Genomic DNA, 56267 nt, shown 5'->3' with positions numbered 1-56267 from the left:
CGAGGAGTACGCCGACCACGGCCGGCCCCACGGCGGTCGCATCGGCGGGGAGCTCGGCCGGCAGCGACCCCAGCCCCCTCGGGAGCGGCTCCAGGCGGTCCCCGACCCGGACGACAGCGCCTCCTGAACGGCACAGCCCCCGCCCCCACTGGGGGGACGGGGGCTGCGGCGTGCGGGCGGGTGGTGCTCAGACCCGGTCGTCGACCCAGGGGGCCTGGTGACGGGCCTGCTCCTGCACCGACGGGGCCGCTGCGGCGTGCTGCTTGATGCGCGGCACCTCCCGCTCGGCCGTGGAGAGGTAGCCCTCCCAGCGCTGCTGCATGGGACGGACCAGCCCGCCGCCGACGCCGACGATGATCACGCCGGCCACGGTGGCCAGGATCGCGACCAGCACCGGCAGGGTCACCGTGGTGGCGACGCCGACCTGGTTGAGCGCGGCCACGATGCCGAGGAACAGGATGAACACGGACGCGATGTTGGCGATGGTCCGGCCGTAGGACAGCCCGCCGAGAGTGCCCTCGATGAGGGTCTTGACGGCCGCGGCGATCGCCGAGGCGACCACGACGATGATGATCGCGACGACCAGGCTCGGCAGGAAGGTGATGACCCGCTCGATCAGGTCGCTGATCGGGTTCGGGCCGAAGACGCCGAACGCGAGCTGCAGCACGAAGAGCACGAGCGTGTAGTAGATGAGCTTGGCGACCACGTCGCTGGCGTCCATCTTCGAGTTGGCCATCGCGCGCTTGATGCCGCCGCGCTCGACGGCGCGGTCGAAGCCGACCCGCTCGAGGATCGCGTTGAGGGCCTTGGCGATGCCCTTGGCGATGAGCAGGCCGACGATGAGGACGACGAGGAACAGCAGCAGCTTGGGCAGGAACTCGGAGACGGTGCTGACGCCATCGCGCAGGCCGTCCTGAAGGGTGTCTTCCATGAGGGTGGTGCCTCCAACGGGGAGTGGTGAGGATCGATTTACGTTGTAAACCAAGCACAGCCCGGCGCCACCACCTAGCGGTCCCAGCCCTAGGGGTGCCACCTCAGGGGTGGCGTCCTCCCCCCGTCTCCCGGGACGGGCTCAGCCCGCGTTGCCCTCCTGGCGGACCTGCGCGAGCCGGTTGAGCAGCTCCTCCAGCGCCTCCTCAAACTCCACGTTGGCGTGGTCCTGGGCGAGCTGGCGGCGCAGCCGGCTCACCGTGGGGTAGTCCTCCAGCCCCGGCTCGGACGACTCCTCCAGCACGTCGAGCGGGCCGACGTCAGCCCCGTGCGTGGACACCTCTAGGAGCAGGTGGCCGAGCAGGAAGCTGGTGAAGGCGCGGTAGCTCGCGACCGCCGCCTCGTCGGAGAAGCCCTCCGACTCGAGTCCGACCAGGAAGGCCTCCACCCACTCCAGGCTGCGCAGCGGCGGTCGCAGCCACGGCGCCTCGGGCGGTCGGGACGCGACCAGCGGGAACGCCTTCGGGTGCGCCAGCGCCACCCGTCGTACGCCGTGGGCGAGTCTTTGCACGAAGTCCTGCCAGCCGTCGCTGGGGCTGTCGAGGACCTCGGCGTCGGTGCGCATCCCCTCGACCAGGCGGTCCACGACGCCGTCGAGGAGCTCCTCCTTGCCGGCGACGTAGCGGTAGAGCGCCATCGCCTCGACGCCCAGCGCCTGGCCGAGCCGCCGCATCGTCAGCCCCGGCAGGCCCTGCTCGTCGATGAAGGTGATCGCGGCCTCGAGGATCAGCCCGCGGTCGAGCGGCGTGTGCCGTGAGGGAGGGGCATCACCCTTGACCAGCGCGGCGTCCGCGTCCTCCACGTCGTCCGGTGACGGCATCGCAGCTCCTCTCGTGGCCTCCACCGTAGCCGCGGGGCGACGGGCGTGCCTCCGACCGGGTCCGGCCATGATGGGTCCATGACGCATGGAGTCTCCTTCCCCGCCGACAGCGACGGCCGCCGCAGCACCACCCGGGCGGGCCGGGCCGTCGTGGCCGCCGCCCTGCGCCCGGTCGACCCGGTCGGGGCCCTCGGCGCCGAGCAGGAGACGGCCTGGCGCAGCGGCTACGTGCTGCACTTCCGCCGGCTCGTCGAGGCAGGCATCGCCACCCCCGAGGCCTGGACGACGATCGCCGAGGCCGGCCTCGAGGCCGTACGCCGCACCCTCGTCGTCGTGGCCCCGGACGGGACCGAGCAGCCGCTCGACTCGCTGGCCACCGCGCGCGCGGTGCGCACCCTCGGCACCCACGAGGTCCTCGGCGAGGGCGAGCGGCAGGCCGAGCTGGTCCTGACCTACCGCGGGCGCGAGCTGCGCGGCGCCGACCTGCTCGCCCAGCTCGAGGAGTGGGTCGCGCGCGGGGTGCTGGAGCCGTCGGCGGCCGCGGCCGTCGGGGAGGTCGTCGAGCACCCGGAGTGGCTGCGGCTCGAGGGCCGCACCGTCGCGGTGCTCGGCGCCGGCGCCGAGATGGGGCCGCTCGCCGCGCTGCTGCGCTGGGGCGCCACCGTGGCCGCCGTGGACCTCCCGCGCGAGGCCCTGTGGGAGCGCCTGGAGCGCACCGCCCGCGCCGGGGCCGGCCGCCTGCTCGCGCCCTTCGACCCGTCCGGCTCCGAGGACGGGTCGTACGGCGCGGACCTGCTCGCCGAGGTCCCCGCGGTCTCCGACTGGCTGGCCCGCCTCGACGGGCGGCTGGTGCTGGGCAACTACCTGTACGCCGACGGCGCCACCCACGTGCGCGTCGCCGCCGCCGCCGACGCGCTGGCCACCCGGCTCACCGCCGCGCGCCCGGACACCGCCCTGGCCTTCCTGGCCACGCCGACCGACGCCTTCGCCGTGCCCCGCGAGGCGGTCGAGCACTCCACCCGTGCCTACCGCGAGCGCTCCGGCGCCGCCAAGCTGGTCGGGCGGCCGCTGCGCTGGGCGACGCGGGGCCGGCTGCTGCACCGGGCCTACCCGCCGGCCGCCGACCCGGGCATCAGCGACGCCATCGTGCCGGTCCAGGGCCCCAACTACGCGCTGGCCAAGCGGATCCAGCGCTGGCGGGCCGCCGTCGCCCGCCGCGACGGCCAGCTGGTCTCCTTCCACGTCGCCCCGTCCACCCGGACCCGTTCGGTGGTCAAGAACCGCGCGCTCGCCGCCGCCTTCGCCGGGGCGCACCGCTTCGGCGTGGAGGTCTTCGAGCCCGACACCGCCAACACGCTGATGGCGGCCCTGCTCGTGCACGACCTCAGCACCGAGCAGCCGGTCCACGAGCACCCGTGGCAGGACGAGGCGTACGCCGCGGTGCACGGCGGCCTGTGGCGTGCGGCGTACGAGCCCCGCAGCGCCCTCGGGCTGGCCGCCGCGCTCGGCTACGCGAGCGCCCGCACCTGACGACCGGGCACTTCCTGACACCTCGATCCCGCCGACCGGGCACTTCCTGACACCTCGATCCCGCCGACCGGGCACTTCCTGACACCTCGATCCCGCCGACCGGGCACTTCCTGACAGCAGCGGGCTACGTTCGGGACATGACCTACACCCCCACCCCGCAGGAGCCGATCGGCTCGGGCTTCGACCGCCACACCACCGCCGACGAGGTGCTCGCCGGGATCGACCTGACCGGCCGGACCGCCCTGGTGACCGGCGGGTACTCCGGCATCGGGCTGGAGACGACGCGGGCGCTCGCGAAGGCCGGCGCAGCGGTGATCGTCCCCGCGCGTCGTCCCGAGACGGCCGCCGAGGCGCTCGCCGGCATCGACGGCGTCACGGTGGAGACGCTCGACCTCGGCGACCTGACCAGCGTCGAGGCGTTCGCCGACCGCATCCTGGCCAGCGGTGTCGTGCTCGACATGGTCATCGACAGCGCCGGCATCATGGCATGCCCCGAGACCCGCGTCGGTCCGGGCTGGGAGGCCCAGCTCGCCACCAACCACCTCGGCCACTTCGCCATGGTCAACCGGCTGTGGCCGGCACTCGCGCCGGGCGCCCGGGTCGTGAGCGTCTCCTCGATGGGCCACCTGAGCAGCCCCATCCGCTGGGACGACCTGATGTTCGAGTCGGGCTACGAGAAGTGGACCGCCTACGGCCAGGCCAAGACCGCCAACGTGCTCTTCGCCGTCCACCTCGACCGGCTCGGCCAGACCCACGAGCGCGGCAAGGGGGTGCGCGCCTTCGCCCTGCACCCCGGCGGGATCCTCACCCCGCTCCAGCGTCACCTCCCCCGCGAGGAGCAGGTCGCGATGGGCTGGTTCGACGAGGACGGCACGCCGCGCGCCGAGTTCAAGACGCCCGAGCAGGGCGCCGCCACCCAGGTGTGGGCCGCGACCTCACCCCAGCTCGAGGGCAAGGGCGGGGTCTACTGCGAGGACGTCGACGTGGCCGTGTCGTACGTCGAGGACGGCGCGCGCCGTGGGGTGCGCGACTGGGCCACCGACCCTGAGCAGGCGGCCCGGCTCTGGCAGGTCTCGGCCGAGCTCACCGGCGTGGACGCCTTCGCCTGACGGACCTCAGACCGAGGGGCCGAGGTCGGCGGGACTCCCGGTCGACCCACTGGGTGTGGCTTCGGTGCCACCAGGTGACACCGAAGCCACACCGAAGCCAGGAATCGCCCGCTCGGCACCCCCCAGCGGCCAGGAAACGCCCGCTCGGCACGCCCCAGCGGCCAGGAAGCGCCCGGTCAGCGCGGCCGGGCTTCGACCCCCATGCTCACCAGCATGGCGGCGCACTCCGCCGCGACGGCACGGGCCAGGGACTCGGCGCTGTCGTCCTCACGCTCGGGGACGATGCGGTGCACCGTCCCGTTGGCGGCGAGGTCGAGCGCCCGGACCTGTTGACGGGTGGCCATCTCCTCGGCGTGCGCGGTGTCGCCGTGCACGATGACGCTGGCGCCCTCGGGCGGCAGCGGCGAGAGCCACGCGTGCTGCGCGGCCAGCACCCGGCGGGCCGGCAGCAGCGCCAGCGCGCCGCCCCCGCAGCCCTGGCCCAGCAGCACCGCGAGGGTCGGCACGCGCATCCGGGTCATGGTGGCGATGCACCGGGCGATCTCCCCGGCCACCGCCCGCTCCTCGGCGGAGACCGAGAGCTCGGCGCCGGGGGTGTCGATCACGGTGACGAGCGGCAGGCCGAGCTCCTCGGCGAGGTTCATCGCGCGCCGGGCCTCCCGCAGCGCGGCCGGTCCCATCGCCCGGTCGGCGTCCTGGCGGGTCCGGTCCTGGCCGACGAGCACGCACGGCTGGCCGTCGAGCCGGGTCAGCGCCACGATCACGGTCTCGTCGCGCTCCCCCTCGTCGGTGCCGCGCAGGCGCAGGGTGTCCCTGGCGCCGTACCGCAGCAGGTCGCGTACCCCGGCCCGCCCGGGCAGGCGGGTGATGCCGACCGACTCCCACGCCGTGCGGGTGGTCAGCGCCGTGGGGTCGCGGCGCGGCAGTGACGGCGGCTCGGGGGCGTCGAGCAGCACCCGCAGCGACCGGTCGACGAGCTCGGGCAGCTGCTCGGCCGCGACGACGGCGTCGATGACGCCCTTGGCGGCGAGGTTCTCCGCCTGCTGGACGCCCGCCGGGAACGGCTCGCCGTTGAGCGCTTCATAGACCTTCGGGCCGAGGAAGCCCACCAACGCGCCGGGCTCGGCGACCGTCACGTGGCCCAGCGAGCCCCACGAGGCATAGACGCCGCCCGTCGTGGGGTGGCGCAGCTGCACGAGGTAGGGCAGCCCGGCCGCCTTGTGGGCCCCGATCGCCCGGGTGATCTCGACCATCTCGACGAACGCCGGCGTTCCCTCCTGCATGCGGGTGCCGCCCGACGCCGTGGTGGCCAGGAGCGGCAGGCCCTCGGCCGTCGCGCGGCGCACGGCGGCAGTGATGCGACCCGCCGCGTCCCGCCCGATCGAGCCGGCGAGGAAGCGGAACTCGTTGGCGACCACCGCCACGGGCCGGCCGCGGACCAGGCCGCGACCGGTGATGACCGACTCGTCGGTGCCCGCCTTCTCCCGCGCGGCCCGCAGCTCGCGCTGGTAGCCCTCGTCGTGGCCGGAGATGTCGATGGGGCGGTCCCACGACTGCCAGGACCCCTCGTCGAGCACGAGGTCCAGCAGCTCCTCGGCGCCCCACCGGCGGCGGGACTCCGGAGCGGTCGCGGCGCTCACTCCTGCTCCTCCAGCCAGCCGCGCACGGCGGCGCCGTGCTGGTCGAGCAGCGGCGGAGCGGCGTGGTCGCGGCGGGTGGTCTCGCTGCCCGACGGGTCGAAGAAGCGCAGCGGCGGACCCGGCAGGGTCACCGGCCCGAGCGACGCGTGGTCGACCTCGACCAGCAGTCCCTGGCTGCGCGTCTGCTCCCACTCGTAGACCTCGTCGAGGGTCCGCACCTTGCCGGCCGGTACGCCGACCTCGGCGAGCCGGGCGAGCAGGGCCTCGGCGTCCCAGTCGGCGAAGGCCGCCTCGACGACCTCGATGGTGCGCTCGCGTGCGTTGACGCGGTCGCCGTTGGTCTCCAGGCCCGGCGTGGCCGGGTCGATCCCGAAGCCGTCGCACAGCCGACGCCACAGCCCCTCGCTGCCCACCGCGATCTGCACCGCGCCTTCCCGGCAGCGGAAGAGCCCGTAGGGGGAGATCGAGGGGTGGTGGTTGCCCTGCGCCCGGCCGACCTCGCCGGCCACCGTCCAGCGGGTGCCCTGGAAGGCGTGCACCCCCACGACGGCCGACAGCAGCGAGGTGCGCACGACCTGGCCGCGGCCGGTGGTCGAGCGCTCGTGCAGCGCGGCGAGCACGCCGTACGCGCCGTACATGCCGGCGAGCAGGTCGCCGATCGGTACGCCGACCCGCTGCGGGTCGTCGGGTCCGGACCCGGTCAGCGACATGAGGCCGGCCTCGCCCTGGGCGATCTGGTCGTAGCCGGCACGCCCGCCCTCGGGGCCGTCGTGGCCGAAACCGGTGATGGACAGCACGACCAGACGCGGGTTGCGCTCGAGGAGCGAGTCGATGCCGAGGCCCAGGCGCTCCAGCACGCCGGTCCGGAAGTTCTCGACCAGCACGTCGGCGCGGTCGACGAGCTGCAGCAGCAGCTCGCGGTCGGCGTCCGCCTTGAGGTCGAGGGCGATCGACTCCTTGTTGCGGTTGGCCGAGAGGAAGTACGTCGACTGGCGCTCCTCCGGCGACCCGACGAAGGGCGGACCCCAGCCCCGGGTGTCGTCCCCGTGGCCCGGCGCCTCGACCTTGACGATCCGGGCACCGAGGTCGCCCAGCATCATCGTGGCGTGCGGGCCGGCCAGCGCGCGGGAGAGGTCGACGACCAGGACCCCGTCGAGGGGCCCGGTCACGAGCCCCACCCGGGCAGGACCAGCGCGGCCCACACGGCGAGCGGACCGACCAGCGTGACGATCACGCCGTAGGTGAGGATCTGCTTGTAGTAGACGGGCTCGCTGATGGAGTCGGGCTTGTTGGCCAGCATCAAGGCGCCGTTGGTGGAGAACGGGCTGACGTCGACGATGGTCGAGGAGACCGCGAGGGCCGCGACGAACAGCGCCGCGTTGATGCCGCCGTCGGCGATGAGCGGCACCCCGATCGGGATGATCACCGGCAGCAGCGCGGTGGACGAGGCGAAGGCCGAGACGACACCGCCGACGTAGCACAGGACGAGCGCACCGATGGCGGCGACGCCGAGCCCGGCGGCCCAGTTGCCGACGAACTCCGGGGAGCCCGCGGTGGTGAGGATGGTCGCGTAGGTGCTGATGCCGGCCACGAGCAGCACGGTGGGCCAGGCGATCTGCTTGACCGCGTCCTTGTGCTCCTGGGGCGCCAGCATCGCCAGGATGACGGCGGCCGTGATCGAGACGAAGCCGATGTTCTTGTCGAACATCAGGGCCACGAGCGCGACCGCGACGAACGCGACGAGGGTGAGCAGCTGGTCGCGGCGGACGCCGACGGCCTGCGTGCCCGTGGGGATCGAGGTGCCGTAGCCGCGGGCCGGGACGGTCGCGCCGCCGCGGTGCAGGTCCTCGTCGAGGGTGTCCGGGTCGTCGGGGTCGATCCGCATCGCCATCAGCTTGCGTCCGCCGAGGACCACGAAGAGGATCGCGGCCATCACGGTGTTGACGACCAGGCTGGCGAGGAAGACGGTGATCTCGCTCGAGGGGAGCCCCGCGCCCTCCATGACGGAGTTGGTGATGACGCCGTAGATGCTGATCGGGGAGAAGCCGCCGGCCTGGGCGCCGTGCACGACGAACATGCCCATCATCAGCGGGCTGATGCCGTAGCGGCCGGCGAAGCCGAGGGCGATCGGGCCGATGATCGCGCAGGCGGCCGGGCTGACGGCACCGATGCCCGTCAGCACGGCGGTCACCGCGAACATCACCCACGGGATGAGCGCCACGCGACCCCCGACGGCCTTGACCGCGGTGCGCACGATGAGGTCGACCGTCCCGTTGTTGCGCGCGATGGCGAACAGGTACGTGACCCCGATCAGGGTGAGGATCAGGTCACCGCTGACCCCGCTGAGGATCTCCTTCTCGTCCAGGTCGAGGGCGTACATGCCGACGAACCACGCCGCGACGTACGCCAGCGCCCCCATGTTGATGGGCAACAACGTGCCCACGACGAACAAGGCGACCAACGCGATGATCGCCACCCATTCCGCTCCCATAGGAGGCTCCTTCTGCCTGCGACGTGACCGGCGTCACGTACTGGATCAGTGGCCTAGCCAATAGCCCACTCAGCCATCTGTCAATAGGGTGGTCCCATGACCGAGTCGTCCCCGCCTCCTCCGCGCGTCCCCGCGCCGTCGTTCCCGGCGCCGCTGTCCCGGGTGCGGCTCTACGAGCAGGTCGCCGAGCAGATCTCGACGTGGATCGCCGAGCACGACCTCCGGCCCGGCGACAAGCTGCCGCCCGAGCGGGAGCTGGCCGCGCGCCTCGGGGTCAGCCGGGCGACGCTGAGCCAGGCCCTCGTGGCGCTGGAGGTCATCGGCGCGGTGGCGGTCCGCCACGGTGACGGCACGGTCGTCGCCAAGTCCCTCGGCGCCACACGGATCGTCGAGGCGGTCCGCGCCCACGCCAACCGGCTGCCCGAGATCATCGACACCCGCGACGCCCTCGAGACCAAGATCGCGGCGCTGGCGGCGCAGCGCCGTACCGAGGCCGACCTCCAGCGCATCGAGGACGCGCTGGCCGGCATGGAGGCCGACATCGAGCGCGGCGGGCGCGGCGTCGAGGGCGACGAGAACTTCCACGCGGCGGTGACCGCGGCCGCCCACAGCCTGTTGCTCTCGCAGCTGATGGGCGAGATCGCCGACCTCATCCGCGAGACGCGCATCGAGTCGCTGTCCCAGCCCGAGCGGCCGCGCGCCTCCCTGGCCGGCCACCGCGCGATCGCCGAGGCGATCCGGGCGGGCGACCCCCCCGCCGCCGCCAGCGCGATGCACGCCCACGTCGAGATGGTCAGCGACGTCGCCGTGCTCCGTACGACGTGACGGGGGCCGAGCAGCTCGTCGTGCTGCTCGCCGGGCTCGGCGCGGGGATCCTCACCTCGACGGTCGGGATCGCCTCGCTGCTCAGCTTCCCGGTGCTGGTCGCCGTGGGGCTCCCGCCGGTGGTGGCCAACGCGTCCAACACGGTCGGCCTCACGCCGGGCGCGCTCAGCGGCTCGTGGGGCTACCGCAGCGAGCTGCGCGAGCACCCGCAGGTGACCGCCGTCGTGCTGGCCACCTGCGCCGTCGGCTCGGTGGCCGGCGCGGTCCTGCTGCTCGCCCTCCCGGCGACGGTCTTCGAGGCCGTGGTGCCCTGGCTGATCCTCGGCACCTGCCTGCTGGTCGGCGTCCAGCCCCGGCTGTCGGCGTGGCTGCGCACCCGGCGCGGGACCGACGCGATCGAGCGCCACCACGTGTCGCCCCTCACCGGGGTCTTCGCGACCATCACCGGGGCGTACGGCGGCTACTTCGGCGCGGGGTCCGGCGTGATGATGCTGGCCGTGCTGGGGCTCGGGACCGACCTGCCGTTCCGCGTCGCCAACGCGCTCAAGACGCTGGCCGTGCTCGCGGCCAACCTCGTGGCGAGCGTCATCTTCGTCCTCGCCGCCGACATCGACTGGCGGGCCGTCGTACTGCTTGCGAGCGGATCGGTGGTGGGCGGGTACGTCGGCGCGCGCATCGGTCGCCGGTTGCCGGCCGCGCTGCTGCGGGCCGGGATCGTCGTCGCCGGGCTGGTCGGCGCGGTCCTGCTCTGGACCTGACGACCCGGGTTTCTCCGCGGGGGTTTGGCGCGCGCACCGCGGGGGGAGTGTCTGGCCGCAGGCCGCACCCGGCCCACCCCCGGCCGATCGACCCACCGACACGAAGGACCACGATGAAGCTCACCGCCCGCATCGCCGCACTCGCCATGACCGCAGCAGCACTCGTCGCGACGGCCGCTCCCGCCCACGCCGTCGGCGAGTCCACCGCCACCACGCCGACGGCGTACGTCGGGGACAACTGCATCGACCAGCCGGTGAACTACTCGGTGAACCTCCCCGCCGACGTCAAGGACTGGTTCCTGCAGATCAAGCCCGTCTACCCGACCGGCGCCGAGGGCGTGAGCAGCTACGTCGGAACCATCAACGGGTCCCCGCTGACCGGCACCACCACCATCCAGATCTGCGGTCGCGTCGAGCCCCGCGGCACCTGGACGCTCCAGCCGATCCTGAAGACCTGGACCGACGCGGCCGGCAAGACGTACTACGGCCCCTTCAACGGCACGCCCTCCACCTTCGAGGTCGTCGGCCGGGCGACCACCTCGCTGTCGCTCAAGGCCAAGACCAAGGGCAACAAGGTCACCGCGAAGTCGCGTCTCGTCGCGAAGACCGACGGCAACACCGCGCCGGTCGCCGGCCAGCCGGTCGTCTTCCAGAAGAAGGTCGGCAAGAAGTGGAAGACGTTCAAGACCGTCACCACCCCGAGCACCGGCGTGGCGAAGGCGAAGTTCAAGGCCCGCAAGAAGACCCTGATCCGGACCAAGTTCGCCGGTGCCGGTGACGTCGTCGTCGGCGGGACCGGGCCGGCCATCCCGGCCGCGTCGTCCAAGAAGGTCCGCGTCGGCTGACCCTCGGCGACAACACCATCTCCGACAGCAGGGCGGCTCCTCCGGGAGCCGCCCTGCTGCTGTCCGCGACCGCCAGCCGGAGCCCTCGACCGGCGGCGCCGACGGTGGCATCGTGGGCGGGGTGATGCGCCCTCCACCTCCACTGCTGGCACTGGCCGCGGGCCTCGCCCAGCGGGCGCTGAGCCCCGGCGCCACCCGTCCCTCGGCACCCAGGACCGTGGTCGCCACCGCGGTCGCGGGAGGCTCGGTCGGACTGGCCGCCTCCTCTGCGCGCGCGTTCCGGCGCCACGGCACCACCCTCGAGCCCTTCGACCCGTCGCAGGCCACCGTGCTCGTGACCACCGGCGTCAACGCCGTCACCCGCAACCCGATGTACGTCGGCATGGCCGGGCTGCTCGTCGCCCACGCCGTACGCCGCGGCTCGCGCGCCGCGCTGCTCCCGGTCGCCGCCTTCGTCGTCGTCATCGACCGCTTCCAGGTCGGCGCCGAGGAGCGGGCCCTGCTGGCCAACTTCGGCGGCGCGTACGACGCGTACCGCCGCTCGGTGCCCCGCTGGCTGGACGGTCGCTCGATCGGGGCCGGAGGACGGGCCCTGCGCCGGTCGTGACCACCGGGGGCCCAGAGCCCCTGGCGACCACTCGCCCGTCCCGCGGATGTGGTCATCGCCCGCGCTGCTGCAGCCACGAATCCCGGACCCGCGCAGGGCTATGGTCGCTGGATGGAGCCCATCGCGGTCAGCTTCACCTCGTCCGGCGTGCGGTGCGCGGGAACGCTCGTGCGCCCGGACGGTGACGCGGGCCCGGTCGCCTGCGTCGTCATGGGTCCCGGGGGCACGTTGACGCGACGCGACGGCCTGCCCGCGTACGCCGAGCGCTTCGCTGCGGCGGGTCTCGCCTCGATGACCTTCGATCACCGGCACTGGGGCGACAGCGCGGGTGAGCCGCGCCGTTGGTTCTCGTTGTCCGAGCAGCTCGAGGACTGGCGCGCAGCCGTCGCCCATGCCCGCACCCTGACCGGGGTCGACCCCGATCGCATCGTGCTGTGGGGCATGTCAGTGGCCGGCGGCCACGTGCTGCTGACGGCCGCCGACGATCGACGCGTGGCGGCGGTGGTGTCGATCGCACCGGTTGCCGACGGGGTCGCCTTCAACATGCGCCCCGCTCCCGTCGGCGTCCAGCTCCGCGGCATGGGGCGGGCCGTGCGAGAGGTGCTCACGCGACGCCCGGTCACCGTGCCGGTGGCGGGACCGCCCGGGACGCTCGCCGCGATCGCGGCGCCCGAGGCCCCGAGGGGCTTCGAAGCACTGACCGCAGGGACCGACTGGCGCAACCAGGTGAACAGCTCGGCTGCACTCGCGATGTTCCGCTACCGCCCCGTGCGTCGGGCGGCCGACATCGCGGCACCCGTCCTGCTGCAGGTGGGCGACCAGGACGGCATGGCGCCTGCGGCACCCATCGAGAAGGTCGCCGCCACGGCTCCACACGCGCAGCTCGTGCGCTATCCGATGGACCACTTCGGTTGCTTCTCGGCGGAGCACATCAACCGTGTGGCCGGCGACCAGATCGCCTTCCTCTCCGACCACGTCTGATGCCTCGCCTGCGCAGGACGAAGGTCCCTAGTGGGGGTCCGTGCGTCCGGTGAGACTGGCGGAAGGCTGTGGTCGTCCCCCGGGCTGCTGACGCGGGTGGTTCGCAGCGCGAGGCACGACGTCCGGAGGACCCATGACGATGCAGACGGCCGGCACGACGGGCCACTCGACGTACCCCGCCCCCGCGGTGTCCATGGCGCGCCTCTTCGCCGACCGCGTGGCGGCGACGCCGGACGTGGAGGCCTACCGCTTCCCCACCGACGACGGGTGGGCGTCGGTGACGTGGGCCGAGACCGACCAGACCGTCCGGCTGATGGCCGCCGGGCTCCTCGCGCTGGGCATCCGGCCGGAGCAGCCCGTGGCGATCGCCAGCAACACCCGGATCGAGTGGCTGTACGCCGACCTCGCCATCACGTGCGCCGGGGCCGCCACGACGACCGTCTACCCCAGCACCGGCGCGGACGGCGTCGCGTTCATCGTCGCCGACAGCGGGTCGCGGATCGTGTTCGCCGAGGACGACACCCAGGTCGCCAAGCTGCGCGAGCAGCGCGGGCGGCTCCCGGACGTGGTGCGGGTGGTGACCTTCGACAGCACGCCGGACGGCGCGTGGGTGATCGGCCTCGACGACCTGCAGGCCCTGGGCGCCAAGCACCTCGCGGAGCATCCGACGGCGGTCGACGAGTCGGTCGCCGCGATCCAGCCGGAGCACCTGGCGACGCTGATCTACACCTCGGGCACCACGGGACCTCCCAAGGGCGTGGAGCTCACCCACCACTGCTGGACCTACATCGGTGCCGGCGCCACGACGCTCGACCTCCTCTCACCCGAGGACCTCCAGTACCTGTGGCTGCCGCTGTCGCACGCCTTCGGCAAGATGCTGGAGGTCGTGCAGCTGCAGGTCGGCTTCCCCACCGCGGTCGACGGGCGGATCGAGAAGATCGTCGAGAACCTGGCGGTGGTGCGGCCCACCTTCATGGCGGGGCCGCCGCGGACCTACGAGAAGGTGCACTCGGCGGTGGTCGCCAGGGTCGAGGAGGAGGGCGCCCTCCAGCGCCAGCTGTTCCGATGGGCCTTCCACGTCGGGACGCAGGCCTCCGACGCCCGGCTGCAGGGTCGGCGTCCCGCCCCCTGGGTGCTCGCGCAGCTCGCCGTCGCCGATCGGTTGGTGCTCGCCAGGATCCGTGACCGGTTGGGCGGACGCATCCGGTTCCTGGTGTCCGGCAGCGCCGCCCTGTCGCACGACGTCGCGCGGTGGTTCCACGCGGCGGGGATGCCCATCCTCGAGGGCTATGCCCTGACCGAGACCAGCTCGGGTGCGTGCATCTCACGCCTCGACGACATGGCCATCGGCGTGGTGGGACCGCCCTTGGCGGGGACCGAGCTCCGGCTCGCGGCGGACGGCGAGGTCTTCATCCGCGGTCCGGGGGTGATGCGCGGCTACCACCACCGGCCCGAGGCGACCGCCGAGGTGCTCAGCGATGACGGCTGGTTCGCCACGGGTGACGTCGGGGAGCTCGACGGGGGCGGCCGGCTGCGGATCACCGACCGCAAGAAGGACCTGATCAAGACCTCCGGTGGCAAGTACATCGCCCCCCAGGTCATCGAGGTCATGTTCAAGGGGGTCTGCCCCCTGGCCAGCCAGATGCTGGTGCATGCCGACGGGCGCAACTACGCGACCGCGCTGGTGGCGCTGGATCCCGACGCGCTGGCCCTGTGGGGACAGGCGCAGGGTCTGGCCGCCACCGACTACGCGACGCTGGCGGCGGATCCTGCCGTGCGCCAGTACGTCGCGTCCTGCGTCGACGTGCTCAACGCGCGACTCAACCGGTGGGAGACCATCAAGGACTTCCGGATCCTCGACCACGACCTCACCATCGAGGAGGGGCACCTGACGCCGAGCATGAAGGTGCGCCGCACGGTGGTCGAGTCGCGCTACGCGTCGCTGCTCGAGTCCATGTACGACGGCCAGCGAGGTGGATGACCTCACCCCGGTGCGTCTGCGCGACGGCACCGACGCCTTCGTCGTACCGCTCCTCGCAGCGAACCGCGAGGCGCTGCGCGACGAGTACGAGCAGCTGTCGCTGGAGACCCGGTTCAGCAGGTTCCTGGCGGCCGTCCCCACATTGTCCGACGCGATGCTCGACCACCTGGTGGACGACGTGGACGGCGTCGACCACGTGGCTCTGGTGGCGCTGGTGATCTCCCGGGACGGCACGGAGGTCCCGATCGGCCTGGCCCGGATCATCCGCTACGCCGACGATCCCGAGGCGGCCGACCTCGGCGTCACGGTCGTCGACGAGTGGCAGGGACGCGGCGTGGCCACGGCGTTGCTGGAGGTCCTGATGCGGGACCGACCCGCGGGCATCGACCGCATACGGACGGTGACCCGCGCCGACAACCCCGCCTCCCTCGCCATGCTCCAGGCCCTGGGAGACGTCGAGACCGAGGCGGCCGGGCCGGGTGTGCTGTCCGTCGTGGTGCACCTCGACGACGGCGGCCGGCGTCGCGTCTCGAGCCTGCGCACCGCGAACGGGGCGGAGTAGTCGTGGCACCACCAAGGAGATGAGAAGGAGACGACGATGGCGAGCTATGAGAGCCCGGGGGTCTACATCGAGGAGGTCTCGAGCGGAACCCGGCCGCTCGAGGCGGTCGGGACCGCGATCGCGGCGTTCGTGGGCTTCGCGGAACGCCGACCCGTCGAGACCGCCCTCGGCCTCGCGGCCGTGGTGGGCGTCGCCCTGGTCGTGGTCCGCGCGCGGCGACACTGACCGGTCCGCGACCCTGCCTCCGGACGCCGCGGCAGTCGCGGCGCCCGTCGGGTGCGGTGCGTTCAGCCGGGGGTGGCGTACGCCGCGACCCCGGTGTCGATGATCACGCAGGGCTCCTCGCCCACGGTCCACGCGTCATGGCCCGGGTCGAGGTCAACGACGTCGCCGGGACCGACGCTGATCTCCTCGCCGTCGGCGAAGGTGACGGTCATCCGTCCCGAGAGGCAGAAGCCGGTGTGGTGGACCTGGCAGGAGTCGGTGCCGGCGATCGGCTTGACGTCGTTCGACCAGCGCCAGCCGGGCTCGAAGACGCCTCGGCCGAGGGTGAAGTCTCCGAGGGTGACCACGTCCATGTGGCCGTGGTCCTGGAACGGGCGTCGTTCGTGCGGGGTGTCGATGTTGTGTGTGTGGGACATGCGCGTCTCCTTCGCGCTGGTCGGTCCTGCTGCCGCCTGACCGGGGTCGTGCTCAGACGTGATCCGTGCCAGTCCGCCCGTACGTCGTGGCACCGACCGTGCTCGTGCCTCGTGCTCTACCCGTAGATCCCACGATCCTCCCGGCACGACGAGGAGACAAGGCACCTGCGGGCCAGTCGCCGTCGGTCGTCGGCGGTGTCACGTCGTGCGGGGGCCGACCGCGGACTCGAGCTCACGGATCCGGTCGCGGAGCTGCCGCTCGGCCACGCGCCACAGCGTGGCCGAGTGGGCGTGCTGGTGGTGCAGGCCGGTCCCGGGCCGCGCGCGATCGCGACAGGCCTCCTGCATCGTGGCCCGCGCCGCGAAGTCGTCCGCCGCGACCACCAGCTCGCTGATCGCCGCGGAGCGCTCGTCGAGCGTCGGCACGGACATGGGTCGAGGATGCCCGCCACGAGGGCGCGCGTCGCGATCGCGGGGAGAACCTGCCCGATTTGAGGGTCTGACCATGGCGTCCGGACACGTCCACCGCGCGGACGTCCGCCCCGGGTACGGTCCCCGCCATGCGCGCACACCTGACCACCCAGGCCGCGGACGGACGTCACGTCACCCTGCGCCCTTTGAAGCCCGAGGATGCGCCCCGGGTCCAGGAGGCGTGCTCGGACCCGGAGACCGTCGCGTGGCTCGGCAGCGACGTCATCAACGAGCACTACAGCCTCGACCACGCCCACGCGTTCATCGAGCGGGCGCTCACGCGCGTCGCAGCGGGGGGCTTCATGAGCTGGGCGATCGCCGACGCGGCGACCGACGAGCTGCTCGGGCACATCAGCCTCATCGGGCGCGGCGGCGACCTGGCCGACACCGCGGCGCTCGGCTACTGGGCCCACCCGGCGGTCCGCGGCACACGCGCCACGACGGCCGCCGCAGTCGCCGTGGTCGACGAGGCGCTCACGCCCGCGGCCGAGGGAGGCAGTGGGTTGCGTCGCCTCACCCTGCGCGTCGCCGTCGGGAACGTCGGGTCACAACGCGTGGCCGAGGCGGCCGGGTTCGTGCTGACCGGCCGCACTCGCCAGAGCGACGCACTGATCGACGGGACCTTCACCGACGAGCTCACCTACGACCTGCTGGCCACCGATCCCCGCTGACCAGAGCGCTCGTCGGCCGGGTCGACGAAGGCCGCAGCCCGGCTCAGTGCGCCATGTCGACGAAGCGCGAGTAGTGACCCTGGAAGGCCACGGTCAGGTCGCGCGTGGGGCCGTTGCGGTGCTTGGCCACGATCAGGTCGGCCTCGCCGGGGCGGGTCGACTCCTTCTCGTAGACGTCGTCGCGGTGCAGCAGGATCACCATGTCGGCGTCCTGCTCCAGCGACCCGGACTCACGCAGGTCGCTCATCATCGGCCGCTTGTCGCCACGCTGCTCGGGACCACGGTTGAGCTGGGAAAGCGCGATGATCGGGAGCTCGAGCTCCTTGGCCAGCAGCTTGATCTGGCGCGAGAACTCCGAGACCTCGAGCTGCCGGGACTCGACCTTCTTGCCCGAGCTCATCAGCTGCATGTAGTCGATGACGATGAGCTTGAGGTCGTGGCGCTGCTTGAGCCGGCGGGCCTTGGCCCGGATCTCCATCATCGTCATGTTGGGCGAGTCGTCGATGAACATCGGCGCCCCGGAGACCTGGCCCATCTTGCGGGCCAGCGCGTCCCAGTCCTGGTCGCCCATCTGGCCGTTGCGGATGTGGTTGAGCGGCACCTTCGCCTCGGCGGAGAGGAGTCGCATCATGATCTCGGAGCGCGTCATCTCGAGGCTGAAGAAGACGCTGGTGAGGTTGTTGTGGATCGACGCCGCCCGGCAGAAGTCGAGGGCGAGGGTCGACTTGCCCATGGCGGGACGCGCCGCCACGATGATCATCTGGCCGGAGTGCAGACCGTTGGTGAGGTCGTCGAGGTCGGCGAAGCCGGTGGGCACGCCGTACAGGCCGGCCTCCCGGTTGCCGATCGCCTCGATCTCGTCGAGGACGGGGTTCATGATGTCCGACAGCGGCGCGTAGTCCTCCGCCGTACGCCGGTCGGTGATCTTGTAGACCTCGGCCTGGGCCTGGTCGACGACGTCGTCGACGGCGCCCTCGCCGGCGTAGCCGATCTGCACGATCTTGGTGCCGGCCTCGACGAGGCGGCGCAGGATCGCCTTCTCGCGGACGATCTCGGCGTAGTAGGCCGCGTTGGCGGCGATCGGCACGTTGGCCGAGAGCGTGTGGAGGTACGGCGCGCCGCCGACGTTGGAGAGCTCGCCACGTCGCTGGAGCTCGGCTGCGACGGTGACCGGGTCGGCCGGCTCGCTGCGACCGTAGAGGTCGATGATCGCGTCGTGGATCTTCTCGTGCGCGGGACGGTAGAAGTCCACCCCGCGCAGCGTCTCGGTGACGTTGGCGATCTCGTCCTTGGAGATCAGCATCGAGCCGAGCACGGACTGCTCGGCCGCGTTGTCCTGCGGGGGCGTGCGGTCACCAGGCTGGCGGGGCGCGTTGCCCGGCTCGTAGGCCGCGGGTCCGTCACCCCAGTCGTACTCCGGGTCGCGAGGTCCACTGTCGTGCCCCAGGTCCTGGCCCGCGATGCTCACCCGTCACTCCTCATCCTTGGCCTCTGCGCCCTTGTCCTTGACCCTCGGCCACTGCCGGTCACCGACCCCGATGCCGCGCCGGTGCCGACGCTAGGGCCGAGCACCGACAATCGGACGACGCCGGGCCCGACCGGGGTCCGGCCGTCTCACGTCGCCCGGGTCGTCCCGGGTCCCGCACCGCGTGACGGTACGTCGCCCGCACGCCGCCCGGCCAGCCAGCACCGCCGAGTTATCCACAGGGTCTGGGGATAACCGGTGGATTGCCGTGGACGACACGCGGGATGTTGTGCACTGGCTGGGGACCGGGCTGTGGACAAGCCCCCGAGCTCGGCAGCGAACACGCCGCTGACCTGCACAAACAGTGGGGCGGCGCTGTGGAGCGAAAACACTTGCCCCCACCCGTCGTCCACCTTCTCGACATGTGGGAGTCGCCGGTCGGTTTGTCGACATGCAGCACGTCCGGTCCATTTCCCACAGGTCCGGTCGGGTTGTACACAGGTAGTCCCATCGGGCCACCCGAACTTTCACATGCGTCACATGTCATGGCCAGAAGCGCCCTGTGGTCGTTACGCTGGCCGACGTGCGCACGACCGACCGCGAGATCCTCCGGCTCGCCGTCCCGGCCTTCCTGGCCCTGGTCGCCGAGCCCCTCTTCCTGCTCTCCGACGCCGCCGTCGTCGGGCACCTCGGGACCACCCCGCTCGCCGGGCTGGGCATCGCCGGTGCCGTCCTCCAGACGATCGTCGGGCTGTGCGTCTTCCTCGCCTACGGGACCACGGCCAGCGTCGCGCGCCACCTCGGTGCCAGGGACCTGCGCGGCGCCCTCACCCAGGGGATCGACGGCTGCTGGCTCGCGGTGCTCATCGGCGGGGTGGCCACGGCGGTCGGCTTCGTGCTCGCCGGCCCGCTGGTCGGGTTGTTCGGTGCCGGGGACGCGGTCAGCGAGCAGGCGACGACGTACCTGCGCATCGCCGTCTGGGGCACCACGCCGCTGCTGCTCATGCTCGCGGCGACCGGGGTGCTGCGCGGGCTCCAGGACACCCGCACCCCGCTGTGGGTCGCGGTCGGCGGCAACATCGCCAACATCGTCCTCAACGTCACCCTCGTCTACGGCCTCGACCTCGGCATCGCCGGCTCGGCGCTCGGGTCGGTGATCGCGCAGGTGGGCAGCGCCGCCGTGCTCGTCGCCGTCGTCGTCGCGGCCGCGCGCCGTGAGGGGGCGCCGCTCTCCCCCGACCTGCCGGGCATCCGGGCCGCGGCCCGCGCCGGCGTACCGCTCGTGATGCGCACCCTGACCCTGCGCGCCTGCCTGCTCGTCGGCACGTACGCCGTGACGCTCGCCGGCACCGACTCCGCCCGCGACCTGGCCACCCACCAGATCGCCCTCACCCTGTGGACCTTCCTCGCCTTCGCCCTCGATGCACTGGCGATCGCCGCCCAGGCGATCACCGGGCGGGCACTGGGCGCCGGCGACGTCGAGGGCACCCGCCGGCTCACCGAGCGCCTCGTCCGATGGGGGTGGGGCGGCGGCATCGCGACCGGGCTGCTCCTCGCCGCTGTCGCGCCATGGATCGGGGCCCTCTTCTCCCCGGACCCCGAGGTGCAGCGACTGCTGGTCCCGGTCCTGCTCGTGGCCGCCCTGGGCCAGCCGATCGCCGGGGTGGTGTTCGTGCTCGACGGCGTGCTCATCGGGGCCGGGGACGGGCGCTACCTCGCCCGCGGCGGGCTGGTCGTGCTGGCCGTCTACGCCCCGGCCGCCCTGCTGGCCGCCCTCGGCCCCGGTGGGCTGGTCCCCGTCTGGCTGGCCATGGTCGTCGTCTTCATGGGTGCGCGCTACGTCATCCTCACCCGGCGCGCCCGCGGTGACGCGTGGCTGGTCACCGGGGCGCTAGCGTCTCGCGCGTGAAGCCCCTCCAGTCCGTCGCGATGGGGCTGCTGGTCGTCGCGCTGACCGCCCGCGTCCACGGGTACGACGCCCTGCCGGACGCGGCGGGCTGGGTGCTGGTCCTGCTGGGGATCCGCCGCCTGGCCCTCTCCCTGGCGCTCGGCGTCCTCGCCGCGGCGGCGCTGGTCGTGTCCCTCGTGGTGTGGTGGCCGTCGGTCCAGGAGGCACTAGACGGCCTGCACCCGTCCCTGTGGTGGGCGGCGAACGTGCCCCAGCTGGCCGCCTGCACGCTGCTGTGCCGCGAGCTCGGCGACCGGGCAAGGTCCGCCGGGGATGGTCGGGCGACCGCGTGGCTCCGGACGGCGACCGTGCTCGTCGGCGCCTCGGCCCTGGCTCCGGTCGTCGCCTTCTCCACCGATGCCTCCGACGACGTGCTGGCCGCCGTCTACGCCGCCGCGGCCGGGGTCGTGCTGCTGCTGATCGTCCTCCTCTTCTCCTACGCCGCCCGTCCCTGGGCCGGGGCCCGCAGCGCGGAACCCGTGGCGCGTTCGGTGTCCGGCTCGTAGCCTGTCCCGCGAGCCGGCGTCGGGGGACGTCGGCCACGACGACTCGGAGCACCCATGACCCGCACCCGCCGTACCGCCGCCCTCGCGATCGGCGCCCTCACCGCCGTCCTGCTCCCGGTCGGGCTGGCGTCCCCGTCGTACGCCTCGCCGGGCTGCCTGGCCGAGCAGCGCCCGGCCCTCGGAGCCGGGTGCGACGACGAGGTCCCGCCGGAGACCACGCTCACCGCCGTCTCGACGCCCGCGAATGCGGACGGCTGGGTCGCCACCTCGACGATGTCCTTCACCTTCACCGGCCAGCACACCGACGGCGACCAGGACCCGATCGCCCTCCAGTGCCGGCTCACCGGCCCCGCGCAGGCCCACGACTGGACGCCCTGCACCAGCCCGCGCACCTACGGCGGGCTCGCGGACTCCGACCAGCCCTACGCCTTCGCGGTCCGCGCCGTCGACGCCGCCGACCAGGCGATCGTCTACTCGGCCAACCCGCTGCTGCCCCTGGGCGACGACGAGCCCGGCGAGGACCTGGACGCGTCGCCCGCCGGACTCACCTGGCGGCAGGACACCACGGCGCCGGTCGCCTTCGCCACCCCCGACGCGTACGACGCCCAGACGCCGCAACGTCCCGTCGTACCCTCGCGTCGGCTGCCGGTCCGCCTCAACAGCAGCGAGTCGGGCGTCCGCTTCGAGTGCCTCCTCGACGGCAACGGCGTCCCCTGCACCCCGGGGTCCTGGGTGCTGGGCGACATCGCCTCCGGCGACCACAGCTTCACCGCCCGCGCCGTCGATCGCGCCGGTACGTCGAGCGCCTGGACCGAGCCCTTCGCGTTCTCCGTGCCCACCGAGCCCGCTCGCCGGGCCGGCTGGAAGAAGAAGAGGTCGTCGGCCGCCTTCGACGGCTCCGTGCTGGTGAGCCGGAAGAAGGGCGCGCGGCTGGTGCTCAGGACCACGACGGTGGGCGAGCTGCGGCTCTACGCCCCGACCGCGCCGTCGTACGGGAAGGTGCGGATCCGCGTCGGCTCGACGAGCTGGCGCACGGTCGACCTGGGCCGCGCCAAGGCCTCGCAGCGCGAGATCGTGGTCATCGACCAGTTCTCCGGGACCCGGCGCGGCAAGGTCGTGGTCGAGGTGCTGAGCTCGGGAAGGACGGTCAAGGTCGACGCCGTGCTGGCCCGCGCCAACGTCCGCAAGGGCGGCTGAGCGGACGTCCGCGCGCACTGTGTCGGCGAGTCCGACACCGTGTCACCGTTGCAACGCCCTCCAGGTGACGGAGTCCCCGCTCAGGCGGGGACCCTCCCGCAAGGGCTCCCGCAAGGGCTCCCGCAAGGGCGGCGCACCACGGAGAATGCAGCACGGCCCGCCCCCGTGAGGGAGCGGGCCGCGCAGGTGGTGCGTGGGTCAGGCCGGGATCACGTTGAGGGCGACCGTGGCCGACACCTCGTCGTGCAGCTTGACCGAGACCTCGTGGGCACCGAGCGCCTTGATGGGCTGGGCGACCACGATGGTGCGGCGGTCGACCGGGGCACCGGAGACCTCGGTGATCGCGTCGGCGATCTCCGCGGTGGTGACGGCGCCGAAGAGGCGGCCGCCGGCGCCGGAGCGGACCTTGACCGCGACCGCGTTGGCCTCGAGCTTGGTCTTGATCTCCTTGGCGTGGTCGGCGTCGCGCGCGGCGCGAGCCGTGCGGGCCGTCTTGATCGACTCAACGGTCTTCTCGCCGCCACGGGTCCAGCGGATGCCGAGGCCACGGGGCACGAGGTAGTTGCGGCCGTAGCCGTCCTTGACCTCGACCACGTCGCCGGGGGCGCCGAGGCCGTCGACTTCCTGCGTCAGGATGAGCTTCATGTCTCTCCCCTTCCTCAGCGTCCGGTGGACGTGTAGGGCAGCAGGGCGACCTCGCGAGCGTTCTTGACGGCGATGGCCACGTCGCGCTGGTGCTGGACGCAGTTGCCGGTCACGCGACGCGCACGGATCTTGCCGCGGTCGGAGATGAACTTGCGGAGCAGGGTGGTGTCCTTGTAGTCGACACCGGTCGCCTTCTCCTTGCAGAACTGGCAAACCTTCTTCTTCGGCTTGCGAATCACTGCCTTGGCCATTGTGGTGCTTCCTTTCTAGAAGCCCGGACCAGGTTGGTTACTGGCCCGGAATGGTTGAGGGGTGTTCGGGGAGGTGGTGCTGTGCTGTGTGATCTGGAGGGATCAGAACGGGGGCTCGTCGGAGCCGCCGACACCCGGGGCGCCCCACGGGTCGTTGGCCGGCTGGCCACCGCCCTGGCCGCCCTGGCCGCCGCCGTACCCGCCGCCGCCCTGCTGGCCGCCGTAGCCGCCACCGGACTGCGCGGGCTGGCCGCCGCCGAAGCCACCGCCGGACCCGCCGCCCTGGGGGGCGGGCGTGGCCCACGGGTCGTCCCCGCCGGACGAGCTGGCGCCGCCGCCACCGAAACCGCCGCCCCCGCCGGAGCCGGAGCGGGTGGTCTTGGAGATCTTGGCCGTCGCGTACTTGAGCGACGGACCGACCTCCTCGACCTCGATCTCGAAGACGGTGCGCTTCTCACCCTCGCGGGTCTCGTACTGACGCGACTTGAGACGGCCCTGCACCACGACACGCATGCCGCGCTGCAGGGACTCGGCGACGTTCTCCGCGGCCTGGCGCCAGACCGAGCAGGAGAGGAACAGCGCGTCGCCGTCCTTCCACTCGTTGCTCTGGCGGTCGAAGGTGCGCGGCGTCGAGGCGATCCGGAAGTTGGCCACGGCCGCACCCGAGGGGGTGAAGCGCAGCTCCGGATCGTCGACGAGGTTGCCGACGACGGTGATGACGGTCTCGCCTGCCATGTCAGGACTCCCTAAAGATCACGATGTTGAGGTCGAGGGCCATCGTTGCCGAGGCCACCGACATCAGGACGGGGTTTTCCACAAACCCACGCTCAGAGCGTGGGGCGGAGGACCTTGGTGCGCAGGATCGACTCGTTCAGCGTGAGCTGGCGGTCGAACTCCTTGACGGTCGCAGGCTCGGCCTGCAGCGAGATCACCGCGTAGATGCCCTCGGCGTTCTTCTTGATCTCGTAGGCCAGGCGGCGTCGGCCCCACACGTCGACCTTGTCGACCGACCCGCCGTCCTTGCGGATGACGTTGAGGTACTTGTCGAGAGACGGCTCGATGGTGCGCTCCTCGAGACTGGGGTCGAGGATCACCATCACTTCGTAGGCACGCGTCATGCGTGTCTACCTCCTTCGGACTCATGCGGCCACGGACGATCCGTGGCAGGAGGATGCCCCCAACCGATAGGGGGCGACAGGCAAGGCTAGCAGCGGCCGGGCGTCGCCGGGCAATCCCTGCGCACCCGCCCCGGGAGGCCTGTGGGCTGAGCCTGTGGGCTGATCCTGTGGACAGGGGACGGCGCGTCCCGGCGTACGTCGCTAGCGTCGTCGTCGTGCTCCTGCGCAGCCACTCCGTCGTCGACCGGGCCGCCCGGACCGCCCCGGTCGCCGGCCGCTACGCCCTGCTCGACCAGATCGGCGCCGGCGGCATGGGCTCGGTGTGGCGCGCGCGCGACACCCGCACCGGCGAGGTCGTCGCGGTCAAGGTGCTCGGGCAGCACTCCGCGAGCCTGCTGGCGCGCTTCGTCCGCGAGCAGGCGGTCCGGGTGCGGCACCCGCACGTCGTCGCCCCCACCGGCTGGGCCGCGGAGGACGACCTCGTGCTCCTCGCCATGGACCTCGTGTCCGGCGGCTCCGTGCAGCAGCAGCTCGACGAGCACGGCGCGCTCCCGGTGGGGTACGCCGCCCGGTTGCTCGAGCAGCTGCTGATGGGCCTGGCCGCCGTGCACGCCGCCGGGCTGGTGCACCGCGACGTCAAGCCGGCCAACCTGCTCCTCGACGCCACCGGGTCGGGCGACCCCCACCTGCGCCTCGGCGACTTCGGGGTGGCCGCGCCGATCGCCGACCGACGCTTCACCACCGTCCCCGGAGCGATCGGCACCGACGGCTACATGCCCCCCGAGCAGGCCCGCGGGGCGCCGCCGGACCCGTGCCAGGACCTGTACGCCGTCGGCCGCGTCGGCCTCCAGCTCCTCACCGGCCTGCCCCCGTGCCGCCAGGGCGCGATCGGCTCGAACCGCCTGCGCCCGCTCCTGGAGCGGCTGCTCGTGGTCGACCCCGCGCAGCGGCTGGCCTCCGCGGAGGCCGCGCTGCGGCTGCTCCGCCGCCTCGACATCGCCTCCGAGCCCGGCCCGGTGGTGACCGACCGCCTGGCGCCCCTGCCGGCCACCCGGCGTACCCGGTCCCTGGACAGCGTCGACCGGGCGGGCTGGGCAGGGGTCGCCGCCTGCCTCGGGGTCCTCGTCGCGTGCGTGGTCGTGGTCGCCTGCGTGCTCACCTGACGAGCCGCGCGGCCCGTCGCGCCGTCCCTGCCCACGGCTAGCCTGAGGGCCATGAGCATCCGCATCGGCGCGCACGTCGACCAGACCGACCCGATCGCCGAGGCACAGGCCCGGCAGGCGCCGCTCGTGCAGTTCTTCCTCGGTGACCCGCAGTCCTACAAGGGACCCGAGGTCCGGTACGCCGGAGGGGCCGCGGCGCTGCGGGAGGCCGCCGAGCAGGCGGGGGTCGACCTGTACGTCCACGCGCCGTACATCGTCAACGTCGCCACCACCAACAACCGGATCCGGATCCCGAGCCGCAAGCTCCTCCAGCAGCACGTCGACGCCGCCGCCGAGATCGGCGCCCGGGGCCTGATCGTCCACGGCGGCCACGTCAACAAGGACGACGACCCCGAGAAGGGGTTCGACAACTGGCGCAAGGCCATCGAGGCCACCGACCTCAAGCTCCCCCTGCTCATCGAGAACACCGCCGGCGGCGACAACGCGATGGCCCGCCACCTCGAGCGGATCGCCCGCGTCTGGGACGCGATCGGCAGTGCCGAGCAGGCCGACCGGGTCGGTTTCTGCCTCGACACCTGCCACGCCCACGCCGGCGGCAACGCGCTGGAGACCGTCGTCGCCGACGTGAAGGCGATCACCGGCCGCATCGACCTGGTGCACTGCAACGACAGCCGCGACGCCTTCGACTCCGGCGCCGACCGCCACACCAACCTCGGCGCGGGTCGCATCGACCCCGACCTGCTCGCCGCGGTGATCCGCGACGCCGGCGCCCCGGTCTGCCTGGAGACCCCGGGCGGCGCGGCCGAGCACACCGACGACATCGCCTGGCTGCGCGAGCGCGTGTGATGGCCTCGACCACGAGCAGCGACGGCTCCCAGACCTGGTCGGCCCCCGGCCGGGTCAACCTCATCGGCGACCACACCGACTACAACGACGGCTTCGCCCTGCCCTTCGCGCTGCCCCAGCGCACCACGGTCGTCGCCAGCCCGCGCACCGACGGCCGTATCACCGCCACGTCCGGGGACCTCGAGCCCGCCGACTTCGCGACCGGCACGACACCGGGCGACGTCTCCGGCTGGGCGGCGTACGTCGCCGGGATCGCCTGGGTCCTCGGGGAGCGGCTCGGGGCCCCGCTCGCCGGGGCAGACCTGGTGATCTCCAGCGAGGTCCCCCGCGGCGGGGGCCTCTCCTCCAGCCACTCCCTGGAGTGCGCGGTCGCGCTGGCGCTGCTCGGCCTCGCCGGCGAGGAGGTGCCGCGCGACGAGCTCGCGCTGCTCGTCCAGCGCGCCGAGAACGACTACGTCGGCGCCCCCACCGGGCTGCTCGACCAGACCGCCATCCTGCGCTCCAGCGCCGACCACCTCAGCTTCTTCGACGCCCGCGACCGCACGGTCGAGGCCGTCCCGTGCGACCTGGACGCCGCGGGCCTCACCCTGCTCGTCATCGACCCGCACGCGCCGCACGTGCTCACCGACGGTGGCTACGCGTCGCGGCGCGAGGCCTGCGAACGGGCCGCCGCCGCGCTCGGGGTGGCCTCGTTGCGCGAGGTGGCGGACGTCGACGCGGCGCTGGCGACGCTCACCGACGACGAGACCCGTCGTCGGGCGCGGCACGTCCTCACCGAGAACCACCGCGTCCTGGAGTGCGTGGACCTGGCCCGCCGGGGCGACCTGGCCGCCCTCGGGCCGCTGATGACCGCCTCGCACGCCTCGATGCGCGACGACTTCGAGAACTCGGTGCCGGTCGTCGACCGCGCGGTCGAGGCCGCGCTGGCCGGCGGGGCCCTGGGTGCCCGGATGACCGGTGGCGGCTTCGGCGGTGCCGTGGTGGCCCTGGTCCCGCGCGACGCCGTGCCCGCCGTGCGGGAGGCCGTGGCGCGCGCCAGCGCCGGGGCCGGCCTGGCGGCACCCGACGTGCTCGACGTGACCCCGTCCCGCGGCGCCGGGCGGGACTGATCCGCACCCTTCTTCGCGCGCTGGGAAGAAAGTTGCCCGGTCAGCGCAACCAACCGGCGTCCTGTCGCGTCTAGGGGTGTGCAGGGATCGGACAAGTACGGGGGTCTTGTCTGGTCCCTGCGCCATTTCCGGCCCCGGGAGCCCCTGTAGCCTCTCCCGGGTGACGACTCAGACCCCCCTCACCGTCCGGGCCATCACGACCGCCGAGCACGCCGCGTACGTCGCCGCCCAGCCGAGCGCGAGCTTCCTGCAGACGCCGGGCTGGGCGCAGGTCAAGCCCGAGTGGCGCGCCGAGTCCATCGGCTGGCACCGCGGCGACACCCTCGTCGGTGTCGCGCTGGTGCTCTACCGCCAGCTCCCGCGTCTCAAGCGCTACCTCGCCTACCTCCCCGAGGGCCCGGTCCTCGACTGGTCCGGACCCGAGGTGATGCAGGACCTCGGCTCCTGGCTCGCGCCGATGACCACCCACCTCTCGAGCCGGGGCGCCTTCGGCGTCCGGATGGGTCCGCCGGTCGTCACCCGCCGGTGGAGCGCCGCGCAGGTCAAGGACGGCATCGCCGACGAGGGCGTGCGCCGGCTGAGCGACGTACCCCCGCTCGAGCGGTCGCAGGCCGGCGCCGCGGTCGTGGCCCAGCTCCACGAGCTCGGCTGGCGACCCCAGGCCGTCGAGGGTGGCTTCGCGGCCGGCCAGCCGCAGTACAACTTCGTCATCCCGCTCACCCACGACGACGGGACGCCGCGCACCGAGGACGAGGTCCTCGCCGGCATGAACCAGCTGTGGCGCCGCAACATCAAGAAGGCCACCAAGCAGGGCGTCGTGGTCGAGAAGGGCGGCCGCGAGGACCTCAAGGCCTTCCACGACCTCTACGTCCACACCGCCGAGCGCGACCACTTCACCCCGCGCGGGCTGCGCTACTTCGAGACCATGTACGACGCACTGTCGGCCGAGGCGGACGGGCGCATCACGCTGTGGACCGCGCGCCACGAGGGCGACCTCGTCGCCAGCACCATCGCGATCGGCGTCGGCACCCACGCCTGGTACTCCTACGGCGCCAGCTCCACGGAGAAGCGCGACGTCCGCGGCTCCAACGCCGTCCAGTGGGCGATGATCAGCGACGCGATGGCCGCCGGGGCCGAGGTCTACGACCTGCGGGGCATCACCGACACGCTCGACGCCGACGACTCCCACGTGGGACTCATCCAGTTCAAGGTCGGCACGGGTGGCGAGGCCGTCGAGTACGTCGGCGAGTGGGACCTCCCGCTCAACAAGCCGCTCTACAAGGCGTTCGACCTCTACATGAAGCGGCGCAGCGGATGAGCACCACCCCACCAGGCCGCTCGCTGCGCTCGCGCCCCTGCGGGGGCCTCGGATGAGCCTGCGCCTCACCGTCGACGGCCCGCGCTGGCGCGCGCACCTGCTCGCCACCGCAGCCGGCCATCCCGGCATCGTGCCGGTCGCCAAGGGCAACGGCTACGGCTTCACCATCGGCCGGCTGGCCCGCCGCGTGCAGTGGCTGCACGAGCACGCCGAGCAGACCGGCACCCCGGTCGACCTGATGGCGGTCGGCACCTACCGCGAGCTGGCGCAGGCCGCGAGCCGCTACGCCGGCGACCTGCTGGTCCTCACGCCGTGGCGACCGGTCGGCGGCGCCGTCGAGGTGCCCGAGGCGACCGACCACCGCGTCGTCCACACGATCAGCCGGGTCCAGGACCTGCGCGACCTCACCGACCGCGACCCGGGGGCCCGCTTCGTGCTGGAGCAGCTCACCTCGATGCGCCGCCACGGCATGACCCGGCGAGAGCTGGCGGAGGCCGCCGAGGTCGTCGCCGATCGACGCCTGCCGGGGCTCCGGGGCCTGGCCCTGCACCTGCCGCTCAACAACGCCTCCCACCTCGGCGAGGTGACCCGGCTCGTCAACGACGCGGTCGCGGCCGGCATCGCGACCCGCACCGTCTTCGTCAGCCACCTCACCCGCGACGAGCTGGTCCGGCTGCGCTCGACGTACCCCGACTTCAGCTTCCGCCCGCGCATCGGCACCGACCTGTGGCTCGGCGACCGCGGGGCGCTCACGGTCACCTCGACGGTCCTCGACGTCCACCCGCTCGATCGCGGTGAGGCGTTCGGCTACCGCGGCCGCTCGATGCCGACGAGCGGCCACCTGCTCGTGGTCAGCGGCGGCACCGCGCACGGGATCGGCCTCGAGGCCCCCAGCGGCGAGCAGTCGATCCGGGCCCGGGCGGCCACCCTCGCCCGCGGCGGCATGGACGCCGCCGGCTTCGTGCGCTCGCCCTTCTCCATCGACGGCAAGCAGCGGCTCTTCGCCGAGCCGCCGCACATGCAGGCCTCGATGCTCTTCGTGCCGTCAGGCGCGCGCGTGCCGGCCATCGGCGAGGACATCGACGTCCGGGTCCGCTTCACCGCGACCGACTTCGACGACGTCGTCGTCGGCTGACCCGTCGGCGGACCCGGCGCGGATGAGCACGGCCGCGACCAGCCACGCCAGGCCGAGCAGCCGGGCCACCATCCCCCACCAGTAGGCGCGGGCGTCCCCGCCCCCGGCCGGGGCGAGCAGCCCGCCCAGGTACCACCCCAGCAGGGCGAAGTGCGCCAGCTCGCCGGCCTGCCACACCAGCAGGTCGCGCCAGCGCGGCACCCCCAGCGCCGCGAGCGGCAGCAGGACCAGGGCGTACGACGGCGCGGCCGCCGGGCTCACGACCAGCGTGCCGGCCACGGCGAGGGTGCCGAGGGCCGCCAGCGAGAGGCGGGTGCGGAGACCGACGACGGCGACGACCAGCAACCACGCCGCCACCAGCAGGCCCGAGACGACCACCACGGTCGTCCGCGAGGGAGCCACGTTGCCGGCCTGCTGGACCAGCAACCACACCGAGCCCACGTCGACGCCGTGCAGGTAGCCCTGCCAGGACGCCTCCCAGGCCGCCGGTGACGACACGTACGCCGGCAGGTCGACCACCAGCCAGGTGACCGCCGCGACCGCCGCGACCCGCCACGCCTGCGCGGACCGGCGGTCCCGGACCCCCACCGCGAGCAGGGGCACGAGCAGGAGGGCGACGAGCGGCGAGACCGCGGCGCCGACCCCGAGCGCGGCCCCGGCCACTCCCGGCCGGCCCCGCGCCCAGCCCCACAGCACCGCGGCGACGGCGGCGGCCGCGAGCAGGTCCCACGTGATCGGCCACAGGAGCACGAGCACCGGAGCCGCCGCGAAGGCGGCGGCGTCCCACGGCCGGCGGCGGCGCACGCCGACGAGGAGCCCGGCCGCCAGCAGTCCCGCCGCAGCGAGCCACACGGCGGTGACCGCGGTGAAGATCCGGGCCTCGCGGTGGACCGCGTCGTCGGCGGCCACGTCCGCCACGGACATCGCGCGCCGCTCGTCGAGGTCGGGCGAGCCGGCCAGCACGTGGGTGACGCGCGCGGCGGCCCACGCGACGTACGCCGGCACAGGGGGCTGCCAGCCCGGGGCGTACCGATCCCGCACCCCGGCGTCGTCGGTGAACGGCCAGGCCAGCTCGGCGTGGCCGCGGTCGACGTAGGCCTGCGAGACGTCCGACCAGCAGAGCGCGGCGTAGCGACCGGTCCCGCCCTCGCCGGCGACGTCGAGGCACGGTGCCTTGGCGACCATGCCCAGCGACAGCGCGACCGCCGCCAGCAGCAGCACCACCCGCAGCGGCGTCCACCACGGGTGCCGGCCGGCGTGGTCCCCCAGCGGCCCGCCCGCCACCTCGCTCAGCGAGCGGACGAGCGCGTCGTCGCGGCTGGGGTGAACCCGGTCCCCCACCACGTCACCCGACTCGCGTCGGCCGCGTCCGACGGCGGTGCCTCACGGACGCCAGGAGGCCAGGCGCCGCCGGGTCGGCGAGGCGAACGTCGTGCGCGACGGCGCCACCGTCGGGCTCGCCGTCGTCGGTGCGGACGGGGGCGGCACCGTCTCGGTCGGCGTGGTCGGCGCCGGCACCGTCGGCGTGGGCGTCGGGGTCGGCGTCGGGGTCGGGGTCGGCGTGGGGGTGACCGTCTCGGTCGGCGTCTCGGTGGGCGTCTCGGTCGGCGACGGCTCCTGGGTCTGCACCGTCGGCGTCCGGCTCGGCTTCTTCGTCGGGGTCGTCGGGGTCGGCGTCGGCGTGCTGGTCGTGGCCGGCGGGACGTAGGGCTCGTGGCCCTCCGACGGCGCGTCGCCCTCGACGTACGCGGGCGGCGGGAACTCCTCGACGTCCATGCCGTCCATGGCCCGCTCCATGATCGCGGTCCAGGTCTGGGCCGGGTAGACGGCACCGAAGTACGACGGCAGCCAGCCGTCGAGCTGGTTGTCCCCGTCGCCACGCACGTACATCACCGCGGTGGCCAGCTGCGGGGTGTAGCCGGCGAACCAGGCCGAGGAGACCTGGTCCTTGTCGTTCGTCGCGGTGCCGGTCTTGCCGGCCGCCGGGCGGCCCAGCGCCAGCGCGGCCTGCCCGGTGCCGTTCTGCACGATCTGCTGCATGGCGTACGACGTGTCGGCCGCGATGTCCTCGTCGACCGCCGTGCGGGTGGAGTTCTTGCGGGAGTAGCGGACCTCGCCGTTGCTGTCGACGACCTTCTCGACGACGTGCACGTCGGCCCGCTCGCCGCCGCTGGCGATGGAGGCGTAGGCGTTGGCCATGTTGATGGGGCTGACGCGGCCCTTGCCGAGCGTGATCAGGGTGTCGTCGGGCAGGAAGTCGGTCGAGCGGTTCGGGATGCCGGGGTACTGCCGGGAGGGGTCGTTGCCCGGGATGCCGAGGTCGCGCGCCATGTCGTAGATCTGCTGCGGGCCGTCGGTCATCGAGGCGGACATGTCCACGAAGGCGGTGTTGATCGACTCCTCGGCGGCCTCCACGAGGGACACGGACTCGCCGTAGTCGTTGCCCAGGCCGTCGGAGCCGGTGCCCTCGTTGCGGACCTCGGTGCCGTCGGGGAACTCGTAGGGCGAGTTGCCCTCGAAGCTGTCGGTGATCTCGAAGCCGTCCTGGATCGCCGCGGCGATGGTGAGCGGCTTGATCGTCGACCCGGCCATGCCACCGGTCGCGGCCCAGTTGATCTGCGAGTCGAGGTAGTCCTGGCCGCCGTAGAACCCGCGCAGCGCGCCGGTGCCGACCTCGACCGTGGCGGCGCCGACGTGCAGCTCCTTGTCGCCGAATCCCTCGGGGCGCTGCTCGATGACGCCCTCGGCGGCGGCCTTCATCGCCTCCGGGGTGAAGGTGGTGGTGATCCGCAGGCCGCCACCGTCGATCTCCTCCTCGCTGAACTCGCCGCTGGCGAGCAGCTCCTTCTTGACCAGCGCCAGCATGTGGCCGCGCTGGCCGCCGTACTGGCTCTGCACCGCGATCTCGGGGAACTCGGGCAGCCGCTTGACCGCCTTCTCCGCCTGCTCGGCGGTGATCGCCTCGGTGTCGACCATGGCCTTGAGGACGTAGGTGTAGCGCTCCTTGAGCGCCTGGCGCGCTTCCTTGCCCCCGTCGGGGTCGTAGCGCGACGGGTTGTTGAGGACCGTGGCGAGCACCGCGCTCTCGCGCAGGTTGAGCTGCGCGGCGTCCTTGTCGAAGAACGCCTGCGCGGCCGCCTGGATGCCGTACGCGCCGCGACCGAAGTAGATGGTGTTGAGGTAGCCCTCGAGGATCTCGGCCTTGCTCAGCTCGTTCTGGATCTTCAGCGAGACGACGGCTTCCTTGATCTTGCGCTGGTAGCTCTGCTCGCTGGAGAGGTAGAGGATCTTGACGTACTGCTGGGTGATCGTCGACGCGCCTTGGCGGTCGTTGCCGCGGGCGTTGGAGAACGCGGCGCGCACGATGCCCTTGGGGTCGATGCCCTGGTCGGTCCAGAACGTCTGGTTCTCCGCGGCGACCACCGCGTCCTGCATCTGCTGCGGCATCTCCTTCAGCGGGATGGAGACGCGGTTCTGGTCGTCGTAGAAGGTGCCGAGCTCCTGCTTGCCCCCGCTGTAGTAGACGAAGGTCGTCTGCGCCTTGAAGGCCTCGTTGGGCGCCGGGATCGAGATCGCCTTGTAGAGGACGAAGAGGGCGATCGCCCCGAGCAGTCCCACGACCAGTCCCACCAGCAGCAGCTTCTTGAGGATGCTGCGGGCCCGCTGCCCGGCGGTCCTGCGGGGCTTGGTGGGTCGACGCTTGACCGCCGGACCGTTTGCTCTGCGCTTCGCACTCACGGCGGCAAGGGTACGGCCACCGGGGTGGGTGGGCGCCGTCCTCGCGCACGACCCCCACCCGCAGGTGCGTGCCCACCCCACGGCCGACCGGGGCAGCACTGCGTGGCGCAGACCACGACCGTGGTGAATGGCGCCCTTCGGATATATCGGTACGATAGGTCTCGTGGCACGTCGCGGAGAGACCATCGAGCTCGCAGTCCTCGGACTGCTGCACGAGGCACCCATGCACGGCTACGAGCTCCGCAAGCGCCTCAACCTGATGCTGGGCTGGGGCCGGTTGCTGTCCTACGGGTCGCTCTACCCCGCCCTGAAGAAGATGTTGCGGACGGGCCTCATCGAGGAGCTCAGCACCACCACCCCGATGACCAGGCGGCCGCGGATCGTCTACCAGGTCACCGCGGCGGGCACCGAGGAGTTCTCCCGGTTGATGTCGGAGGTCGGGCCCACGGCGTGGGAGGACGACACCTTCGACATCCGCTTCGCGTTCTTCTCCTCCACCGACATGGAGATCCGGCTGCGCGTCCTCGAGGGACGTCGTACCCGCCTCCAGGAGCGTCTCGCCCGCGTCCAGCAGGACCTCGAGCGCACCCAGGCCGAGGTCGACCGCTACGCCGCGGAGCTCCAGCGGCACGGGGTCGAGTCGGTCGAGCGCGAGGTGCGCTGGCTCTCGGACCTCATCCGGGCCGAGCGCGGGGAGACACCCGGACAGATCAGCAGCACGTCAGTCACCAGCACAGACCAGTAGGCACACAGCCAGACAAGGAGAGCCCCATGGGTTCGGTACGAGTAGCAATCGCGGGAGTCGGCAACTGCGCCACTTCCCTCATCCAGGGCGTGGAGTACTACCGGGACGCCGACCCGCAGGCCACCGTCCCCGGGCTCATGCACGTCAAGTTCGGCGAGTACCACGTCGGTGACGTCGAGTTCGTCGCCGCGTTCGACGTCGACGACAAGAAGGTCGGCAAGGACCTCTCCGAGGCCATCAACGCCTCCGAGAACAACACGATCAAGATCGCCGACGTGCCGACCCTCGGTGTCGAGGTCCAGCGCGGCCCGACCCTCGACGGTCTCGGCAAGTACTACCGGATGACCATCGACGAGTCCCCCGCCGAGGCGGTCGACGTCGTCCAGGTCCTCAAGGACAACAACGTCGACGTCCTCGTCTCCTACCTCCCGGTGGGCTCCGAGGAGGCCGACAAGTTCTACGCGCAGTGCGCCATCGACGCCGGTGTCGGCTTCGTCAACGCCCTGCCCGTCTTCATCGCCTCGGACCCCGAGTGGGCCAAGAAGTTCGAGGACGCCGGCGTCCCGATCGTGGGCGACGACATCAAGTCGCAGGTCGGCGCCACCATCACGCACCGCGTGATGGCCAAGCTGTTCGAGGACCGCGGCGTCGCGCTGGACCGCACCTACCAGCTCAACGTCGGCGGCAACATGGACTTCAAGAACATGCTCGAGCGTGAGCGCCTGGAGTCCAAGAAGGTCTCCAAGACCCAGGCCGTGACGTCCAACCTCAAGGGCGAGCTCGCCGACAAGATCAGCGACCGCAACGTCCACATCGGTCCCTCGGACTACGTCGCGTGGCTCGACGACCGCAAGTGGGCCTACGTCCGCCTCGAGGGTCGCGCCTTCGGTGACGTCCCGCTCAACCTGGAGTACAAGCTCGAGGTCTGGGACTCGCCCAACTCGGCCGGCATCATCATCGACGCCGTGCGCGCCGCGAAGATCGCCATGGACCGTGGCGTCGGCGGGCCGATCATCCCGGCCTCGACCTACCTCATGAAGTCCCCGCCGGTGCAGATGCCGGACGACCTGGGTCGCGCCGAGCTGGAGAAGTTCATCGCCGGCGAGTGACCCTCGCTCCACCCCGTTCCACCAGCACCACCCGACAGCCCCGGCCCCCGGCCGGGGCTGTCTGCGTCTCCGGGTGTCCTTCTCCGGGCGTCGCCGCTTGCCGCGCCGTGGTCCAGACCAGTGGCGGCCGGGCGTATCAGCGACGTCGTACGCCGCTCTGACCGGGTGCACAGGCCGCACCGGGGGGTTCGCGGCCCAGGAGCCGAACGGAAGGACGCACCATGCGCCAGCACACGGATCTCGATCTGGTCCCGGCCGTCGTGGCGACGTTGCTCGCCGGTCGGCTCCTCGGAGGCGGGACCGGTGCCACGGGGGCGTTCGGTCCGCGGGGGCCCGAGCGGCCCACCGGGAGGGGGCGCGGGCAGGGTCGCGTCCAGGGGGACGGTCCAGTCACGCCCCCTTCCGGCAGCTCCGGTCGGTGGACGCACCACTGAGCAGGGGGTGACGCTGTCGGCACGGGGGGCGACAGCGTCGACGAGGCGGCCCGCACCCGGGGGGTGTGCGGGCCGCCTCGTCGTGCTGCCCGGGACCGGGTCGTCGTACGACGCCCGGCACAGCCGCCGGTCCAGACCTGCCGGTCCAGACCGGTCCGGCCGCATCCGGCCCCGCCGTATCAACGCCCGGACGGGCGGGTCTGACCGGGTGCACACGCCGCACCGGGGGAACCGCTGCGGCCCACCACCAGGAGGCAGCAGCATGAAGAGATTCCCGAACAGCGTGGCGATCATCGCGATCGTCCTCGCCGCCCTGCTCGTCGGCGGCGGCACGGCCATGGCGGCCGGCAAGTACATCATCACCTCGAAGAGCCAGATCAAGCCCTCGGTCGTCAAGCAGCTCAAGGGCAAGACCGGCAAGACAGGAGCCACCGGGGCGACGGGGGCCCAGGGACCGACCGGAGCACGGGGACCGACCGGCGCCACGGGGGCGACCGGCCCGCAGGGGCCGCAGGGACCGGCCGGCAGCGCCCGCGGCTGGGGTCGCGTCGAGGGCAACGGCGCCCTCACGCGCTCGTCCGGCAACGTCGCCGTCAGCCGCGTCGGGACGGGCGTCTACTGCGTCCGGGCCACCAACGTGGTGAGCGCCAACGCGGTGCTGCTCGTGACCGCGGACTACACCGGCAACTCGACCACCGGTGGCGGGACCATCTCCAACGTCGAGCTCAACTCGTCCGGGGACCCGACCTGCAACGCGTCGGGCTCGTTCACGGTCTACACCCGCTACTTCAACATCGCGGGCAGCACCTCGGCGCTGACCGACCAGTCGTTCGCGTTCATGGTGCCCTGAGCACGATGCCCTGAGACACAGGCTCGACAGCGACAACTGGCGGCGTACGACGCCCGCTCCGCGCACCTGGCGGCAGACGACATCCCAGGGGACCCGATCCCCGTCGTCCGCCGCCAGTTGCGTCGCCCGGAGCGGGACCGGACCGGTGTCAGCCCTCGGCGGCAGCCGTGAGGCCGGCCAGCGTGGCGCGCATGCCGTCACGCAGCTCGGCCTGGAAGGACGGCACGCCGCCGAGCACGCGTCGGGTGAGCCGGTCGGAGATGGCCGAGATCCCGTCGGGGGCCTCCCGGCGGTGCACCACGCGGGTGCCGGTGGCGGTCGGCTCCAGGGTGAAGGACCACACGGTGTAGTTGTCCTTGACCCGGAACGCGATCTCCCGGTGCGGCTCGAACCGCACGACCTTCGACTGCGTCGGCCACACGAGCAGGCCCCGCCGGTTGACGTTGAGCAACCGGGTGCCGAGCTGGATCGGACGGCCCGTCCGCACGAACGACCGCACGACCTGGGGGCTCCACTCGGCCAGCCGCGGCAGGTCGGAGACCAGCGACCAGACCCGCGCCGGGTCGGCAGCCACCTCCACGGACTCCTCGATCAGCGACTCGACGTCTCGGGTGACTCCACGGGTCAGGCTCATGGCGGGAGGCTAGCGGCGCGCCCACCACTCCAGGAGGCGGGCCCGCGCCTCGTCCGCGCCGAGGCTGCCCTCGTCCATGCGCAGCTCGAGCAGGAAGCGGTAGGCCTCGCCCACCTCGCGCCCCGGCCCGAGGCCGAGGACCTCCATGATCTCGTTGCCGTCGAGGTCGGGACGGATGGAGGCGAGCTCCTCCTGCTCCGAGAGCCGGGCGATGCGCTCCTCGAGCGAGTCGTAGGTACGCCGCAACCGGTCGGCCTTGCGCTGGTTGCGGGTCGTGCAGTCGGCCCGGGTGAGGATGTGCAGCCGCTCGAGCTGGTCGCCGGCGTCGCGCACGTAGCGGCGCACGGCCGAGTCGGTCCACTCCCCCGAGCCGTAGCCGTGGAAGCGCAGGTGCAGCTCGACCAGGGTGCTCACCGCGTCGATGTCGTGGTTGGAGAAGCGCAGCGCCCGCATCCGCTTGCGGGTCATCTTGGCGCCGACCACGTCGTGGTGGTGGAACGTCACCAACCCGCCGGACTCGAAGCGCCGGGTGCGCGGCTTGCCCACGTCGTGCATCAGCGCCGCGAAGCGGGCCACGAAGTCGGGCCCGCCCCCGAGGCGGTGCTCGAGGTCGATCGACTGCTCCAGCACCGTCAGGGTGTGCTCGTAGACGTCCTTGTGCCGGTGGTGCTCGTCGCGCTCGAGGGCCAGCGCGGGCAGCTCGGGCAGCACGTGCGCCGCCAGCCCGGTCTCCACCAGCAGGGTGAGCCCGAGACGCGGGTACGGCGCGCAGACCAGCTTGACGAGCTCGTCGCGCACCCGCTCGGCGGAGATGATCTCGATCCGCCCGGCCATCGCGGTCATCGCCGCGACCACCTCGGGCGCGACCGTGAAACCGAGCTGGGCGGCGAAGCGGGCCGCGCGCATCATGCGCAGCGGGTCGTCGGAGAAGGAGTCCTCCGGGGTGCCCGGCGTGCGCAGCACCCGCTGCGCGAGGTCGACCACCCCGCCGTGCAGGTCCTCGACCTCGCGGCCCGGCAGGCGCACCGCCATCGCGTTGACGGTGAAGTCCCGGCGGCCGAGGTCGCCGGCCAGCGAGTCGCCGTACTCCACGTCGGGCTTGCGGGAGGAGGGGTCGTAGGTCTCGGCCCGGTACGTCGTGATCTCGACCTGCCAGGGCCCCTTGCGGCAGCCGATGGTGCCGAACGCGCGGCCCATGTCCCAGATCGCGTCCGCCCAGCCCTTGAGCAGCCGCTCGGTCACGTCGGGATGGGCCGAGGTGGTGAAGTCCAGGTCGTTCTGGAGCCGGCCTAGCATCGCGTCCCGCACGGGCCCGCCGACCAGGGCGAGCTCCTCGCCCGCGCCGGCGAACCGGGCGCCCAGCTCGTCGAGGACGGGGCCGATCCGGTCCAGCTCGGCGCCCACCCGACGCTGCACGTCGACGATCTGGAGCGGGGGCAGCGGAGCGTCAGGCACGGGCGCCCACTCTAGGCGATCGAGCCGCCGTGCCCGGCACCGCCGAGTCCTCCGCCGGGGCGACCCCGCCGCCGTTAGAGTCGGTGCGTGCCACGCCCGTCCTCGTCCCTGCCTGCCCTGCCGGGCCGGGGACGCCGGATCCGGTCGCGTCGCACCGCCTCTGGACGCTCCCGGCGCCGCTGGGCCCTCGCCCTCGCGGCCACCCTGGTCGGCGCCCCCCTCGTCGCCACCGCACCGGCCCTCGCCGGTTCGACCGTCGCGCCCGCACGAGCCGAGGCCGACCCCCTGATCGTGCACCTCGACTCCCTCACGCCGGCCGCGCTGAGCGACAACGACCGACCGGTGCGCCTCACCGGCACGGTCACCAACCAGAGCGCCGAGGCCTGGACGGGCGTCAACCTCTACGCCTTCCGGTCCACCACGCCGATCCTCGACGGCATCTCCCTGGCGGCGTCCGCGACGATCGACCCGGCGGAGTACGTCGGGGACCGGATCGTCGAGCCCGGCTCCTTCGACACCGTGGACCTGCTCCAGCCCGGGCAGACCGCCGGGTTCGAGATCACCGTGCCGCGCGACCAGCTCGGCATCGTCGAGCCCGGCGCCTACTGGATCGGGGTGCACGCCATCGGCGACTCCTCGGTCCCGCGCGACGTGTTCGCCGACGGTCGGGCCCGCACCTTCATCCCCTACGTCGCCCGCACCGACGACGTCATCGACACCGCGGTCGTGGTGCCGATCCGCGAGCAGGTCCGGCACACCGCCGGCGGTCGTGTGTCCGGCGTACGCCGCTGGAGCACCTCGCTGGCCGACGGCGGTCGCCTCGACGCGCTCCTCGACGCCGGCGAGTCGTCCGGCAACACCCAGATCACCTGGCTCGTCGACCCGGCGGTCCTCGCGACGGTCTCCCGCCTCGCCGCCGGCAACCCCCGCCGCAGCCTGGCTCCCGACCCCGCCCAGGTGCCCGAGGAAGGCGGTGAGGAGGGCGCGGCCGAGGACGCCGGCTCCGGGGAACAGCCGCAGACGCCCGACCTCGCGGGTGCCCCGCTCGGCCCGCCCGCCGCCCCGGACGAGCCCCTCTCCGGCGACAAGGAGGCCGTCGCCGCGCTGGCGCAGGCCTGGCTGGACCGCTTCGCGGCGCTGGTCACCGGTCACACGGTGCTCTCCCTGCCCTACGGCGACCTCGACGTCTCGGCCGCCGCCGCGCACGACCCGGACACCTACCCCCTCGCCCTGAGCCGCAGCAACGAGGTGATGACCGCGCTCGGCATCGCGCACACGCCGACGCTGGCACCGCCGGACGGCCTCATCAGCCCCGAGGCCCTCCGGGCAGCCACCCCCGACGGCACGGTGCTGCTCGGCGAGACGTCGTTCGCGGGCCCGCCCGACGCGGAGAACTCGATGGTGCGCCTGCTCGGCCACAAGGTGGTCGTCACCTCGTCGGGAGCGGCCGCCGGCGGTCCCGGCCCGACCGCCGCCGACGACCCGCTCGCGCTGCGCCAGCGGCTGTTGAGCGAGGCGGCCCTGCGCCTGTACGCCGGGTCGACCGCGCCGGTGGTCCTCGAGCTGCCGGACGACTGGTTCCCCCAGGACTCCTCCGACCTCTTCGACGCCCTCGACGTCTCGTGGCTGCGCCCGGTGCCGCTGTCCGACATCACCAGCCGCCCCGCCTCGTCCCTCAGCGCCGCCGACCTCAGCTACACCGAGGAGGACGCAGCCACAGAGCTGGGGGCGTCGAGCTTCACCGCGGCCGAGGGCCTGCGCCGCAAGGCCTCCGTGATGGCGGGCGTCCTGTCCAGCCCCAACCTGGTGCGCCAGCAGGCCACCGACGAGTCGCTGACCACCCTCTCGGTCCGCCAGCGCGACCGCCAGGGCGCGGCCGTCCTGTCCGCGCGCGCAGCCGCCGCGCACCTCGACGCCCAGCTCGCCAGCATCGACGTGGTGACGCCGTCGTCGGTGACGCTCTCCAGCGAGGACGGCACCCTCGGGGCCACGGTGGTCAACGGCCTCGACCAGCCCGTCACCGTCATGGTGGGCAGTGACTCGGACGGCTCCCTCGAGGTGGCCGAGTCGGACGTGCTGAACCTCGCGCCCGGGGCCCGCTCGCGGTTGCTGCTCGACGTGAAGGCCTCCCGCCTCGGGGTCCACCAGGTGCGCCTGGTGGTGACCGACCAGGGCGGCACCCCCCTCGGCGGCTCGGCGTCCCTGCCCGTCCGCGCCGCCCAGGTCAGCGCGATCATCTGGTACATCCTGGTCTTCGGCGCGGTCCTGCTCTTCAGCACGATCGCGGTGCGGCTCTTCCGCCAGGTCCGCGCCCGGCGCGGCGCCCCGGACCCCGACGACACCGACCCCGACACCGACCCGGACGGCGGCACCGACCGTGGTGCCGCCCTCGGCGAGCCCGACCGCACCGAGCCCGAGGGCGCCACGTGAGCGACACCCGACTGCTCTCCGCGACCGCCGTGATGGCGAGCGGGACGATCCTGTCCCGCTTCAGCGGCTACTTCCGCACCCTGCTGATCATCGCGGCGCTGGGCCAGGCCCTGCACGCCGACATCTTCACCATCGCCAACACCATCCCCAACGCCGTCTACATCCTCGTCGCGGGCGGCGTCTTCAACGCGGTGCTGGTCCCCCAGCTGGTGCGCACGATGAAGAACGACCCGGACGGCGGCGAGGCCTATGCGGCGCGGATCATCACGCTGTCCGCGATCTTCCTGGCCGTGGTGACCGTGGTCCTGGTGCTGGCAGCGCCCTGGCTGGTGAAGGTCTACCTGTCGGACGGGTACTACCGGCCCGACCGCACGGCCCAGCTCGACTCGGCGATCGCCTTCACCCGCCTGTGCCTGCCGCAGGTGTTCTTCTACGGGATGTTCGTGCTGGTGGGCCAGGTGCTCAACGCGCGGCAGAAGTTCGGCCCGATGATGTGGGCGCCCATCGCCAACAACCTCATCGCCATCACGGTGCTCAGCCTCTACCTCGTCGTGTGGGGCAAGCCGACGGCCGCCGAGCAGGTGGGCGGCTACAGCAACGCACAGGAGCTGGTGCTCGGCCTCGGATCCACCCTCGGCATCGTCGTGCAGTTCCTCATCCTGCTGCCCTACCTGCGCCGGGCCGGCTTCCGCTACCGCCCGCGCTTCGACTTCCGCGGCACCGGGCTGGGCCACACCGCGCGCCTCGGCGTGTGGACCGTGCTCTTCGTCGTGGTCAACCAGCTCGCCTACCTCGTCGTGACCCGGCTGGCATCGAGCGGCACGGTCAACGGCGGCGGCACCGGCAACACGGTCTACGCCAGCAGCTTCCTGATCATGATGGTCCCGCACGCCATCATCACGGTCTCGCTCACCACGGCCATCCTGCCGCGACTCTCCGGCTACGCCACCGACGCGCGCCTGGCGGACATGGGCAGCACCCTGGGCTCCACGCTGCGCACCGCACTCGTCGTGGTGCTCCCCTTCGCGGCCCTGGTGCCGATCCTGGCCGGCGACATGGCCGGGGTGCTCTTCGACGCCGGCGCGGGCGACCCGGCCGCCTTCGCCCCCACGCTGGCGGTCTTCGGACCGGCGCTGGTCTTCTTCACCGTCCACTACATGATGCTGCGCGGCTTCTACGCCCTCGAGCAGACCCGGCTCGTGTTCTTCATCCAGTGCGCCATCTCGGCCACCAACATCGTCGCGGCGGTGGTGCTGGTCGGACGGGCCACCGCCGACCAGACCGCGCCCGCCCTCGTGCTGGCCTGGCTGGCCTCGTACGTCGTGGGCTCGGCCATCAGCTACACCGTCCTGCGCCGCACGCTGGGCGGCCTCGGGACCCCCGCACTCGTGCGCTTCCTCATCAGGATGGTCATCGCCTGCGCCGGCGCGGCGCTGGCCGCGTGGGGTGTCGAGCAGGCCCTGGCGGGACTGGGCGAGGAGCCCGGGATCCTGCTCTCGCTGCTGCGCGGCGGGCTGGCCGGGCTCGCGGGGTGCCTCGTCCTGCTCGGTGCGGCTCACCTGATGCGCATCCGCGAGGTCACCGCGCTCGTCGACAGCGTGGCCAGCCGGGTGGGCCGGCGGTGAGTCCTACGATGTGGTCGTCCAGCCCGGCCGGGACCCGCGGGAGCGAGGTGAGTGATGCCTGACTCGATCCACGCCGGCGAGGTCCTGGCGTCGCGATACCGCCTCGACGACCTGCTCACGGAGAGCGAGGGCGGGCGCTTCTGGCGCGCCCACGACGCGGTGCTGCACCGCCACGTGGCCGTCCACCTCATCGCCCGTCACGACTCCCGCGCCGACGGCCTGCTCGAGGCCGCCCGCAACGTCGCCCCGCACGCCGACCCCCGGCTGCTGCGCGTCCTGGACGCCGAGCAGCTCGACGACCTCTGCTACGTCGTCAACGAGTGGGGCCAGGGCACCTCGCTCGACGTCGTCCTGGCCAACGACGGACCGCTGCCGCCGCGGCGCGCGGCCTGGATCGTCTCCGAGGTGGCCGACAGCCTGGCCCTGGCCCACGAGGCCGGCCTGGCCCACGGGCGGATGGTCCCCGAGAACGTCCTGCTCGACCACCACGGGCAGGTCCGCATCATCGGCTTCGGCGTCGACGCCGCCCTCCACGGCCTGCCGCCCGGACGGCGCTCCGCCGACCTGGTGGACGTGGCCGGGCTGCTGTACGCCGCCCTCACCGGCAAGTGGGCCGGTGTCTCGTCCTCCCAGCTGCCCGACGCCCCGACCGACCACGGCGCCGTGCTGCGCCCGCGCCGGGTCCGCGCCGGAATCCCCCGCGCCCTCGACGCCCTGTGCGACCAGGTCCTCAACGACGGGCGCTCCGGGGAGTCGGGAATCTCCGCCGCGGTGATCGCCGAGGTCCTGCGGGACTACGTCGGCGACGCCGCGGGCCTGCGCGAGCCCTCCCAGGACCAGACGACCGTGCCGTGGGCGCCGCCCGCGACCGAGGCGACCCGGGTGGTGCCGACCGTGCCCGCGGTCGAGCGGGCCGAGGCCGCCGGGATCACCGCCCCCGACGAGCCTGCTCCCACCGACCCGGCGCCCGCGACCCCCGTCGAGCAGCCGACCCAGGCCGGGATGCCCGTCTTCGACGACGAGCGCGACGACGTCGGCTGGGTCGCCGCCCGCAGCGACCCGCCGCCGCCCCCGCCGCCGTTCGAGGAGCGCCCCGCCAAGCCGCTCTTCGCCCCCGAGCCGCCTGAGGGACAGCCCGCGCGGCGGCCCCGGGAGGGCGCCGGGTCCGCGTCCAGCGGCTACTGGCCGTGGGAGGCGACCTCGGGCGGGACGTCGACCGGGTCGCACGGCGCGCACCACACCGGGTCGGGCTCGTGGTCGTCGTACGACACCGGCACGGGGATCGACGACCCGGTGCCGGGCCGCGGCTCGATCCGCCTCGCCCTGCTCATCGGCCTGTGCCTGCTCGTCGCGATGGCCGCCCTCGCGGCGTACCAGCTCGGGCGTCCCGACGGCGAGGAGTCGACGTCCGAGTCCCCGAGCTCACCGGTGACCACGGCGCCCCCGACCCCGTTCCCCGACGTGACGGCCCGGGACTTCGACCCGCAGGGCACCGACGGCCGGGTGGAGAACTCCGAGCGCGTCCCGCTCGTGCTCGACGGCAACGCCGCCACGTCCTGGTACACCTCGAGCTACAACCAGCAGCTCGGTCCCGCCGGCCTCAAGACCGGTGTCGGCCTGGTCCTGGACCTCGGGCGCACCCGCGGCGTGCGCCAGGTCGACGTCGCCACCCTCGGCGGCCCGACGTCGCTGTCGATCTACGTCACCGGGCAGTCGCCCACGGGCGTCGGCGACCTGACACCCGTGGGGAGCGCCACCGGCAGCGGCTCGTTGAGCGTCGAGCTCGACGAGGCCGTCTCGGGGCGCTACGTCACCGTCTGGCTCACCGCCCTCCCCCAGCTCGACGGCTCCTACCGCGGCACCGTCTCCGAGGTCGTGGTGGGCGGGTGACCCCTGCGTACGGCGGGGCCGACGACCGGGCGGACACCGACCTGCTGGCCGCGCACGTGGCGGGGGACGCCGAGGCGTTCGGCGTGCTCTTCGCCCGGCACCGCGACCGGCTCTGGGCGGTGGCCCTGCGCACCATGGGCAACCCCGACGACGCCGCCGACGGCCTCCAGGACGGCATGGTCGCGGCGTTCCGCAGGGCCGGCTCGTTCCGGGGCGAGGCGGCGGTGACCACCTGGCTGCACCGGGTCGTGGTCAACGCGTGCCTCGACCGGATCCGGGCGTCCAAGGTCCGCGCCGCCGACGCGCTCCCCGACGACCTGGAGGAGCGGGCCGGGCGCGGAGCGCTGGTCGCCTCGACCGACGCGGGCGACGACCCCGAGGCCAGCGCCCTGGCCGACGAGCGCCGCCGGACGGTGCTGGAGGCGCTCGCCACCCTGCCGGCGGACCAGCGCGCGGCGCTCGTGCTGGTCGACATGGAGGGCTACTCCGTGTCCGAGGCGGCCGCGATCCTCGACTGCGCCGAGGGCACCATCAAGTCGCGCTGCTCACGGGGTCGGGCCCGGCTCGCGCCCCTCCTCGGTGCCCTGAGACCTCCGCCACCCCCGGACTACCCGGGGAACCCGCCGCCGGGGGCCGCCGTCCCATCCACCGGCGCACCCCGCGGGCCACCGGCTGCCGGTCACTGACCCGTGCCGCGCGTCCCGTCCGATCCAGCCCGCCCGTTCCCAGCCTCGAGGAGGTGAGTCGATGACCGCCCCGGACGACCCGTCCCTGTCCCCCGCCGAGGAGGCGGCCGTCCGCGCGCGCCTCGCGGAGGCCCGGCACACCGACCCGGTCCCCGAGCACGTGGTCGCGCGCCTCGACGCCGTCCTGTCCGACCTCCTGGCCGACCGCGTCGCCGAGCACCGGGCGCCCGAGCCGGAGCCGCTCGCTCCCGTCGTACCCCTCGCCGCCCGCCGGCGCCGCGTCCTGACCGGTGGCCTGGTGGCCGCGGCCGCCGTCGTCGTGCTCGGCGTGGCGATCCCCCAGGTCCTCGACTCCACCACCCTGTCCGGGGGTGACGACGCGGCCTCCACCGCCGACCGCTCGGCCGGTGGCGGGTCCGCCGCCGAGGTCGGACCGAGCGAGGACCGCGACTCGGCCGGGCAGGGCACCGAGTCCTCCCCCGACCAGCTCTCGCCCGGCCCGCAGGCAGCGGAGGGCCAGCGCTCGGGCTCCGCCTTCACCGCTCCGCTCGCGCTGAGCAGCAGCGAGCCGCTGCGGCCTGCCGTCCGCGCCCTCGCCCGACAGGGCGCCGCGGGGATGTACACACCGAGCCCCCGGTGCCGGCTCGACGTCGGCGACGGCGAGCGCGTCGACGCGACGTGGGAGGGGCTGCCGGCCCTGGTCGTGCTGCGCCCGGTCGAGGACGGGCGCCGCGGCGTGGACGTCTACGTGTGCGGCTCCGACGAGCCCGTGGCCGCCACGTCGCTGCGCGCTCGCTGAGGCCCGCTGAGGGGTGGCGTCCGCCACCACGGGGAACATCCCTCGCCTACGATCGGTTGACGAACGACGTACCCGCCCCCCTTCCGTAGGAGCACTGACCCGCATGGCTGAGCACACCGAGACCCGCAACGTGATCATCATCGGGTCGGGCCCGACCGGCTACACCGCCGCGGTGTACGCCGCCCGTGCGGCGCTCGAGCCCTTGGTCTTCGAGGGCTCCGTGACGGCCGGTGGCGCGCTGATGAACACCACCGAGGTCGAGAACTTCCCCGGCTTCCGCGACGGCATCATGGGTCCCGCGCTGATGGACGAGATGCGTGCGCAGGCCGAGCGCTTCGGTGCCGAGCTCGTCTCCGACGACGTCGTCGAGGTCGACCTCACCGGCGACGTCAAGGTCGTGAAGACGGCCACCGACACCTACACGGCGCGGTCAGTGATCCTGGCGACCGGCTCGGGCTACCGCAAGCTCGGCCTGCCCCGCGAGGAGGAGCTGTCGGGCCGCGGCGTGTCCTGGTGCGCCACCTGTGACGGCTTCTTCTTCCGCGAGCAGGCCATCGCCGTGGTGGGCGGCGGCGACTCCGCGATCGAGGAGGCGACCTTCCTGACCCGCTTCGCCTCCAAGGTCTACCTGATCCACCGCCGCGACGAGCTCCGCGCCTCCAAGATCATGCAGGAGCGCGCCTTCGCCGACCCCAAGCTCGAGATGGTGTGGAACTCCGAGGTCGCCGCGATCAACGGCGCCGACAGGCTCGAGTCGATCACCCTGCGCGACACCGCCGACGGTTCCGAGCGCCAGCTCGACGTGACCGGGCTGTTCATCGCCATCGGCCACGACCCCCGCTCGGAGCTGCTGGCCGGACAGGTCGACCTCGACGACGACGGCTACGTGCTGGTCGACCACCCCTCCACCGCCACCAACGTCCGCGGCGTCTTCGCGGCCGGGGACCTCGTCGACCACCACTACCGCCAGGCGATCACCGCCGCGGGCACCGGTTGCGCGGCGGCCCTCGACGCCGAGCGCTTCATCGCAGCCATCGACCACGCCGCCCTGGTGGACGCGTCGGCCGCCGAGACCGACGAGATCGTCACCGAGGTCGTGCAGACCGCCGGCGCCTGACCCGCCCGCACCGCCCGCCCGTACGCCGTACCACGCGGGGCCTCGCCGGGAACACATGTCCCCGGCATGGTGTTCACTCACCACAACCCGAAGAGACGCAAGAGAGAGGTAGACCAGTGGCCAACATCGCCGCCGTGACCGACGCCGAGTTCGAGGCGCAGGTCCTCAAGTCCGACAAGCCCGTCCTGGTGGACTTCTGGGCCGAGTGGTGTGGCCCGTGCCGCCAGGTCGCCCCGATCCTCGACGAGATCAACTCCGAGCACGGTGACAAGGTCACCTTCCTCAAGATGAACGTCGACGAGAACCCCGTGACCCCCTCGTCCTACCGCGTCACCGGCATCCCGACCATCAACGTCTACTCCGGTGGCGAGGTCGTGAAGTCCATCGTGGGCGCCAAGCCCAAGGCTGCGCTCCTCAAGGAGCTCGCCGACTTCATCTGAGTCGACGCACGCCCTCACCACGCCCCGGTGCACTCCTCACGGAGCCGCCGGGGCGTCGTGCGTCCCCGGGTCCGGCGTCAGGGGCCCGTACGCCGGGTCGGCAGCGTCCGCGGCTGGTGCGGCGCCCGCACGGGTGCCGGTGCCGGGCGCACCACGCCCCACAGCTTCTCCAGCGCGGCCTCGACCTCGTCCTTCCAGCTGATCGCCGAGCGCAGCTCCATGCGCATCCGTGGGGTGGTGACGTGGGCGCGCTGGGTGCGGAAGCCCACCCGCCCGAGGAACTCCGCCGACATCACGCAGCCGTCGGCCCGCCCGCGGGTGTCCCCGAAGGCCTCCACCGCCACCTGCCCCCGGGTCACCAGGTCCCGTGCCATCCCCTGCACCAGCAACCGGGCCAGCCCGCCGCCGCGGGCCCACGGCTCGACGCGCACGGTCGTCAGCACCACCGCGTCCGGGGAGGCCGGCGCGGTCGGCAGCGCCGCCTGTCCGGGCACGAAGGCCGCCGGGACGTAGATCGCGTGCCCCGCGACCCGGCCGTCGACGAGCACGACACGCCCGGCCGAGCCCCACTCGCGCAGCACCTCCGAGAGCCAGCGCTGCTTCTCCGCCACCCGCTCGTCGTGGTCGAGGCGCGCGCGGCTCACCGCGTCCAGCTCCCAGAACAGGCACGAGCGGCAGGGCTCACCCACCTCCGCGAGGTGGTCCACGGTGATCGGGGCGGTGCGACGCGACATCGGGCCTCCTGCGTGCGGACGAGCGGGTGCGGCGCGGCGTACGACGCCCTGCGACGCCGTCCACGCCTGCGCTCCCCATGCTAGGCCGCTCGCGGGCCTGAGAGGATGGCTGCGTGCGCCCGATCGTCCAGAGCCAGAAGCTGCGTGGAGTCCGCTACGACGTCCGGGGCCCGATCCTGCTCGAGGCCCAGCGCCTCGAGGCGGAGGGGCACCGGATCCTCAAGCTCAACATCGGCAACACCGCGCCCTTCGGCTTCGAGGCACCCGAGGCGATCGTGGCCGACATGGTCCACCACCTGCCCAAGTCCCAGGGCTACAGCGACTCCCAGGGCATCTACTCGGCCCGCACCGCGGTGACGAACTACTACCAGTCCCGCGGCCTGCGGGAGGTGGGCGTGGAGGACGTCTTCATCGGCAACGGCGTCTCCGAGCTCATCTCGATGGTGCTCCAGGCCTTCCTCGACGACGGCAACGAGGTCCTGGTGCCGGCTCCGGACTACCCGCTGTGGACCGGTGCGGTCACGCTCTCCGGCGGCACGGCCGTGCACTATCGCTGCGACGAGGAGGACGGGTGGAACCCCGACCTCGCCGACATCGAGTCCAAGATCACCGAGAACACGCACGCGCTGGTCATCATCAACCCCAACAATCCCACCGGCGCGGTCTACAGCGAGGAGACCGTCAAGGGACTCGTCGACATCGCGCGGCGCCACGAGCTGGTGGTCCTCGCCGACGAGATCTACGAGAAGATCGTCTTCGAGGACGCCCAGCACCACCACGCCGCGACGTACGCCGGCAACGACGTGCTCTGCCTGACCTTCAGCGGGCTCTCCAAGGCCTACCGGGTCTGCGGCTACCGGGCCGGCTGGGTGATGATCTCGGGGCCCAAGGAGATCGCCACCGACTTCCTCGAGGGCCTCACCCTCATCGCCAACATGCGCATGTGCGCGAACGTGCCCGCCCAGCACGCGATCCAGACGGCGCTGGGGGGCTACCAGTCCGTCGAGGAGCTGATCGGCCCGGGCGGGCGCTACTACGAGCAGTCGATGCTGGCGGACCGGCTGCTCAACGAGATCCCGGGCGTCTCCAACGTCACGCCGAAGGGCGCGCTCTACTGCTTCCCGCGCCTGGACCCCGAGGTGTACCCGATCGACGACGACCAGGAGTTCGTCATCGAGCTGCTGCGCGCCAAGAAGATCCTGGTGACCCACGGCACCGGCTTCAACTGGTTCTCCCCCGACCACTTCCGGCTCGTCACCCTGCCCGAGGCGGGGGTGCTCGAGGAGGCCATCGGGCGCATCGGCGACTTCCTGGCCACCCGGCGCTGAGAGCCGCGTCCCAAGCGCTCGCCGCCGCGCCGTGCGGCCCCTAGGCTCACCGCATGCGCGACGTGACCTACCCCCCGATCATCTACACGGCCCTCGCGGGCTTCAAGCTGCTCGGGCAGCGGTTCCAGATGACCGGCACCGAGCACGTGCCCCGCTCCGGCGGCGTCCTGCTCGCCTACAACCACATCGGGTACGTCGACTTCATCTACGGCGGGTTCGCCGCCCGGCCCTCGCGTCGCCTGGTGCGCTTCATGGCCAAGCGGGAGCTGTTCGACCACCCTGCGGTCGGCCCGCTGATGCGCTCGCTGCACCACATCGAGGTCGACCGGGCCTCGGGGGAGAAGTCGCTGGACGTGGCGCTGGAGTACCTCAAGGCCGGGGAGGCCGTCGGCATCTTCCCCGAGGCCACCATCTCGCGGGCCTTCGAGCTCAAGGAGCTCAAGACCGGCGCCGTGCGCATCGCCGCCGAGGCCGGCGTCCCTCTGGTGCCGGTGATCCTGTGGGGGACCCAGCGGATGATGACCAAGGACCACCCCCGCGACTTCGGCCGCGGCAAGACCATCGCCCTGACCGTCGGCGAGCCGATGTACCCCACCGGGGAGAACCCCGCCGCCGAGACCGCCGAGCTCAAGGTGCGGATGGACGCGCTGCTGGAGCAGACGATCGCGGCGTACCCGGCGGACGAGCAGCCGCCCGGCTCCTGGTGGCTGCCGAGGCGCCACGGCGGCTCCGCTCCCACGCTCGAGGAGGCGAAGGTCCTCGACGCCGAGGAGAAGCGCGAGCGGGCCCGCAAGCGCGCGGCCAAGCGCGCCGCGGCCCGGGGGAAGTAGTCGTGCGCGACCGGGTCGCTGAAGCGATCTGTCGGCTTGTCGTCCTATCGTTAGAGCGACTTGTCACTTTGTCGACATAGAGCGTTTGCGCAGGTCAGCGGCGTAGTCGGGGACGATCTGGTGGGCGTTCAGCCAGGATTTCCCACCACTTCGTCCCCACCTATCCCGCGTGGGTGACCGCCTCGGGACGGATCCGGTACGCCGTCAGATGGGGCGGTCGGTGCGGTTCCGGGGGTCCATGACCTCCACGATCCGGCGCAGGTCGTCGAGAGAGGCGAACTCCACGGTGATCTTGCCCTTGGCCTTGCCGAGATCGACCTTCACCCGGGTCTCGAACCGGTCGGAGAGACGATCGGCGAGCTCCGAGAGCCCGGGAGCCGTCGGACGGGAGCGCTGGGCGCGCGCCGAGGTCGTCTGACCGGGGCCGAGGGACACGATCTCCTCCAGGCCACGGACGCTGATGCCCTCGGCGGTGACCCGGGCCGCGAGGCGGTCCTGGAGGTCCGGGTCCTCCACGCTGAGCAGCGCCCGGGCGTGCCCGGCCGACAGGACTCCCGCGGCCACCCGGCGCTGGACGGCGGGCGAGAGCTTGAGCAGCCGCAGGGTGTTGCTGATCTGGGGACGCGAGCGGCCGATCCGCTGCGCCAGCTCGTCGTGGGTGCAGCCGAAGTCCTCGAGGAGCTGGCCGTACGCCGCCGCCTCCTCGAGGGGGTTGAGCTGGGAGCGGTGCAGGTTCTCCAGCAGCGCGTCGCGCAGCATGTCGTTGTCGTCGGTGTCACGCACGATCGCCGGGATCGCGGTGAGCCCGGCCTCCTGGGAGGCACGCCAGCGACGCTCACCCATGATGAGCTCGTAGGAGTCGTCCCCGGCGGGGCGCACGACGACGGGCTGGAGCAGGCCGACCTCACGGATCGAGTGCACCAGCTCGGCGAGCGCCTCCTCCTCGAAGACCTGACGCGGCTGGCGCGCGTTGGGACGCACCCGGTCGATGGGCAGCTCGGCGAACCACGACCCCGCGACCTCGGCACGCGGCACGGCGTCGGCCGGCGCGTTCGACGTGGACGACAGCGCCTCACCGGCACCGGTGGCGCCGGCGCCGGCGGTGCGATCCGCATCGGCCTGGCTGGTGCCGTTGCTGGAGACGCGGTCCGCCACAGGACCCGCCGCGTCGCCGGCGGAGGACGGCGCCTCCGGGGGAGCGGTGGGGATGAGCGACCCGAGGCCGCGACCGAGGCCCCGACGGACGGGCTTGGGGGTGGACGTCATCGTGGGGCTCCCTTGGTGGCGATCTCACGGGCAGCCTCCAGATAGCTGAGGGCACCCGCCGACGCCGGATCGTAGGTCATCACGGTCTGTCCGTACGACGGCGCCTCCGACACGCGCACCGAACGGGGCACCGCCGTCCGGAGGACCTCCGTGCCGAAGTGCTCACGCACCTCGGACGCCACGTTCGCCGCCAAGCGGGTGCGGGCGTCGTACATGGTGAGCAGGATCGTGGAGACCACGAGCTCGGGATTGAGGTGCTTGCGCACCATCTCCACCGTCTCGAGGAGCTGGCCGAGCCCCTCGAGGGCGTAATACTCCGCCTGGATGGGGATGAACATCTCGCGGCCGGCGACCAGCGCGTTCAGGGTGAGCAGTCCCAGCGACGGGGGACAGTCGACGATGACGTAGTCGAAGCGGTCCTCGCCCGCCTCCGCTGCCGTGCCGATCCAGGGGTGGGCGGCCAGGGCGCGCTGCAGTCGGCTCTCGCGGGCCACGACGCTCACCAGCTCGATCTCGGCGCCGGCCAGGTCGATGGTGGCAGGGACAACCCACAGGCCGGGCAGGTCCTCGCTCGGCGTCATCACGTCGGCGAGGGGCTCTCCCTCGACCAGCATCTCGTACGTCGAGGGGACACCCCGGTGGTGATCGATGCTCAGCGCGGTCGAGGCGTTGCCCTGGGGGTCCAGGTCGATGACCAGGACCCGCTGCCCGAGCTGCGCGAGCGCCGCGGCGACGTTGACCGTGGACGTGGTCTTGCCGACCCCGCCCTTCTGGTTGGCGACGACGAACACCCGCGTCTCGCTCGGCCTGGGCACCTCACGACCGCGGTGCAGGCCGCCGGTGCGAGCCAGGACGGAGTGCTCGGCCGCGCGCGCGAGTGGGGTGGTCTCGTCGTGGAAGCCGGCGGACCCTTCCGCCACTTCCGCGGCGGTGCGTACCCGGAACGGACGCGAGGCGCTTGTTTCACGTGAAACGGCGTCCGAAGCGGTTGTTTCACGTGGAACCGAACCTCCCTCATCCTGTGGATGAATCGGTGCAGTCTGTGGAGAGCCACGCTCAGCAGGGGTCCCTGGACCGGTGGAAAACTCTTCCCCGGCCTCGGCCGGCGGACGTTCCACCTCGGCATCCCGGTGGGACGAGGGGGGCGTCTGGTGGTCCTCGGACACGGGCGAACCTTTCGCTCTCACAGCGGGTCGATCACGGGGAAGTAGCCTCGAGTCCCGGAGCACCGGTCCGAGGGACCGACACCCGAGAGGTCAGCGGGGGCGCCGACGGCGCGGTGTGCGCTTCGCCGGAGCAAGCGGCCAACCTACCTGCGCGGGGTCGGCCCAGGCCACTCTCAGCGCGTGCGTGCTGTGGAGGAGCACGCCGTCACCGAGGGTGAGCACCTCGGGCTCGGCGCAGCGCCACTCGGTCAGCACCGGACGTGCGGCCTCGATCTCTTCCGTGACGCTCGAGCCCTTCATGGCGACGAGGGCTCCGTGGGGCGCCACCAGGGGCATCGACCAGCGCAGCAGTCGCTCGAGGGGAGCGACCGCTCGCGACGTGACCACGTCGAACGTCCGCCGGCCGTGGAGGTCCTCGGCACGGCCGCGGACCACCTCGACGTTGGACAGGTCCAGCTCCGCGACCACCTCGTCGAGGAACGTCGTCCGCCGCAGCAACGGCTCGACCAGCGTGACGGTCAGGTCCGGCCGAGCGATGGCCAGCACGAGGCCTGGCAACCCCGCCCCGGAGCCGATGTCGCAGACCGAAGCGTCCGACTGGACCACGTCGCCCAGCACGGCGCAGTTGAGGAGATGACGCTCCCACAGCCGGGGTGCCTCCCGAGGACCGATGAGCCCACGCACAACCCCGTCCGTGGCCAACACGTCGGCGTACGCCGTGATGACGGAGAGGCGCTCGGACGCGAACACCCTCCCGGCCTCGGTCGGCGGGGAGGGTGCACGGTCGGACTGTTCGCTCACGGGACTCGTTTCACGTGAAACAGGCCTGGTCGGGGATCGATCAGGCGGGGAGGATGACGACGTACCGCTTGGGCTCCGCACCCTCGGACTCGGACGTCAGGCCTGCGGCGGACACGGCGTCGTGCACGACCTTGCGCTCGAAGGACGTCATCGGCGCGAGCGATACCTGCTCGCCCGACTCCTTGACTTCGGCGATCTTGGTCGCGGCCAGCTCGATCAGGCTGGCGCGGCGCTCGGCCCGGTGACCGGACACGTCGAGCATCAGCCGGGAGCGCTCGCCGGTCTCGCGGTAGACGGCCAGGCGGGTGAGCTCCTGCAGCGCGTCGAGGACCTCACCGTTGCGTCCGACGAGCTGGGAGAGGTCGGCACCCACGATGGAGACGGCGGCGCGATCGCCCTCGACGTCCATGTCCAGGTCCCCGTCGAGGTCGGCGATGTCGAGCAGCTCCTCGAGGTAGTCCGCGGCGATGTCCCCCTCCTGCTCGAGGCGCTCCACCTTGGAGAGACGACCGGAGTCGGCCCCGGCGTCGGCGGGAACAGCCTCCGCGGTTCCCTCGGGCTCGGTGGCGGTGCTGTCGGTGTCGTGCAGGGTCTCGGTGGGGTCGCTCACGGGGTCACTCCTGGATCGATCGATGGGCAGCGGGTCTCCCCGCGGACAACGGAGGGAGGGTCAGTGACCCTGGGGTGGCTTCTTCTTCGCCTGGCGCTGCGCCTTGGTCTGGCGCTTCGGCTGGACCCGCGGGGCGGGAGGCTCCACGGTGCCGGTCGCGGTGTCCAGCGACTCCTGGCTCGCCTCGGCGTCGACCACGTGCCCCTTGCGGAGAGCCTTGGCCTTGACCCGCTCCTGCTTGGCGGCGAAGGCAGGCGTCCCGGGGGCCGGGTTGTTGCGGATCACGTAGAACTGCTGGCCCATCGTCCACAGGTTGGAGGTGGTCCAGTAGAAGAGCACGCCGACGGGGAAGGCGATACCACCGACGGCGAAGACGACGGGGAGCACGTAGAGGAGCAGCTTCTGCTGCTGGGCGTACGGGCCGGTCAGCGCGTCCGCAGGCATGTTCTTGCTCATCAGCTGGCGCTGGGTGAGGAAGGTGGTGGCGGTCATGGCGATCACGAGGAAGGCCGCGAGCAGCCGGACGCTGGTGTCGTCGGTACCGAGGAAGGTGTCGGAGATCTTCGCGCCCAGGAACGTCGCATCCCGGAACTGCTCGTTCAGCGTGACCGTCATGAAGCCCTTGGGATCACCCGGGTTCTTCACCGCCTGGTCGATCAGCCGGAACAGCGCCAGGAAGATCGGCATCTGCAGCAGGATCGGCAGGCAGGACGCGAACGGGTTGGTGCCCGAGTCCTTGTAGAGCTTCATCGTCTCCTGGGCGAGACGCTCCCGGTCGTGGCCGTACTTCTTCTGCAGCTCCTTGACCTTGGGCTGGATCAGCTGCATGTTGCGGCTGGACTTGATCTGCTTCACGAACAGCGGGATCAGCGCCGCCCGGATGACCAGCGTCAGCCCGATGATCGAGAGCACCCACGCGATCCCCGACGCCGGGCCGAAGATCTCCCCGAAGACGTTGTGCCAGCCCACCAGGACCGCGGAGATGGCGTAGTACAGCGGCGTCATGATGAAACCGCCGATGGACTGGAAGAAGTCGATCACTCAAGCTCCTGGGGTGGAGGTGGGGTCCGGGCCGGCAGCTGCGGCGCGGGGAGGAACGGGGTCGTAGCCACCGGCGGCCCACGGGTGGCACCGGGAGAGACGTCGTACGGCGAGCCAGCTGCCCCGGAGCGAGCCGTGCTCGGTGACCGCCTCGAGCGCGTACGCCGAGCACGACGGGTGGTAGCGGCAGACCTGGCCGTAGAGCGGGCTGATGACCGCGCGGTAGGCGCGGAGCAGTCCGATCAGCAGCAGTCTCACGCATCCACCCCGGTCACGACATCACCCTCGTCAGGCAACGGTCCAGGTCCGCCCCGAGTTCCGCGTACGACGCCGTGGCACTGGCCGGGAGGGCACGGACCACGAGTACGGCAGAACCCGGAAGCTCCTGCAGCGACGGCAGGTGCTCCCGGGTCAGGTGTCGCAGTCGACGCTTCACTCGGTTGCGGACCACGGCATTGCCCACGGCCTTGCTCACCACGAAACCGGCCCGAGCCGGCTCCTGCGCCCCGGTCAGTCCGAGGTGGACCACGAGGGTCCGGGAGCCGGAACGGTGGCCGGAGCGGACGGTGGCGCGGAACGCGTCACTGTCGAGGAGCCGGTGGTGGGCCGGCAGCACGGCCGTGGCCTGAGAGCAGACGCCGGGGCGTCGCTCAGACGGCCAGGTCCTTGCGGCCCTTGCGGCGACGCGAGGACAGGATCGACCGGCCGGCGCGGGTGCGCATGCGCAGGCGGAAACCGTGCACCTTGTGACGGCGGCGGTTGTTCGGCTGGTACGTACGCTTGCTCACGAGTTTGTCTCCGATGCGTTTTCTGAGGTGTCCACTCCACAGCCGGTGGTGCGGTGCTCCCGACGGGTGCGGGGCACCAGGCGGGACGGCGCTTCGGCCGGCACCGCCCACCCACGCGCACGCCCCGG

General features: G+C 72.7%; 57 protein-coding genes (1 of these 57 cut by a window edge). 32 read left to right on the top strand and 25 right to left on the bottom strand.

Going from position 1 to position 56267, the window contains the following annotated elements; genetic code table 11:
• Nucleotides 1-127, top strand: partial view of an FHA domain-containing protein gene (locus ASG94_RS10120; RefSeq protein ID WP_056926108.1) — the 3' end only. The gene continues 770 nt to the left of window position 1, outside the view; 127 of the gene's 897 nt are visible here — the last part of the coding sequence; its start codon lies beyond the left edge, outside the window; its stop codon occupies nucleotides 125-127.
• Between the two features lie 60 nt (nucleotides 128-187).
• Here ASG94_RS10120 and ASG94_RS10115 read toward each other — a convergent pair whose 3' ends face one another.
• Entirely contained in the window at nucleotides 188-931 is a 744-nt protein-coding gene (locus tag ASG94_RS10115; protein ID WP_056926107.1) for a mechanosensitive ion channel family protein, read from the bottom strand.
• 141 nt (nucleotides 932-1072) lie between these two features.
• Nucleotides 1073-1810 carry a TetR/AcrR family transcriptional regulator C-terminal domain-containing protein gene (locus tag ASG94_RS10110; RefSeq protein ID WP_056926106.1) on the bottom strand — a complete coding sequence of 246 codons (738 nt, stop codon included), beginning with the start codon at nucleotides 1808-1810 and terminating at the stop codon, nucleotides 1073-1075.
• Between the two features lie 78 nt (nucleotides 1811-1888).
• On the opposite strand from ASG94_RS10110, the gene ASG94_RS10105 reads away from it, so the two are divergent.
• Together ASG94_RS10105 and ASG94_RS10100 are read left to right on the top strand one after the other, a co-directional pair.
• Complete coding sequence (locus tag ASG94_RS10105) at nucleotides 1889-3340, top strand: hypothetical protein (protein ID WP_056926105.1); 1452 nt, start codon at nucleotides 1889-1891, stop codon at nucleotides 3338-3340.
• A 137-nt stretch (nucleotides 3341-3477) separates the two neighbouring features.
• The gene (locus ASG94_RS10100) at nucleotides 3478-4449 is read left to right on the top strand and encodes an SDR family NAD(P)-dependent oxidoreductase (RefSeq protein ID WP_056926104.1); all 972 of its coding nucleotides are present in this window, start codon (nucleotides 3478-3480) and stop codon (nucleotides 4447-4449) included.
• A 176-nt stretch (nucleotides 4450-4625) separates the two neighbouring features.
• On the opposite strand, the gene ASG94_RS10095 is transcribed toward ASG94_RS10100, so the two are convergent.
• From ASG94_RS10095 to ASG94_RS10085, 3 genes are read right to left on the bottom strand one after another with little or no spacing between them, the layout of a single operon-like run.
• Entirely contained in the window at nucleotides 4626-6089 is a 1464-nt protein-coding gene (locus tag ASG94_RS10095; RefSeq protein WP_056926103.1) for a carboxyl transferase domain-containing protein, read from the bottom strand.
• Complete coding sequence (locus tag ASG94_RS10090) at nucleotides 6086-7258, bottom strand: CaiB/BaiF CoA transferase family protein (RefSeq protein WP_056926426.1); 1173 nt, start codon at nucleotides 7256-7258, stop codon at nucleotides 6086-6088. Before ASG94_RS10090 ends, ASG94_RS10095 begins: the two co-directional genes overlap by 4 nt.
• Nucleotides 7255-8580 (bottom strand): SLC13 family permease, encoded by a 1326-nt coding sequence (locus tag ASG94_RS10085; RefSeq protein ID WP_056926102.1) that lies wholly within the window; start codon nucleotides 8578-8580, stop codon nucleotides 7255-7257. Before ASG94_RS10085 ends, ASG94_RS10090 begins: the two co-directional genes overlap by 4 nt.
• 96 nt (nucleotides 8581-8676) lie before the next feature.
• Between ASG94_RS10085 and ASG94_RS10080 the strand changes: the two genes are divergently transcribed.
• The 8 genes from ASG94_RS10080 (at nucleotide 8677) to ASG94_RS10045 (ending at nucleotide 15364) form a co-directional block, all read left to right on the top strand.
• Nucleotides 8677-9405 (top strand): FadR/GntR family transcriptional regulator, encoded by a 729-nt coding sequence (locus ASG94_RS10080; protein WP_056926101.1) that lies wholly within the window; start codon nucleotides 8677-8679, stop codon nucleotides 9403-9405.
• A complete protein-coding gene (locus ASG94_RS10075) occupies nucleotides 9402-10163 on the top strand; it encodes a sulfite exporter TauE/SafE family protein (protein WP_056926100.1) in 762 nt (253 codons plus the stop codon). The genes ASG94_RS10080 and ASG94_RS10075 overlap by 4 nt, the downstream gene beginning before the upstream one ends.
• A 113-nt stretch (nucleotides 10164-10276) precedes the next feature.
• Complete coding sequence (locus tag ASG94_RS10070) at nucleotides 10277-11008, top strand: hypothetical protein (RefSeq protein ID WP_056926099.1); 732 nt, start codon at nucleotides 10277-10279, stop codon at nucleotides 11006-11008.
• Nucleotides 11009-11132: 124 nt separating this feature from the next.
• Nucleotides 11133-11615 carry a methyltransferase family protein gene (locus ASG94_RS10065; RefSeq protein WP_082624112.1) on the top strand — a complete coding sequence of 161 codons (483 nt, stop codon included), beginning with the start codon at nucleotides 11133-11135 and terminating at the stop codon, nucleotides 11613-11615.
• A 111-nt stretch (nucleotides 11616-11726) separates the two neighbouring features.
• Entirely contained in the window at nucleotides 11727-12596 is an 870-nt protein-coding gene (locus ASG94_RS10060; protein WP_056926098.1) for an alpha/beta hydrolase, read from the top strand.
• 133 nt (nucleotides 12597-12729) lie between these two features.
• A complete protein-coding gene (locus ASG94_RS10055; RefSeq protein ID WP_056926097.1) occupies nucleotides 12730-14577 on the top strand; it encodes an AMP-dependent synthetase/ligase in 1848 nt (615 codons plus the stop codon).
• Entirely contained in the window at nucleotides 14570-15139 is a 570-nt protein-coding gene (locus tag ASG94_RS10050) for a GNAT family N-acetyltransferase (RefSeq protein WP_056926096.1), read from the top strand. Before ASG94_RS10055 ends, ASG94_RS10050 begins: the two co-directional genes overlap by 8 nt.
• 36 nt (nucleotides 15140-15175) lie before the next feature.
• Nucleotides 15176-15364 (top strand): hypothetical protein, encoded by a 189-nt coding sequence (locus ASG94_RS10045; RefSeq protein ID WP_056926095.1) that lies wholly within the window; start codon nucleotides 15176-15178, stop codon nucleotides 15362-15364.
• Nucleotides 15365-15426: 62 nt separating this feature from the next.
• Here the strand turns inward: ASG94_RS10045 and ASG94_RS10040 are convergent, their stop codons facing one another.
• Both ASG94_RS10040 and ASG94_RS10035 read right to left on the bottom strand, forming a co-directional pair.
• Nucleotides 15427-15780 (bottom strand): cupin domain-containing protein, encoded by a 354-nt coding sequence (locus tag ASG94_RS10040; RefSeq protein WP_056926094.1) that lies wholly within the window; start codon nucleotides 15778-15780, stop codon nucleotides 15427-15429.
• A 198-nt stretch (nucleotides 15781-15978) separates the two neighbouring features.
• Nucleotides 15979-16212 (bottom strand): hypothetical protein, encoded by a 234-nt coding sequence (locus tag ASG94_RS10035; RefSeq protein WP_056926093.1) that lies wholly within the window; start codon nucleotides 16210-16212, stop codon nucleotides 15979-15981.
• 128 nt (nucleotides 16213-16340) lie between these two features.
• Between ASG94_RS10035 and ASG94_RS10030 the strand changes: the two genes are divergently transcribed.
• Complete coding sequence (locus tag ASG94_RS10030; RefSeq protein WP_056926092.1) at nucleotides 16341-16922, top strand: GNAT family N-acetyltransferase; 582 nt, start codon at nucleotides 16341-16343, stop codon at nucleotides 16920-16922.
• Nucleotides 16923-16965: 43 nt separating this feature from the next.
• Here ASG94_RS10030 and dnaB read toward each other — a convergent pair whose 3' ends face one another.
• Nucleotides 16966-18390 (bottom strand): replicative DNA helicase, encoded by a 1425-nt coding sequence (gene dnaB / locus ASG94_RS10025; RefSeq protein WP_082624033.1) that lies wholly within the window; start codon nucleotides 18388-18390, stop codon nucleotides 16966-16968.
• A 580-nt stretch (nucleotides 18391-18970) separates the two neighbouring features.
• On the opposite strand from dnaB, the gene ASG94_RS10020 reads away from it, so the two are divergent.
• Genes ASG94_RS10020 through ASG94_RS10010 form a run of 3 tightly spaced genes read left to right on the top strand, consistent with a single transcriptional unit; the run spans nucleotide 18971 to nucleotide 22038 of the window.
• Complete coding sequence (locus ASG94_RS10020; RefSeq protein ID WP_156411497.1) at nucleotides 18971-20296, top strand: MATE family efflux transporter; 1326 nt, start codon at nucleotides 18971-18973, stop codon at nucleotides 20294-20296.
• Complete coding sequence (locus tag ASG94_RS10015) at nucleotides 20293-20841, top strand: hypothetical protein (RefSeq protein ID WP_056926090.1); 549 nt, start codon at nucleotides 20293-20295, stop codon at nucleotides 20839-20841. The genes ASG94_RS10020 and ASG94_RS10015 overlap by 4 nt, the downstream gene beginning before the upstream one ends.
• Nucleotides 20842-20895: 54 nt before the next feature.
• Nucleotides 20896-22038: a hypothetical protein gene (locus ASG94_RS10010; protein ID WP_056926089.1), complete on the top strand. Its 1143-nt coding sequence runs from the start codon at nucleotides 20896-20898 to the stop codon at nucleotides 22036-22038.
• A gap of 198 nt (nucleotides 22039-22236) precedes the next feature.
• Here ASG94_RS10010 and rplI read toward each other — a convergent pair whose 3' ends face one another.
• The 4 genes from rplI to rpsF form a co-directional block, all read right to left on the bottom strand.
• Nucleotides 22237-22683, bottom strand: a complete 447-nt coding sequence (rplI, locus tag ASG94_RS10005; RefSeq protein ID WP_056926088.1) for a 50S ribosomal protein L9 — start codon at nucleotides 22681-22683, stop codon at nucleotides 22237-22239.
• 14 nt (nucleotides 22684-22697) lie between these two features.
• Nucleotides 22698-22934 (bottom strand): 30S ribosomal protein S18, encoded by a 237-nt coding sequence (gene rpsR / locus ASG94_RS10000; RefSeq protein ID WP_017933521.1) that lies wholly within the window; start codon nucleotides 22932-22934, stop codon nucleotides 22698-22700.
• Between the two features lie 102 nt (nucleotides 22935-23036).
• Nucleotides 23037-23669 (bottom strand): single-stranded DNA-binding protein, encoded by a 633-nt coding sequence (locus ASG94_RS09995; protein ID WP_056926087.1) that lies wholly within the window; start codon nucleotides 23667-23669, stop codon nucleotides 23037-23039.
• A gap of 92 nt (nucleotides 23670-23761) precedes the next feature.
• Nucleotides 23762-24052, bottom strand: coding sequence for a 30S ribosomal protein S6 (gene rpsF / locus ASG94_RS09990; RefSeq protein ID WP_056926086.1), 291 nt, complete (start codon nucleotides 24050-24052; stop codon nucleotides 23762-23764).
• Nucleotides 24053-24267: 215 nt separating this feature from the next.
• Between rpsF and ASG94_RS09985 the strand changes: the two genes are divergently transcribed.
• From ASG94_RS09985 to ASG94_RS09965, 5 genes are all read left to right on the top strand, one after another.
• Nucleotides 24268-25215, top strand: a complete 948-nt coding sequence (locus ASG94_RS09985) for a serine/threonine-protein kinase (protein WP_056926085.1) — start codon at nucleotides 24268-24270, stop codon at nucleotides 25213-25215.
• 51 nt (nucleotides 25216-25266) lie between these two features.
• Nucleotides 25267-26061 carry a deoxyribonuclease IV gene (locus ASG94_RS09980; protein WP_056926084.1) on the top strand — a complete coding sequence of 265 codons (795 nt, stop codon included), beginning with the start codon at nucleotides 25267-25269 and terminating at the stop codon, nucleotides 26059-26061.
• Nucleotides 26061-27170, top strand: coding sequence for a galactokinase (galK, locus tag ASG94_RS09975; protein WP_056926083.1), 1110 nt, complete (start codon nucleotides 26061-26063; stop codon nucleotides 27168-27170). Before ASG94_RS09980 ends, galK begins: the two co-directional genes overlap by 1 nt.
• Nucleotides 27171-27330: 160 nt before the next feature.
• Complete coding sequence (locus ASG94_RS09970; protein WP_056926082.1) at nucleotides 27331-28488, top strand: lipid II:glycine glycyltransferase FemX; 1158 nt, start codon at nucleotides 27331-27333, stop codon at nucleotides 28486-28488.
• Between the two features lie 52 nt (nucleotides 28489-28540).
• On the top strand, nucleotides 28541-29623 hold the full coding sequence (locus ASG94_RS09965) for an alanine racemase (RefSeq protein WP_056926081.1): 1083 nt from the start codon (nucleotides 28541-28543) through the stop codon (nucleotides 29621-29623).
• Here ASG94_RS09965 and ASG94_RS09960 read toward each other — a convergent pair.
• Both ASG94_RS09960 and ASG94_RS09955 read right to left on the bottom strand, forming a co-directional pair.
• Nucleotides 29534-30964, bottom strand: coding sequence for a hypothetical protein (locus ASG94_RS09960; protein ID WP_156411496.1), 1431 nt, complete (start codon nucleotides 30962-30964; stop codon nucleotides 29534-29536). The genes ASG94_RS09965 and ASG94_RS09960 overlap by 90 nt on opposite strands.
• Nucleotides 30965-31006: 42 nt before the next feature.
• Nucleotides 31007-33361 carry a transglycosylase domain-containing protein gene (locus tag ASG94_RS09955; RefSeq protein ID WP_082624031.1) on the bottom strand — a complete coding sequence of 785 codons (2355 nt, stop codon included), beginning with the start codon at nucleotides 33359-33361 and terminating at the stop codon, nucleotides 31007-31009.
• 163 nt (nucleotides 33362-33524) lie between these two features.
• Between ASG94_RS09955 and ASG94_RS09950 the strand changes: the two genes are divergently transcribed.
• From ASG94_RS09950 to ASG94_RS22540, 3 genes are all read left to right on the top strand, one after another.
• Nucleotides 33525-34106, top strand: coding sequence for a PadR family transcriptional regulator (locus tag ASG94_RS09950; protein WP_056926079.1), 582 nt, complete (start codon nucleotides 33525-33527; stop codon nucleotides 34104-34106).
• Between the two features lie 26 nt (nucleotides 34107-34132).
• Nucleotides 34133-35215, top strand: coding sequence for an inositol-3-phosphate synthase (locus ASG94_RS09945; RefSeq protein WP_056926078.1), 1083 nt, complete (start codon nucleotides 34133-34135; stop codon nucleotides 35213-35215).
• A 696-nt stretch (nucleotides 35216-35911) separates the two neighbouring features.
• On the top strand, nucleotides 35912-36499 hold the full coding sequence (locus ASG94_RS22540) for a collagen-like protein (protein ID WP_200958092.1): 588 nt from the start codon (nucleotides 35912-35914) through the stop codon (nucleotides 36497-36499).
• Nucleotides 36500-36647: 148 nt separating this feature from the next.
• On the opposite strand, the gene ASG94_RS09935 is transcribed toward ASG94_RS22540, so the two are convergent.
• Together ASG94_RS09935 and ASG94_RS09930 are read right to left on the bottom strand one after the other, a co-directional pair.
• A complete protein-coding gene (locus ASG94_RS09935; RefSeq protein WP_056926076.1) occupies nucleotides 36648-37133 on the bottom strand; it encodes an SRPBCC family protein in 486 nt (161 codons plus the stop codon).
• A gap of 9 nt (nucleotides 37134-37142) precedes the next feature.
• Nucleotides 37143-38558 (bottom strand): CCA tRNA nucleotidyltransferase, encoded by a 1416-nt coding sequence (locus tag ASG94_RS09930; protein WP_442938483.1) that lies wholly within the window; start codon nucleotides 38556-38558, stop codon nucleotides 37143-37145.
• Nucleotides 38559-38675: 117 nt separating this feature from the next.
• On the opposite strand from ASG94_RS09930, the gene ASG94_RS09925 reads away from it, so the two are divergent.
• From ASG94_RS09925 to trxA, 7 genes are all read left to right on the top strand, one after another.
• Entirely contained in the window at nucleotides 38676-41018 is a 2343-nt protein-coding gene (locus ASG94_RS09925; RefSeq protein WP_056926074.1) for a DUF6049 family protein, read from the top strand.
• Entirely contained in the window at nucleotides 41015-42643 is a 1629-nt protein-coding gene (gene murJ, locus ASG94_RS09920) for a murein biosynthesis integral membrane protein MurJ (protein ID WP_235537193.1), read from the top strand. Before ASG94_RS09925 ends, murJ begins: the two co-directional genes overlap by 4 nt.
• Nucleotides 42644-42697: 54 nt before the next feature.
• Nucleotides 42698-44533 carry a protein kinase family protein gene (locus tag ASG94_RS09915; RefSeq protein ID WP_056926073.1) on the top strand — a complete coding sequence of 612 codons (1836 nt, stop codon included), beginning with the start codon at nucleotides 42698-42700 and terminating at the stop codon, nucleotides 44531-44533.
• Nucleotides 44530-45219, top strand: a complete 690-nt coding sequence (gene sigM, locus ASG94_RS09910) for an RNA polymerase sigma factor SigM (RefSeq protein ID WP_056926072.1) — start codon at nucleotides 44530-44532, stop codon at nucleotides 45217-45219. The genes ASG94_RS09915 and sigM overlap by 4 nt, the downstream gene beginning before the upstream one ends.
• Nucleotides 45220-45280: 61 nt before the next feature.
• Nucleotides 45281-46018: a hypothetical protein gene (locus tag ASG94_RS09905; RefSeq protein WP_056926071.1), complete on the top strand. Its 738-nt coding sequence runs from the start codon at nucleotides 45281-45283 to the stop codon at nucleotides 46016-46018.
• A gap of 103 nt (nucleotides 46019-46121) precedes the next feature.
• Nucleotides 46122-47135, top strand: coding sequence for a thioredoxin-disulfide reductase (trxB, locus tag ASG94_RS09900; protein WP_056926070.1), 1014 nt, complete (start codon nucleotides 46122-46124; stop codon nucleotides 47133-47135).
• A 116-nt stretch (nucleotides 47136-47251) separates the two neighbouring features.
• The gene (gene trxA, locus ASG94_RS09895; protein ID WP_056926069.1) at nucleotides 47252-47575 is read left to right on the top strand and encodes a thioredoxin; all 324 of its coding nucleotides are present in this window, start codon (nucleotides 47252-47254) and stop codon (nucleotides 47573-47575) included.
• Between the two features lie 77 nt (nucleotides 47576-47652).
• On the opposite strand, the gene ASG94_RS09890 is transcribed toward trxA, so the two are convergent.
• Nucleotides 47653-48309 carry a GNAT family N-acetyltransferase gene (locus ASG94_RS09890; RefSeq protein ID WP_056926068.1) on the bottom strand — a complete coding sequence of 219 codons (657 nt, stop codon included), beginning with the start codon at nucleotides 48307-48309 and terminating at the stop codon, nucleotides 47653-47655.
• A 113-nt stretch (nucleotides 48310-48422) separates the two neighbouring features.
• Here ASG94_RS09890 and ASG94_RS09885 point away from each other — a divergent pair, with 113 nt between their 5' ends.
• Together ASG94_RS09885 and ASG94_RS09880 are read left to right on the top strand one after the other, a co-directional pair.
• Nucleotides 48423-49637 (top strand): pyridoxal phosphate-dependent aminotransferase, encoded by a 1215-nt coding sequence (locus tag ASG94_RS09885; RefSeq protein WP_056926067.1) that lies wholly within the window; start codon nucleotides 48423-48425, stop codon nucleotides 49635-49637.
• Between the two features lie 53 nt (nucleotides 49638-49690).
• On the top strand, nucleotides 49691-50467 hold the full coding sequence (locus tag ASG94_RS09880; protein WP_056926066.1) for a lysophospholipid acyltransferase family protein: 777 nt from the start codon (nucleotides 49691-49693) through the stop codon (nucleotides 50465-50467).
• Between the two features lie 204 nt (nucleotides 50468-50671).
• Here ASG94_RS09880 and ASG94_RS09875 read toward each other — a convergent pair whose 3' ends face one another.
• From ASG94_RS09875 to rpmH, 8 genes are all read right to left on the bottom strand, one after another.
• On the bottom strand, nucleotides 50672-51733 hold the full coding sequence (locus ASG94_RS09875) for a ParB/RepB/Spo0J family partition protein (RefSeq protein ID WP_056926065.1): 1062 nt from the start codon (nucleotides 51731-51733) through the stop codon (nucleotides 50672-50674).
• A complete protein-coding gene (locus tag ASG94_RS09870; RefSeq protein ID WP_056926064.1) occupies nucleotides 51730-52653 on the bottom strand; it encodes a ParA family protein in 924 nt (307 codons plus the stop codon). The genes ASG94_RS09875 and ASG94_RS09870 overlap by 4 nt, the downstream gene beginning before the upstream one ends.
• Before the next feature lie 336 nt (nucleotides 52654-52989).
• Nucleotides 52990-53700 (bottom strand): 16S rRNA (guanine(527)-N(7))-methyltransferase RsmG, encoded by a 711-nt coding sequence (gene rsmG / locus ASG94_RS09865; protein ID WP_235537192.1) that lies wholly within the window; start codon nucleotides 53698-53700, stop codon nucleotides 52990-52992.
• A gap of 40 nt (nucleotides 53701-53740) precedes the next feature.
• The gene (locus ASG94_RS09860; protein ID WP_442938472.1) at nucleotides 53741-54310 is read right to left on the bottom strand and encodes a Jag family protein; all 570 of its coding nucleotides are present in this window, start codon (nucleotides 54308-54310) and stop codon (nucleotides 53741-53743) included.
• 60 nt (nucleotides 54311-54370) lie between these two features.
• Nucleotides 54371-55315 carry a membrane protein insertase YidC gene (gene yidC, locus ASG94_RS09855; RefSeq protein WP_056926420.1) on the bottom strand — a complete coding sequence of 315 codons (945 nt, stop codon included), beginning with the start codon at nucleotides 55313-55315 and terminating at the stop codon, nucleotides 54371-54373.
• A 36-nt stretch (nucleotides 55316-55351) separates the two neighbouring features.
• Nucleotides 55352-55609: a membrane protein insertion efficiency factor YidD gene (gene yidD / locus ASG94_RS09850; protein WP_056926063.1), complete on the bottom strand. Its 258-nt coding sequence runs from the start codon at nucleotides 55607-55609 to the stop codon at nucleotides 55352-55354.
• A 13-nt stretch (nucleotides 55610-55622) separates the two neighbouring features.
• Nucleotides 55623-55967, bottom strand: coding sequence for a ribonuclease P protein component (gene rnpA / locus ASG94_RS09845; RefSeq protein WP_056926062.1), 345 nt, complete (start codon nucleotides 55965-55967; stop codon nucleotides 55623-55625).
• A 34-nt stretch (nucleotides 55968-56001) separates the two neighbouring features.
• Nucleotides 56002-56139, bottom strand: a complete 138-nt coding sequence (gene rpmH, locus ASG94_RS09840; protein WP_056887998.1) for a 50S ribosomal protein L34 — start codon at nucleotides 56137-56139, stop codon at nucleotides 56002-56004.
• Nucleotides 56140-56267 lie beyond the last annotated feature (128 nt).

Source organism: Nocardioides sp. Soil805 (assembly GCF_001429625.1).
Lineage (GTDB): Bacteria > Actinomycetota > Actinomycetes > Propionibacteriales > Nocardioidaceae > Nocardioides.
This window is presented reverse-complemented; position numbering and strand designations above follow the sequence as displayed.

Bases quoted from the DNA above. Each gene is read 5' to 3' on its own strand.
- ASG94_RS09890 (WP_056926068.1), bottom strand. From the start codon at position 48,309: ATGTCGCGTCGCACCGCCCCGATCACCGTGGACCACCTCGCGGAGGTG.
- ASG94_RS09905 (WP_056926071.1), top strand. From the start codon at position 45,281: ATGACCGCCCCGGACGACCCGTCCCTGTCCCCCGCCGAGGAGGCGGCC.
- ASG94_RS10010 (WP_056926089.1), top strand. From the start codon at position 20,896: ATGACCCGCACCCGCCGTACCGCCGCCCTCGCGATCGGCGCCCTCACC.
- rplI (WP_056926088.1), bottom strand. From the start codon at position 22,683: ATGAAGCTCATCCTGACGCAGGAAGTCGACGGCCTCGGCGCCCCCGGC.
- rpsR (WP_017933521.1), bottom strand. From the start codon at position 22,934: ATGGCCAAGGCAGTGATTCGCAAGCCGAAGAAGAAGGTTTGCCAGTTC.
- ASG94_RS10035 (WP_056926093.1), bottom strand. From the start codon at position 16,212: ATGTCCGTGCCGACGCTCGACGAGCGCTCCGCGGCGATCAGCGAGCTG.
- ASG94_RS10110 (WP_056926106.1), bottom strand. From the start codon at position 1,810: ATGCCGTCACCGGACGACGTGGAGGACGCGGACGCCGCGCTGGTCAAG.
- ASG94_RS10100 (WP_056926104.1), top strand. From the start codon at position 3,478: ATGACCTACACCCCCACCCCGCAGGAGCCGATCGGCTCGGGCTTCGAC.
- ASG94_RS10065 (WP_082624112.1), top strand. From the start codon at position 11,133: ATGCGCCCTCCACCTCCACTGCTGGCACTGGCCGCGGGCCTCGCCCAG.
- rpsF (WP_056926086.1), bottom strand. From the start codon at position 24,052: ATGACGCGTGCCTACGAAGTGATGGTGATCCTCGACCCCAGTCTCGAG.
- ASG94_RS10080 (WP_056926101.1), top strand. From the start codon at position 8,677: ATGACCGAGTCGTCCCCGCCTCCTCCGCGCGTCCCCGCGCCGTCGTTC.
- ASG94_RS09995 (WP_056926087.1), bottom strand. From the start codon at position 23,669: ATGGCAGGCGAGACCGTCATCACCGTCGTCGGCAACCTCGTCGACGAT.
- ASG94_RS09935 (WP_056926076.1), bottom strand. From the start codon at position 37,133: ATGAGCCTGACCCGTGGAGTCACCCGAGACGTCGAGTCGCTGATCGAG.
- ASG94_RS10115 (WP_056926107.1), bottom strand. From the start codon at position 931: ATGGAAGACACCCTTCAGGACGGCCTGCGCGATGGCGTCAGCACCGTC.
- ASG94_RS10045 (WP_056926095.1), top strand. From the start codon at position 15,176: ATGGCGAGCTATGAGAGCCCGGGGGTCTACATCGAGGAGGTCTCGAGC.
- ASG94_RS10060 (WP_056926098.1), top strand. From the start codon at position 11,727: ATGGAGCCCATCGCGGTCAGCTTCACCTCGTCCGGCGTGCGGTGCGCG.
- ASG94_RS09880 (WP_056926066.1), top strand. From the start codon at position 49,691: ATGCGCGACGTGACCTACCCCCCGATCATCTACACGGCCCTCGCGGGC.
- trxB (WP_056926070.1), top strand. From the start codon at position 46,122: ATGGCTGAGCACACCGAGACCCGCAACGTGATCATCATCGGGTCGGGC.
- ASG94_RS10070 (WP_056926099.1), top strand. From the start codon at position 10,277: ATGAAGCTCACCGCCCGCATCGCCGCACTCGCCATGACCGCAGCAGCA.
- galK (WP_056926083.1), top strand. From the start codon at position 26,061: ATGGCCTCGACCACGAGCAGCGACGGCTCCCAGACCTGGTCGGCCCCC.
- ASG94_RS22540 (WP_200958092.1), top strand. From the start codon at position 35,912: ATGAAGAGATTCCCGAACAGCGTGGCGATCATCGCGATCGTCCTCGCC.
- ASG94_RS09875 (WP_056926065.1), bottom strand. From the start codon at position 51,733: ATGACGTCCACCCCCAAGCCCGTCCGTCGGGGCCTCGGTCGCGGCCTC.
- ASG94_RS09915 (WP_056926073.1), top strand. From the start codon at position 42,698: ATGCCTGACTCGATCCACGCCGGCGAGGTCCTGGCGTCGCGATACCGC.
- ASG94_RS09945 (WP_056926078.1), top strand. From the start codon at position 34,133: ATGGGTTCGGTACGAGTAGCAATCGCGGGAGTCGGCAACTGCGCCACT.
- ASG94_RS10105 (WP_056926105.1), top strand. From the start codon at position 1,889: ATGACGCATGGAGTCTCCTTCCCCGCCGACAGCGACGGCCGCCGCAGC.
- ASG94_RS10055 (WP_056926097.1), top strand. From the start codon at position 12,730: ATGACGATGCAGACGGCCGGCACGACGGGCCACTCGACGTACCCCGCC.
- ASG94_RS10085 (WP_056926102.1), bottom strand. From the start codon at position 8,580: ATGGGAGCGGAATGGGTGGCGATCATCGCGTTGGTCGCCTTGTTCGTC.
- ASG94_RS10030 (WP_056926092.1), top strand. From the start codon at position 16,341: ATGCGCGCACACCTGACCACCCAGGCCGCGGACGGACGTCACGTCACC.
- ASG94_RS10040 (WP_056926094.1), bottom strand. From the start codon at position 15,780: ATGTCCCACACACACAACATCGACACCCCGCACGAACGACGCCCGTTC.
- ASG94_RS09980 (WP_056926084.1), top strand. From the start codon at position 25,267: ATGAGCATCCGCATCGGCGCGCACGTCGACCAGACCGACCCGATCGCC.
- ASG94_RS09965 (WP_056926081.1), top strand. From the start codon at position 28,541: ATGAGCCTGCGCCTCACCGTCGACGGCCCGCGCTGGCGCGCGCACCTG.
- yidC (WP_056926420.1), bottom strand. From the start codon at position 55,315: ATGACGCCGCTGTACTACGCCATCTCCGCGGTCCTGGTGGGCTGGCAC.